The organism is Acutalibacter intestini (assembly GCF_034334985.1).
Lineage (GTDB): Bacteria > Bacillota > Clostridia > Oscillospirales > Acutalibacteraceae > Acutalibacter > Acutalibacter intestini.
The window spans coordinates 171,305-226,535 of record NZ_JAWXXL010000001.1 but is presented as its reverse complement, the minus strand read 5'-3'; the positions used below and the strand labels follow the sequence as shown (position 1 = coordinate 226,535).

The following is a 55,231-nucleotide window of genomic DNA, read 5'->3' as shown; positions in this document are numbered from 1 at the left end:
AAGTCTGCGGTGTTTAGGTTCCCGGGCCCCAGGTTGTACGTAAAGCTCACCAGGGCGTCGAACTGGGCTTGGCTCATTTTCAGGTTATACTTGGTCCGGTAGTTCTCCACCGCCGTGGCAAAGCTGCCCCGGTTTACGGTGTTGATCAGGAAGGACTTGGCTTCCTCCACCGTCATGTTATTATAGAACGTGCTGTTCACCGGCACCACATAGCCATAGCCCACTGTGGGGTTCTTCGCCACAAGATAGTCGTCCTCCACCTCTGGCACATAGCCCTCAAAGTTAGCGATGACCTCAATGATGGCTTGGCTGGCCCGGCGGCTGTCATAGGTGGTACGGGTCACGTCGCCGTTGTCCGCGCCTACGATCTGCACCGCGAACTGGTAGTAGTCGTTGGCATAGCTGCCGCCTGTAGCCGAGTAGGCCCGCACAATGTAGTTGCCCACCGCGCCGAAGCTTACGGTACGCTTGAATACCCGCACCTGGTTGTCTGGCAGACCGTGGGAAGAGGCGCGGCTCTCGCTCTGGTAAGAGCTGGTGGTGTAGCTGCCCTTTGCCGGACCGCTGACAATTTCAAAGCGCACCTCGTCCCGGCTGGTATCTGTAATGGCGGTCAGGTCAAAGCTGGTGCCCACGGGAATCACGTTGCCCTGGCCATAGGCCGAGCGCACGGCCTGGGGAGCGGTGACCGTCACCGTGCAGGTGCCCCGGGCGTTGCCCGCCCCGTCCGAGAAGGTCAGGGTAGCGGTGCCCGGGCTCTTGCCATAGATCATGGCTCCGTGCTCCCGGCTGTTATAGGGAACCGCGTAGGCCACCACAGCCACGTTGGCGTTGCTGGTAGACCACCGCATAGTGGAAATGTCCGAGTCCACCTTAGCGTCCAGGCGCAGGCTTTGGTACTGGCTCAGGGTGACGGAGCTGGCCGACAACGTGCCGTTTTGCGAGGGCCCCGGGGGCGGCGTTACTGTGCTGCCGTCGTAGGGGTCCAGGTAATCCCCGTGGCAGTAGCCGGTTCTGCCGCTAGATGTTTTTACGCCGATCCAGGGGTACTTGGAAATATCTGTTACGGTCACCACGGCGTGATAATCCAACGCCATGATTTTTTCGTAGTTCGTCCCAGGGCCAGTGCGCAGGTTCAAGCCAGTAACGTCGTTCACCCGGCCCTGCTTACCCACCTCCAGGCCGTTGGGGGCCACGCCCCCGGGCTCATTGGTGGGAGCCGGCGTTGGGGTAGGCGTAGGTTCAGGCGTAGGCGTTGGGCTGGGCATGGGGTCGTCAGAGAGCTCCCCTGCCTCGGCAATCTCCTGATAGGCCCAGTGGCTCTTGGGCACATCCATAAACTTCTGGGTTTCGCTGCCCGCGGCAAAACCCTCGTCGTCCCGGCGGCCCAGGGCTGTGTTCACCACTTTCACCGCCTCACAGCGCTTGATCAGGTTTTTGGGCCGGAAAGTCCCATCCCCATAACCGTTCAGCCAGCCTTTTGCCGTGGCCGAGACGATATAGCGGTAGGACCAGCTATTCTCGTCGGGCATGTCGCTAAAGGCGGGCTCGCCCTCTTCCAGGGAGAAGCAGCGGCCCAAGATGGTGACAAACTCCGCTCGGGTAATGGAGCCAGCGGGCCTAAAGGTTCCGTCCGTGTAGCCTTTGATCAGGCCAATATTGGACAGGGCCACAATGGCCTCCCGGTTGGGATTGCTGTCCGGCACGTCGGAAAAGGGGTTGTTAGAGGCAGAGGGCTTTTCTTTTAGCAGATTATAGAACACTTGGGCCGTCTCGCCCCGGGTTATTGCCCGCTCCGGCTGGAAATAACCCCCGGCAAAGCCCGTTATGTACGTGTCGTGCCCGCCTAGCTTCAGCACATCCTCTGTGGAAAGAAAAGTGGCCTGCTGAGACTGTCCAGACTCGCCCTCCTGGTCCATAGGGGTCTGGCTGTCTGGCTCATCATAACCAGACTCCAGGGAATCTCCCTCGCTGGGTTCCGGTTCTACAGGCTCTTCTAAAGAAGGCTGCGCCGGGTCCCGGGCCTCTTCCGCGCCACTTTCCAGGGCGCCGCTATCTGTAGTTCCAGCCTCTGGCGGAGGCTGGTCCTCTTCCGCCATTGCTGTGACCGGGCACAAAAGCACTGCCGCAGCTAGGGCCAGAGGAAGAATCCGTTTTATAAAATATCTTGGCATAATATTCGGGTTTACCTCCGTAATAGAATGATTTGCCTGGGCCTTTCCCGGCCATTTTACAGGCACCCAAGCGTAAAGATATGTCCTTATTATAGCGTAAAAGTTACAAAATTGCAACCTTTTCTGGCTGTTTCCCTGATATTCCCAAGAACTTTCCTGTTTTTTTACCACATTTTGCGGTTGACAGAGCCCTACCCTACCCCTTATGGCACAGAAAATTTTGTCCTTATAAACAAAACGCCTAAAAATGACAGGACGCCTGCCAAAGCAGACGCCCTATCATACTCACCTAAAATGTGAATTACCCCAAAGGCAATAAAATTGCCTTTATATAATGGATACGCCTGAAAAAGCTTTTCAAGCGGCGGACAAAGCCGCTGGCTCTACCCGCTAAAATTCATTGCCTACGGCAAAGAATTCACAACCTATGCAGCCAAAAAATCGCAAGAAGAATCTTTTCGAATTTTTTTGACTATAGCGCTTCCACCAGCTGCTTGGTGTCTCGAGCGATTACAAGCTCCTCATTGGTGGGAATCACGTAAACCTCTATTTTCGAATCCGGGGTAGAGATCTTCCCCTCTTTGCCCAGCACGGTCTCGGCGTTCAGCTTCTCGTCAATCTTCACGCCTAAAAATTCTAAATATTTTCCAATCTCCCACCGGTGAGCAGACTGGTTCTCTCCCACACCGGCTGTGAACACCAAGGCGTCGCAGCCGCCCAGGGCCACCAGATAACTACCGATGAATTTGGATATTTGATACTCTAAAATATCGTGGGCCAGCTTTGCCCGGGGGTTGCCCTCTTTGCGGGCGGCGGTCACGTCCCGGTCATCACTGGAAACGCCGGAAATTCCCAGCAAACCAGACTTCTTGTTCATCAGCTGGTCCATCTCGGCAGGGCTAAGCCCCTCCTTTTCCATAATAAAGGTGACAACCGAGGGGTCCAGGGCGCCGGTGCGGCTGCCCATCATAAAGCCGTCCAGGGGGGTTAAACCCATACTGGTATCAACGCACTTGCCCCCATCCACCGCTGTGATGGAGGAGCCGTTGCCCAGGTGGCAAGTAATCATCTTAACGTCTTTGATGTCCTTGCCCATCAGCTGGGCGCAGCGGCCGCTGACATACCGGTGAGAGGTTCCGTGGGCGCCATAGCGGCGAATGGCGTATTTTTCGTAAAACTCATAGGGAACATTATACATATACGCCTTTGGCGGCATGGTGGCGTGGAAGGAGGTGTCAAAAATCACGGCCTCGGGGGTCTTTTCCCCAAACAGGTCCCGGCAGGCGCGGATGCCCTGAACATGGGCTTTGTTATGTAAAGGCGCCAGGGGAATGAGGCTTTCGATATCCGCGATCACCTTCTCGTCCACCAGGCAGGACTGGTGGAAAATCGCGCCTCCCTGCACCACCCGGTGGCCAATGGCCGCTACTTCGTCCAGGTTCTTAATCACGCCCTTTTCCGGGTCCAGCAGGGCGTCTTTCACCTGGGTAAAGGCCGCGGTGTGGTCGGGCATCGCCACCTCTTTATGCAGCTCCCGGCCATCAGCGGTTTTATGGGTAAAGATGCCCATTTCCAAGCCAATGCGCTCGCAGTTGCCCTTGCAGAGCATCTTTTCGCCGTCCATGTCAATCAGCTGGTATTTCAGCGACGAACTGCCCGCGTTGATCACAAGAATTTTCATGTTTTCTCTTTCCTTTCTCACCTATTTTATATATAATAAGTTCTGGCTGCCTATTCCTAAAAAATAAAAGGATTCGTTGACATACAGCGTGATCGGTTCAGGCGGCCCTCTGGCGTAAGAGGACCGAGAGCAGGGTTCCCATTCACAATCTGCCTTAGCTTACTAGAACAGAATGAAGTTTAAGCAGCGGCCGCCGGCTCTCTGCGCGGCGCGGGGGGGGCGGAACAGGAGCGGGGAACTTTTGCAAAGTCCTCTTCCTTTACAGACCGCAAAAAGTGTCAAGTATGTAACTTCCTTGCACATTATACTATATCAATCCCGTAAATTCAAGGAGTTTTACAGAAAATGCCTGAGAAAATCGCAATTTCCGCATTGATTTGTGAGTTCGACCCCCTTCATTTTGGCCACAGGGAAATTTTGTCCCAAATGCGGGCCGCTGGTGGGGCGGTCTGCTGCATTATGAGCGGCAATTTTGTCCAGCGGGGCGGGCCTGCCATGCTGGACAAGTGGTCCCGCGCCCGGCTGGCCCTGGAAAACGGCGCGGACCTGGTTTTCGAGCTGCCCCTGCCCTGGGCCTGCGCCGGGGCCCAGCGCTTTGCCGCGGGCGGGGTCTGTCTGGCCGGGGCTCTGGGCGCGGAGCGTCTTTATTTTGGGGCGGAAAACCCGGACCTTGCTCTGCTCTCCGCCTTAGCGGAAGCCCTGGGCTCTCCCGAGTTTTCCCTGGCCCTGGCCCGGCAAAAAGACACTGGACAAACCTTTGCCCAGCGCCGCCAGCGTGCCCTGGCTGTTCTTTTCGGAGAGGAGGCTGTAAAGCCAATATCCTTGCCAAACTGCACCTTGGGCATAGAATATCTCTATGCTATAAAGGAGCAAAACTTGTCTATACAACCTGTGGCCGTTCAACGGGTAGGCGCGGAACACCATGCCCAGGAGCTCTCTCTTTCCCCAAATGGCGGCTATTTCTCTGCCGGCCAGCTGCGGAAGCTTGCCGCCGCCGGAAAGGAGCTGGAGGGGCTGGTCCCCACCTCCACCGCCAAGGTTGTAAAGGAGTTGCGCCTTACAGGTAGATTTCCCGTGCTCCCCCAAAACCTGGAGCGCGCCCTGCTCTGCAAGCTGCGAACCATGTCAAAACAGGATTTCGCAGCCCTGCCGGACTTAAGTGAAGGCCTGGAGAACCGGCTGTACAGAGCTAGCCGCCAGGCCTGTTCAGCAGAAGAGCTTTACAGGCTTGTAAAGTGTAAACGCTATACACATTCCCGAATCCGAAGGCTGGCAACCCATGCCTTTCTGGGCGTTACCTCTAACCTACCTCAGCTGCCCCCCTATCTCCGGCTGTTGGGCATGACAGAACTGGGGCGGCAAACTTTGGGACAGGCCCGTCCCAGCCTGCCGGTGGCAACACGAGCCGCGGGCTTCTCCGCTCTTTCCCCAGAGGCTCAACAGGTCTTTGCCCTGGAGGCCGCAGCCGACGACCTTTACACCCTGGGGGCTCCCCAGCCCGGCCCGGCTGGGCGGGACTACCGGGAGAAGATTATCAAAATATAGTATATGTTATCGCAAATTACGCAATCCTTTGGGGTAGTGATTTTTCAGCCGCCCGCCACTGGCTTTGCCAAAGCCCACGGTCACTCCGTTGACACAGACCGCTGTATAGCCTTTCTCCTCACAGGGGATCTCCTGTCCCAACAGAAATGCCGCCAGTGCGGGACTTTGTGGTGTAAAGTTGATATACTTGCGGCACTCTGCCATTCCTCTGCTCATAAAGGCTCCATGGGCTGGTTCTAGGCGTTTAGGGCGAATCACGGCCAGCTCCACCCCCGCCCGCAGCACCCCCAGCCCTCTTAGTTCCGGCAAGCCTTCGGGCCGCATTAACAGCCGGTCCTTCTCTGCCAACAGCCGGGGAGGCTCCCCGGTGAACAGCCCCCTGTAAAGTTGTTCCCCTTCCCGCTCTGCCTGCCCTGGGCGCGGCAGGGTGCAATCAACTGTATGACAAGGGCTTTCCTTTACCCGCCGGAACCGGGCCACAAAGTGCCCCTCGCCCCCATCCATAGGATAGATCCGCCGGGCCAGGCCCCCGTTCCGGTCTGGGCGTCCAAAGTCCGCTGGGATCCTCTCCGGGACAAACTCTCTGTGGGCCAGCAAAAAGCGCTCTACCACTCCCTCGTTCTCCTCCTGGGAAAACGTACAGGTGGAGTACACCAGCACGCCATCCTCTTTCACCGCCTGGGCCGCGCAGTCCAAAATTCCCAGCTGCCGCCGGGCGCATGCCTCCACTCCTTGGGGGGACCACTGCTGCGCGGCCTGGGGCAGCCTGTGGAACAAGCCCTCTCCAGAGCAGGGGGCGTCTACCAGTACCCGGTGAAAATAGCCTGCCAGCGCCGGGCACAGGGACTCTGGATAACTGCTGGATACCACCGCGTTGGCCACCCCCAGCCGCTCTAGATTGGAGAGCAGCTGGCCGGTGCGGTTTCGTACCGGTTCATTGGACCAGAGCAGCCCCTGGCCCATTAACAGCCCCGCGATCTGGGTAGACTTGCCCCCCGGCGAGGCGCACAAATCCAGCACCCGCTCCCCTGGCTGGGGGTCCAGGGCTGTGACAGCCGAGGCAGCGGAGGGCTCTTGGGAGTAAAACATCCCCGCGTGGTGGGCTGGCAAAGACCCAAAGCCGCCCTCCCAATCCACCCGAAAGGACAGCGGCGAAAAGCTTGTGGGCAAAAGGGCAAAGGGCACGCTGGCCGTTAAGGTCTCTTGGCTGCACTTTATGGGGTTCCGCCGCGCCCCCCGGGCCACCGGCCCCTGATAGCCCGCTAAAAAAGCTGGGTACTCATCCCCCAGCTGCGCTTTCATCCGATCCAAAAATTCCACTGGCAGCTCCATGCCACACATCCTCCCCTTTTCAAGAGCCCAGGACACGCCCCTATCCACCCAATAGCCCCGTGGCCCCAGGCGGCCAAAAACGCCCTGGCGTCAGCCAAAAAAAAACAACAAAATGAAATTCTAAAATTTTCCCGCGCATATTCTTCCCCAGGCTGCTTACAATACTTTGCGTGGGGCGAAAACGCTCCAGCTATCCTTCACCTTTTTATAATGAAAGGAAGTCGCGATTATGAACAATCAGAATCAGCAGAACAACCACCAGAATCAGCAGAACAGCCAGAACAACCGCAGCCAGCAGAACAACAAGAACAGCAAAAACCAGAGCCAGAATAACCGCAGCCAAAACTCCAACTCCCGCAACCAGCAGGAGCAGAACGAGTACGACTACTAAGCCTTAGTTGTTTTTGGCCCCGCAGGGAGAAGCTTTTTTTCAAAAAGCCTCTGCTTGCAGGGCCTTACATAGTTATTTCTTATGGTTTTTCAAGTCCTGTATCAGCTCTTTCAAGGGCTTATCGTCCGGGCGCATGGGCTTAAAGCCCTCGCCTGTAATCTGCCCCGCGTCCCCCACTACCACAAAGGCGTTTTTGTCCTCTTCGTGGATAATGGCCTGCATGGCGTATACCTCAAACCGCCGCACCACACACAGCATCGTTTCCCCAGGCTCATTGCTATAGCCGCCCTTGCTGTCCAAATAGGTCACTGTGCGGTCCAGCTCCCCAATGATCCGCTGGCCCATTTGCCGTACCTTTGGGGACATAACAAAAAACAGCTTGCCGGTGCCCACGTCGGTACCGTACAGGACCGTATCAATAATACTGGTACTGACAAAAATGGCAATGCAGGCATACATGGCGTTCTCTATGCTGCCGAACACCACCGCCGAGGCGGCCACCACCAGCCCGTCCAAAGCCAGCATGAGCCTGCCCATAGACATTTGGGGCATCCGGCGCTCCAGCAGCCGGGCCACCATGTCGGTGCCCCCGGTGGTGGCGCCCCGCACAAAGGTAAGGGAAAGCCCCAGGCCCTCGCAGGCCCCAGAAAACACCGCCACCAAAATGGGGTTTCCGCTGTACACGGGCATAAAACCAGCGAACAGATCAATGAACAGCGAGGATACGGCAATAGCCGCCATGGTCTTAATGACCAGCTTATAGCCAATCTCCACCACAGCCCAAATAATAATGGGAATGTTGATGAGAAAGGCGACGAGGCCGATGGGGGTGCCGAACACATAGTTCAGCATGGTGGCCACACCCGTGATGCCTCCGGGGGCAATGTTATTGGGCGCGGTGAGGCCGTTCACCGTGGCGGCGTACACCGCCGAACCCGCAAGGATGAACAGGGCGTCCAGAGCAATTTCTTTTCGTTTGGCTAGCATGGGGCATTTCCTTTCTATAAAATAGCATTTGTAAAAAAGACAATATATATTATTGTGGTCAATTCGGGCCCCTCCCAGGGGGCGCTGTTTGCGCTGCGCTTTTACAGGGCTTTCTTGTACACTGGGTCGGCGTTTTTCGCCGAAATGCTTGGGTCTCTATGGTATCCCCGCTTCTCATAAAACCCCGGGGCCGTGTCCGTGGTCAGCAAAACCAGCGCCGCGCCGTTCTCCCTTAGCCAAGTCTCCGCCAGCTCCAGCAGCCGGGCCCCGTGTCCTCTTCCCCGCCGGTCCGGGTCCACCCAGAGCTCCCGGATGAATCCAGCCCGCTGGGTAAAAAACCAGCACTCCAGCTTCACTGGGCAGAACTGGATCAAGCCCGCGGCCTTATCCCCCTCCAGCAGCAGAAAGGCCCGGTTGCCCCGGCCGTCCTGGTCCATCTCTTGAAAAAGCCCTTCCCAGTCCTGTACTGAAATGCCCAGCTCTTGAAAATAAGCCCGAAAAGCCTGGCGGAAACCCGTATGAGTGAAACGTTCCACAAACAGCTCCTTTGGCTCATTCATGGGCTGCACCCCCCTCCTCCTTTTGAATGGCCGCCAAAAAAAGCTGCCGCAGCCGCTGGCCCCGGCCCATCAGGTACAGCCAGCCAAAGAGGGCCTCTAGGGCCGTGGCTCCGTGGTAGTCCGCAGGGGCGGCGTTTTTGGGCAGATGCCCCACGTGGGCGTTCCGGCCCCGCAGGGCAATGGCCTGCTCCTCTGGGTCCAGCTCTGGCCAAAGGGTCCGCAGGGCCTGGGCCTGGGCCCCGCAGTTCACCCAGGCAGCCTTACGCTGGTGGAGCTTCTTAACCGGACAGCTGCCCCCTGCCGCCAGGTATTCCCTGGCCAAAAGATCGTATACCGCGTCTCCTACAAAGGCCAGGTCCAAAGAGCTTAGGGCCTTGGGGTCCAGCCCGTTCTGTGGTAAAAGTCTTTCCAACGCACCGCCCCCTTACTCTACAAAGTCGAATTCCAGGCCATAAATGTCCACGGTGTCGCCCTCGCCGCAGCCTGCCTGCCGCAGGGCCTCAATGACGCCAGTGTGTACCAGCACCCGCTGGAAATAGGCCAGGGACTCGTTGTCGTCAAAATCCACTGTGTTCATAATCCTCTCCAGCCAGGCGGCCTCCACAGTGTATACCCCCTCTTCTTCCGTTACCTGTACCTTCCCCCGCTCCAGCTCCTCCACAGGGGCCAGCACCGGGGGATCGGGCTGATAGCGGGCAATTGGCGGTAGCTTTTGCAGCTCCGCCGTGATGGCGTCCACCAGGGCGTCCACCCGCTCGTTAATGGGTGCGATAATGGGGAAAAACCGGTAGCCCTTTGCCTCCACAAAATTTTTAAAGTCCTCCACCTGTTCCGGCTCTGCTAGGTCGCACTTGTTGCCCGCCACTAGCATGGGCCGCTGGGCCAGCTCTGGGTTGAACTTTTCCAGCTCGCCGTTGATAACGGCAAAGTCCTCCTTGGGGTCCCGGCCCTCGCTGCCCGCCACGTCTACCAAATGCACCAGCATCCGGCAGCGCTCTACATGGCGCAAAAACTGGTGGCCCAGGCCCTTTCCCTGCCAGGCCCCCTCAATAAGCCCGGGGATATCCGCCACCACAAAGGACCGCCCCTCGCCCAGGGGCACTACCCCCAGCACGGGGGTAAGGGTGGTAAAGTGGTAGTCCGCGATATTGGGCTTGGCCTGGGAGATCACCGAGATCAGGGTAGACTTGCCCACATTAGGATACCCCACCAGGCCCACGTCTGCCAGCAGCTTCAGCTCCAGCTGAACGGTAAGCTCCTGGCCGGGCTGGCCGGGCTTGGCAAACCGGGGGGTCTGCCGGGTGGGGGTGGCAAAGTGGGTGTTGCCCCAGCCGCCCCGGCCCCCTTTGGCAATGACCTTTGGCTCCTGGTCCCAAATATCCGCCAGGACCCGGCCTGTGTCTGCATCCTTTACAAGAGTCCCTTTGGGCACTCTCACAATCAGGTCCGGGGCGTTCTTCCCGGCGCAGCGCCCGCCCCGGCCGTTTTCGCCCTTTTGGGCGGTGTACTTGCGCTTGTAGCGGAAGTCCGCCAGGGTGGAAAGATTGCTGTCTGCCACAAAGACCACGCTGCCGCCCCGGCCGCCGTCGCCGCCGTCAGGGCCGCCGGCCGCCACGTACTTTTCCCGGTGGAACGCCACCGCGCCGTCGCCGCCGTCCCCGGCCTTTACGAAAATTTTTGCACTGTCAATAAACATACCGCACCTCCTAGGATTGGCTGGGAGTGTTTTTTTGATGATGGAATGACCCCCGGCGGGGAAGGGGCTTTGCCCCCTCCACCCCCACCAGGGGCCTAACGCCCCTGGACCGCGCAATGTTTCCTCCTGTTAAGTTTCGGGGTAATAGACGAATACGGGTCCCGGCGGGGAAACCGTAAAAGTTTCGTCCACCTTTTCAAAGGTGGCAGGGTCCAGAGGCAGCGCCCCTGGCCGCCGGAGGCCAAAACGTCATCAAAAAACGCCTCGCGCTCTCAACTTCCATCAATGATACTATGATCCGCCGCGGTTACCGAAATAATTTCGCAAAGCTCGTGCCGCTTCACTTTCATCAGGGCTCCAATGTCCCGGCACTCCTTCTCCGGGTCCGTGATCTTCAAGGTGACCCCAGGACTGCGCTCCCCTGGAACAACTTTGTCATAGAGATTCTTCCCGGTTTTAATGGAAACCTCATCATAGGACAGATGATAGTCCTCTATCACCCCGTCCTCCAGGGCGAGGGTCAGGTAATACCCATCCTCATTGTGGAACTTCCCGGCAATGCTGTCCACAGAAAGGGTAACTATTGTTACGCCCTCAATTCTTTTGCTTGCCGTAATAAACCATCCAACGCCAATGACAGCGCAGGTCATTACAACCGCCAGCACGGCGCCAATCGCCTTTTTCATGGCACTGTCCCTCCTTACTTTCGCGCTACAGGCCCCTTCACCACAAAAAAGCCCCTTCTCAATCGAAGAGGCTTTCTTTAGCAAGCTAAATTACTCCGCGTACACGCTGACCTTCTTGCGGTCCGCGCCCATGCGCTCAAAACGAACCTTGCCGTCCACCAGGGCGAACAGGGTGTCGTCAGAGCCCCGGCCCACGTTGGTACCGGGATGGATCTTGGTGCCGCGCTGCTTTACCAGGATGTTCCCCGCCAGCACGAACTGGCCGTCGGCGCGCTTAACCCCCAGGCGCTTAGACTCGGAGTCCCGGCCGTTCTTGGTAGAGCCCATGCCCTTTTTATGGGCAAAAAGCTGCAAATTTATTTTTAGCATAATCATTGCCATCCTTTCTTTTTAGGCTGATTTGATTGTAAATGCAGGTTCATCCTACTATACTTCCATATAGTCCACCCGAATGTGCTGTGGGTACTGGTCCTCCAGCTGGCAAAGGTGGAGCTTTAACCCCTGCAAAAGCGTCCGGCAGGCGGGCTCGTCCCTTTCCTCTATGCGAAAGAACAGGTCCCCCTCTTCCGCGCGCAGCGCCAGCGGCGTAACCGCAAGCACCTCGGTGACGGTATTCACCACCAGATAGGCGGCCGAGGACACGGCCGCGCACACAATGTCGCCGCCCTCCTCGCCCCATCCGGCGTGGCCGGCAACGCGCAGGCCCAGCAGCGATAGGGTCCCTTCCGGCGTGAGGAAGTCTATGTGGATCATCAGGCCTTAACCGCCTCAATCTGCACCTTGGTGTAGGGCTGGCGGTGGCCCATCTTGCGCTTGGCGTTCTTTTTGGGCTTATAGGTAAACACCGTGATTTTCTTGGCCTTGCCGTTCTTTACCACCTTGCCGGTTACGGTCGCGCCCTGCACATAGGGAGCGCCCACCTTGGGCTCGCCCTCGCCGAACACGGCCACCACGGGGAACTCCACCGTTTCGTTCTCGGCGGCGTCCAGCTTCTCTACGAAGATCACGTCTCCATACTGGACCTTATACTGCTTGCCGCCTGTCTCGATTACTGCAAACATTCTGGTATCCTCTTTTCAAAAAGTCTCGCTACCGCCGGGCGGCCGGTTTCCCGGCACTTATTGGCCCGCAGTATGCGGCTTTCATAGCATAGCATGTTCTGCCATAAATGTCAAGGGCCGTTTCATTTTATTTGATACGGGCGCGCCCCGTCCCAGGTATCATGGCCCCTCCCAGCGCTCTGGGTAGAGAAAGGCCTCTGGCGGAAGCGCGAGAAGCTCCGCCAGTGTCCGCAGAGAGGCCAGGGGGGGCTGGGACCTGCCCAGCTCGTAGTAGGTGTAAGAGGTGCGGGTAATCCCCAGCGCGGCGGCCACCTCCGCCTGGGTAAGGCCGGCGGCGGCGCGGGCGGAGCGGAGCATTTGGGCAAAAGCCTGAATAAAAAATTCGGATATACAATCGTTCATAGAAGCGCTCCTTCTTGATGTGACATGCTCTAATTATAATAGGAAGTTTTTAAAACGTCAATGACGTGTTTAACATTATTCATATTTAGCTCACCTTCCGATAAACTTATACCAGAGGTGATGCCCCTTGTCCCAAAAATTTGACAATACCCAGCGGCTAAAGGCGCTGTACCTGGCTATCGGCTATTTTCGCAGACGCGCGGGCCTGACCCAGGACGAACTGGCGGAGGAGCTGGGCATCAGCCGCCAGCACTTGGCTGCCATTGAGTCCCCCAACATGGAAAGAGGCCTGTCGCTGGAGGTCCTTTTCAACATTGCCACGGTTTTGCGGGTAGAGCCCTACCAGCTGCTAAAATTTGGCCTGGAGGAAAACCTTTGAAAACACGTGAAACCATAGCCGCCCGTATTCTTCAGCTGTGCAGGGAAAGAGACCTTACGCCAAACGGGCTTAGCAACCTGGCCGCTGTTCCCCAGGCCACAGTAAAAGAACATCCTCAATGGAGAAAGCCGGAACCCCGGCACAGTGACCATTAAAAAGCTGTGTGACGGCCTGGAAATTACCCTGGGTGAATTTTTCTCCACCCCAGAGTTCGACACGCTGGAACAAGAAATCAGGTGACCGGCCGGTGAAAAAGGGCCCGGAACATCGCCGATAAATCCGGCACTGCGGCGCAAAAAAACTGTGGAAAACCACCTTTTTGCAAGAAGCCCTGCCCCCAGCTTGCAATTTAGGCGCTTTGGGTTTATAATTCACTATAATTATAGCGGGTTCCACCGCCGCAGAAACCACCAAAAGGAAAAGAGGTCGTTGAAATTGCAGGAAATTAAAATAGAACTGACCAAGACCCCAAAGGAAAAGCCCACGGACCAGAGCCGCCTGGGCTTTGGCCAGATATTTACCGACCACATGTTTGTAATGGAATATAACCAGGGCCAGGGCTGGCACGACCCGAAGATTGTACCCTATGGGCCCATCTGCCTGGACCCCTCGGCTATGGTGTTCCACTATGCCCAGGAGATGTTTGAGGGCCTGAAAGCCTATCACACGGAAGATGGCCGCACCCTGCTGTTCCGCCCGGACCGCAACATTGCCCGGGCCGAGAACTCCTGCCGCCGCCTGTGCATTCCCCCTGTGCCCGCAGACGACTTTATGAACGCTTTAAAGACCCTGGTCCATGTGGAAAAGGACTGGATTCCCACCCAGCCGGGCACCTCCCTGTACATCCGGCCCTTTATCATTGCCACCGACCCCCACCTGGGGGTGCACCCCTCCTTAAGCTATCAATTTATCATCATCCTCTCCCCCTCTGGCGCGTACTATGCCAGCGGCCTAGACCCGGTGAAGATCTGGATTGAGGACGACTATGTCCGGGCCGTGCGGGGCGGCATTGGCGAGGCAAAGGCAGGGGGCAACTACGCCGCCAGCCTGAAAGCCCAGGAGAAAAGCGACGCCGCCGGCTATGCCCAAGTGCTGTGGCTGGACGGTGTGGAGCGCAAATACATTGAGGAAGTGGGCTCTATGAACATCTTCTTCAAAATTGCCGGAAAAGTAGTGACCCCCATGCTGAACGGCAGCATCCTGCCCGGCGTCACCCGGGCCAGCTGCCTGGACCTGTGCCGCCACTGGGGCATGGAGGTGGAAGAGCGCCGGGTCAGCGTGGACGAGCTGGTGGCCGCCGCCAAAGACGGCACGTTAGAGGAGTGCTGGGGCAGCGGCACTGCGGCGGTGATCTCCCCAGTGGGGGCCCTGCGGTTTGGAGACGAGGTAATGCTCATCTCCGGCGGGGGCATTGGCCCTATAAGCCAAAAGCTGTACGATACGGTCACGGGCATTCAGACCGGAAAGCTGGCCGATGAATTCGGCTGGACGGTGGAAGTAAAATAATGGACGAGAACACCATTTTACGGGGGATTTTGGACAGCTACCCCTATCCCATTGTCTTTGTGGACAGCACCTTTACCATCCGCTATATGAACCGCTACGCCCAGTACCACTATTTTCAGGAGCGGGGCTACCAAGACCTGATTGGCAAAAGCCTGTTCCTCTGCCACGACAAAGAGGGCTCTCGACAGCGCATCCGGGCGGCCTATGAGAAGATGAAACGCGACGGCAAAGAGGTCTTTGTAGGGGTCAATCTGCGTAACCAGCGTATTTATATGCAGCCGGTACGAAACCAAGCGGGGGAGCTTATCGGCTTTTTCGAGCGGTTCGAGCTGAACCTGTATGTGGAAAAAAACTGTGATGGAGGCGCTTGCCCATGCTAAAAGGACTTTCCGTGATTGAATGCCCCTACTGCTACAACCACTGGCAGGTGGACCCCACCGCCACCCCCTATCGCCTAAGCGACCCGGTCAAGGGCTTTTCTCAGCGCCGGGATGTGGATCTGTACCGCCTGTGCGGGGTCTATGGCAAAACCGGCGCCCCAGTGGAGACGGTAGAAGTGGACCACCGCCGCTACCCAGACCTGCCCCCCAGCTTTGCCGTGCCCCGGGATTTTTCCGATAAGGTCTGCGGCGCGCTGCTGCGGGGCCGGGCGGTGGCCGTGGCCGGGGGCTACTGCTGCTATGCCCCGGCGGTGGCGGGAGGCATTCAGCGGGCCATTGGCACAGATAAAAAGCTGGGCGTGGTTTGGGTAGACGCCCACGCGGACAACCGCATTATTGAAACCCTAAACCGCCCCACCCGGTTTGTGGGCTTTCCCCTTTCGGCTCTGGCCGGACAGACTTATCCCCAGTGGCGCACCCAGGGCTGCGGTCTGGCAGAGCCAATCAGCGGCCAAAACGTACTGGTTAGCGACGGCAGGCTGAACGACCCGGACTTTGACGAAAATATGCGGGCGGCAGGCATGACGCACCTGGACGCCGCCGCCTTTGATGCCGAGGACCTTTGGCGGGGGGCCGTGGAAGAGCTGGCGGCCCGGGTAGACGCGCTGTACCTTTCGGTAGACGCGGACATCCTTAGCCCAGAGTATATTCCCGCTTATGAGCAAAATGAGCCCGGGGGCCATGACATTGACACCGTGATGCGGAACATCCGCCTGGTGATGGAAACCGGCAAGGTGCTGGCCTACTCTCTGTTTTGCGTGGATTTCGACCACTACCACCAGGGGGGCGAGTGGACGTACCTAAGCGGCATGAAGCTGCTGGCCGCTGGCCTGGAGAGCTGGCGGGAGATGCCGGAGGAGCTGCCGCAAAAGTAGAAAAAGAGAGCGCGCCCTGCGGGCCGCTCTCTTTTTCATTGCAAATGGTCCAGGGCCAGCCGGTCCATCTCTTCCCCCTCCAGGGTTTTCCACAGGAAGAGCCCGTCCTCTAAAACCATATAGCCCCGCCAGCTTCCCTCTTTGGGCAGGGCCGCCGAGCCGGGGTTCAGGTACCACCAGCCCCCTGGGGTACGGGTCTTGGCTGGAATATGGGTGTGCCCATGAAGAAGGACCCCCTCTGGGGGCAGGGCCGGAGGGCTCTCCTGATGATAGACATGGCCATGGGTGGCAAAGACCATGTGCCCGGCAGTCTCCAAAAGACAGTACGGGGCCAGCGCCGGAAAATCCAGTACCATCTGGTCCACCGGGGCCTCGCAGTTGCCCCCCACGCAGAAGATCCTGGGCGCGGCGGCGTTCAGCAGCCGCGCCACCTCTTTGGGGGCGTAGCCCGCGGGCAGGTCGTTGCGGGGGCCGTGATATAGCAGGTCCCCCAACAGCAGCAGCCGCTGGGCGCCCTCTCGCTGAAAAGCCGAGAGAACCCCCTGGCAGGCGGGTTCGCTGCCGTGAAGGTCCGAAGCGATCAGCCATTTCATAGTAGCATGCTCCTTTGCGGTAAATCTTTGCGGTCCTTTGGACCTGTTTGAAAATAGCGAAATGCCGGATCTATGCCCCAGAAAAAATATTGAGCGGACACAGCCCCGCCCAGGAGAAATCCACGGGTCCCCCTCTGGCGATCGACGAGGGCTTGTTTAAAATAGAAGAAATGAGGTCTTTTTGGCCAGAAGGGGTCCATTGCAAGAAGAAAACCGTGAGCAATGCGCGGCCCATCGTCATCTCTTCCAATTGACAAGGCTTTTTGACGCGGAAAAGGGCCAAAAAGCCCCCAGCAACCTGGGCCTAAGCGTTCTGTATCGTAAACGCACTGGAAAATCGGCGCATCCTGAATTTTCCAGCAGAATGGCGCGGCGCACCCATGCCGCCAGGTTCAAAAGAGGCATCACCTCTTTCGAACTGCGTTAACTATAACCCGGCACCTTAAGTATACCGGAAAAAACCACGGGCCGCAAGAGGAAATTTACCCCGCGAATGGAGTTTGGGGCTTGACGCGGGGCGAAAAATCGGTTATAATAAATGCCGTCAGCCGTATTATTCCTTTTTGCTGGATTAGCTCATTCGGTAGAGCACATCACTCGTAATGATGAGGTGATCGGTTCGATTCCGATATCCAGCTCCAAGCATAGCCCCTAGAAACTGCAAGGTTTCTGGGGGTTTTCCTTTTTATCACTGTTTCGCGCCTTGCGTCAAAAGGACATACAAAAGGACATACGCCCTCAAAATATCGAATACTTTACCACATAGAAAAGGCCGGGGATTTGCCCCCGGCTTTTCGCTTTTATCTGCCATTTCCCGCCGCTTTCCCGCTCCGGCAGCGATTCTTGTGATGGCGTCGGATCTTTCCTATGGCCTTCTTGCGGATATGCATAGCGCCTGGTGCGGCTTGCTGGTACTTGATCCATGGACTCTTGCCCCGTTCACGGGTGATTGGGTGTATGCCCTATTGTTTTGTCAAGTGCCCCCATGCAAAGCCCGATCACCCAACAAAACCAACCGGGAGGAAGCTGATCTGTATACGAAGCTACAGAGAGGAAAATTGAACCAGTTGGAGGTCGAAACCTAAGAGAGACTATCCGCCTCCTTTGGGCTTTGCCAAAACCTCCACCGCGTTGCGCACCTCTTCCTGGGTCTGTTCCGTATCTAGATAGGCCGAGCTATAAAGTATAATTCCGTTACACGCCGCCTCCCGCGCCGCTGTGATCTGCTGGCCGATCACCTGTCCCCCGGCCCAGTCTTCCTCCCCCGCTCCAGCCTTGTAAAGGGCAAGGCCTACATACAGCCGCGCGTTTGGGTGCCTGTAAAGCTTCGACCATTCCTCCAGCGCCTGGGTATAGTCTAGCCCCTCATTTTCAAAACTATAGTAGATTTGCGGGCATACATAATCAGCATAGCCTGGGGTGGCGCACCAAGCTTCCACGTCCGCTCCCATCTCATGGTCATTGGCAATGTTTCCCTGGGGTGACACGCCAAAGGCTACATCCTCTCTCACTGCTTTTACCTTTTCATATACCAAAGCCATCATGGCGTTAATATTAGCGCTCCGCCATTCTTCTAGTTCCAAAGGGGTCTCCACGGTCTCTACATGAAGCTGATAGGCCTCTTCATCCAGGCCAGCGTCTTGGGCCGGGTAAAAATAGTCGTCAAAGTGGATTCCGTCTACTGGATAATTTTCCACAATTTCTGCCGCTCCGTCCGCGATCAGACTCCGTATATAGGGGTAAGCGGGGTTGAGATAAACGCCGCCCTCCCACTTCATAAAATAGAATGGATATTCCTCCCCCAAGACCGTATAGGGGTTGTCCTGGGCCAGCTCCCCAGGCGTCTCGGCTGTGCGCACCCGCAGAGGGTTAATCCACGCGTGAAACTCCAGCCCCAGCCCATGCGTGTACTCCACCATAAACTTCAGGGGATCATAGCCCGGGTCCTGGCCCTGTTTGCCGGTAAGAAGGTGGGACCAGGGGTATTGCTTAGAAGGATAAAGGGCGTCACAAAAGGGGCGCACATGAACGAACAGCGCTGTTAAGCCTTTTTCCTTTGCACTATCGGCAATTCCTTTGAAATTCGCCTCAAACTCTCCCTGGCTCCCCCCGCTTAGAGACATATATGGGACCCATACCCCTGCCATTTGGGTGTTTTTCGAAGTGGGCTGGGGCGCAGGAGACGGTGTAACGGTAGGCGAGGCAGGGCTGTGTAAAGCTGGTTCACTGTTCAGCGCTTGTTGGCTTTGCAGCAGCCAGACCACCCCCACCGAGCAGGCCAAGAGCAGCCAGGCCAATAGATACCCTGTCTTTTTTCCCAAAAAATGACGCATTCTTCCACATCCTTTCGCTTTTCACCGGGGCAGGTGTCCAGGGAAAGCCCTTCCGCCCAATTGACAACTCCCCCAAAACCGAGTATAATTTTTCTATTCATATCTATGTCTCTCTCACTCCAATCATGACGGAAAGGATGTATTCCATGAAGTACCGCTTCCTTTTAATGGACGCTGACTACACGCTTTTAGACTTTCCCCAGGACATGCGCCTGGCATTTCAGTCCACCTATTCCGCCTGTTTTTCTGGCCAAGCGCCCTATAGCCAGCGCTTTTTGGAATGCTATAATGCTTGCAACAACCGCGCCTGGGAGCGCTTTGAGCGGGGCGAATGTACCAAGCAGCAGCTTTACATCAGCCGTTTTGTGGATTTTCTCGCCGAGACCGGCCTCACCGGTGACCCGGAGGCTATCAACGCCTCCTACTTTACAGCCCTGGCCCAAACCGGCACCCCCTACCCTGGCGCTGTAAAGCTGGCCGCCCAGCTCTGTAAAGACTATGAGCTTTATATTATTACCAATGGTAATGTGGTCAGCCAGAGGCCCCGGCTGGAGCATTCCGGCCTGCTGCCGTATTTTAAAGACGTGTTCGTCTCCGAGGCCGTGGGGGTGGGCAAGCCAAACAAGCGCTATTTTGACTATGTGGCCGCCCATATACAGGGCTTTCTGCCCGCTCGTGCCCTTGTAATAGGAGATTCTCCCACTTCAGACTTACAGGGCGCGGCAAACGCCGGCCTTGACAGCCTGTGGTATGACCCCGCCGGAAAAGGGCTTGACGGCGCAAAGGATTTCAGCTTTACCTATCGTGGAGAAAATTACGATGAAATAAGAAGGATTCTTTCCAATGTATAAAATTTTTTTAGTTGAGGATGACCCGGTTATTTGCCGCACCGTATCTTCCCACCTCACCCTGTGGGGCTATCAGGTGCGGGCTGTGGAAAATTTTTCCCAGGTGACAGAGGAGTTTACCCAGTTCGCCCCCCATCTGGTCCTGCTAGACATCGGCCTGCCTGGTTTCAACGGGTACCACTGGTGCCAGGAAATTCGCAAGCGCTCCAAAACGCCGGTGGTGTTTATGTCTTCCGCCTCGGACAATCTGAACATTGTTACAGCCATTGACCTGGGCGGCGACGATTTTATTCCCAAGCCCTTTGACCTCACTGTACTCACCGCCAAAGTTCAGGCCGTGCTGCGCCGGACCTACTCCATGCGGGGCAGCGTGGAGGTTTTGGAGCACGGCGGCGCCATGCTGGACCTGGGCACAGAGATTCTCACCGGACCGGAGGGAAAGCTGGAGCTGACCAAAAACGAGTTCCGGATTCTGCGCATGCTGATGGAAAACGCGGGCCGCACGGTAAGCCGCAACGACTTGATGGTGCGGCTGTGGGAGAGCGAGAGCTTTATAGACGACAATACGCTGACCGTGAACATGTCCCGGCTGCGGAAAAAACTGGAAACCGTGGGTTTGGCTGGAATGTTGGCCACTAAAAAAGGCCAGGGATACCAGCTTAGCTAAGGAGGTGCCGCCCCATTCATACCAAAATATTTCTTCACTATCTTCTGGACCGCCGGTGGACCTGGCTGGCCGTGGTCCTGCTGGGCGCGGGCGCTTGGGGCCTTTTTCTGCTGTATGGCCTGCCCTGGGAACCGCTGTTTTATTGCTTTCTGCTCACCGGGCTTTTAGGCGTGGGGCTGTTTCTGATACCGGATTTTGTCCGCTACTACCGCACCTGGATACAGCTGGAGGCCCTTCGACGCTTGGCCCCCAAGCTTTTACAGCCGGTGGAGCCCTGCGGCCCCCTTCATCAACAGCTCATGATGGAAACCCTGGAAACCCTGCGCCTGCGGGTGGAAGACCTGGAGGCCCAGCAAACCCACCGCCAGGACGATTTGATTGAGTACTACACCCTATGGGTGCACCAGATTAAGACGCCGCTGGCAGCCATGCGGCTGATTTTACAGTCTGAACCCGTGCCCTGTGGAGAGGCTTTGCGGCAGGAGCTTTTCAAAACCGAGCGCTATGTGGATATGGTGCTGGGGTACCTACGAATTTACTCCATGAGCGCGGACCTACAGCTGGAGGAATGCGCTGTGCGGCCCATTGCGGCCCGGGCGGTGAAGATGTTTGCCCCCCAGTTTATTTATAAGCACCTGAGCTTTGAGCTGGGAGACTTTGACAATCGGGTAATCACAGACAAAAAATGGCTGCTTTTTGTGCTGGAACAGCTGATCTCTAACGCGGTGAAATACACAAAGACCGGAAGGATCAGCATTGACATGGACCAAGAAAATGTGCTGGTCCTGCGGGACACCGGCGTGGGCATTGACCCAGCGGACCTGCCCCGGGTGTTTGAGCGGGGCTTTACCGGCCGGCTGGGCCGGCAGGAGCGGCGCTCCACGGGGCTGGGGCTTTACCTAAGCAAACGGGTGATGGAAAAGCTGCATAACCGGATTGAGGTGCAGTCCGAGCCGGGGGTGGGCACCACGGTGCGGCTGTATCTGGACCGGCCTAAGGCGGCGAAGGACTAGGCCTGGGACAATAGCGGAAGAGGACCAGCCCAAAGGGGCTGGTCCTCTTTATTATGGAAAGGTTTCATGTTGCGGTGGGCCTTTGCTGGGGGGGGGGTCGGGGTGGGACCGCCCCGGTCCCTGAACCCCGCCCTCACGGGTGCTCTATCTGCCCCGCCAGCGGCGGTATAGGTTTTCGCCCACAGCCACCAGTGCCAGCACAGCGCAGGCGATGAGCAGCGTACTTAGTACGCTTACAAAGACCCCACCCAGGTCCCAGGCCCCGTCCCACAGCCGCATAGGCCCGAACAGCACGCTGGCCGCGGAACGTATCATCCGGAACAGCAGGTCCGCCCCGGCCGAAAGCAGCCGCCACACAAAGCTTAGCACCGCGCCCAAAACGGACCAGGCCGTGTTGGCCAGCCAAGCGAAAATATCAAATAATACGCCAATCATAACAATCTCCTCCTTACGCGGCTGTTTCCACGATTTTGTAATAAGTCCGTGCGGTGAGCAGATAAATGACCAGATACATCACGCTGAACACCAGTACGCAGCCCACCATGCTGATGAGGATGAGGGTGAAGTTTACCATGTTCAGCATAGCCAAAATTAGCTGGAGCATGTGGAACGCCACCCCAAGGTGTAAAATAGCCATGAATAGGGGCAGGAAAAATACCATCAGCACCTGGCTGTGGATGCTGCGCTTCACCTCCTGGTGGCTCATGCCCACCTTTTGCATAATGTCAAAGCGGCGTGCGTCCTCGTAGCCCTCGGAAACCTGCTTATAGTAGATGATCAGCACCGTGCCCATCAGGAACACCGCCCCCATGAACAGCCCCAGGAAGAACAGCCCGCCGTACAGCTCCATGGCGTCGGTCAGGTCGCTGGCCTTGGTGCTGAAGACTAATCTCTCGTAGCTGCCGCCGTTTTGGCTGATGGCAAGCCAGTTCTGCTCCGCTTCATCCCAGTAGAGGTCGGAGAACCGCTGCACAGCCTGGGGGCTGTTGTCGGAAAGGTCGATGCGGTACACCATGTCGCACCTCTTCTGGCTGCCGGATGCGTTAAAGATGCCGTCTGAGAATTGGGTGTCGTCCAGCACCAGGGCGTAGTCGCTGTAGCCCAACCAGGTAGTGCTTTTGGGAGAGGCCACCCCCTGGGCAAAGTCCACCTTGCGCACTTGGAAGGTCTCGTCAAAAACGGTGAGCTCGCCGTGCTCTATGGTGCCCGCCTCAATGTTGCCCGCCGGGTCGTACAGCAGGGCCTCGCCGGGGGCCAGGGTCTCATGGGTGTTGTTGTAGCGGTTGTAGTCCGACAGGGTGTACACCTCCAGCATGTAGTACTGGTTGCTCATCGTGCCGTCGCCGTCGTACAGGACATTGCCCACCCGGCTGCCGGCGAATGACCAGAACTTGCGGTCCATGCTGTGGGTGATAGAGAGGCCTTGCCGGGCGCAGAGCTCCTCTGTCAGCTCCTTCAGGCCCTCCAGGGCCTGGTCGTTGGTATCGTACAGTTCAAAGTTGACGTCATTGGGGTTGCGGGCGGCTACCATGTCCTCTACCCCGGTGTACAGGGAGAAGGTGGTGGAGACCGTCACCAGCAGGCAGGTAAACAGGATACAGATGGAGGCAAGGCCCGCGGCGTTCTGCTTCATGCGGTAGAGCATACCAGAAAGGGTGGTGAAGTGCTTGGTCTGATAGTAGAAGCCCTTGTTCTTTTTCAGCAGCTTCAAAAGAGCGGTAATGCCCACAATGAACAGCAGGTAGGTGCCCAGAATGACCAGAACCACTGCCACAAAGAACAGCAGCAGGGCCATCACCGGGTCCTCAATGGTCAGGGCCAGGTAGTAGCCAGCCCCCAGTAGCGCCACCCCTATGAGGGCTAAAAACCACCGGGCCTTGGGCTCCTTCTCCCCCACAGAGCTGCTGTGAAGCAGCTCAATGGGCTTACTAAGCCGCACCTGTAGGATGTTGTACATGGCGGTTACCAGGTAGATGACCCCAAAGAGCAGCACCGTGCTGACAATGGCCCCGGCGGGAATGAGGAAGGGGATGGGGCTGGCGGCGGCCATCAGATGGTCCAGGATCAGGAAGAACAGCTTGGAAAACGCGATCCCCAGACCCAGGCCAAAGGCCAGGGAGATCAAGAAGGTAATCATGGTCTCGGTGAGGATGACCATGCCGATGTGGCGTTTTTCCATGCCCAGGATGTTGTACAGGCCCAGCTCCCGCTTCCGGCGTTTCATCAGGAAGCTGTTGGTATAGAAGATAAAGATGGCCGCGAAAATGCCGATCACGATTACGCCAAAGCCCATGGTGGCCGCCACGGTGCGGGCGCCGAGCATCTCAGCGGCGTCGCAGCCCATTTTGATGGCGTAGATCATATAGTACATCATAATAATGCCCGCGCCCGAGAGCATATAGGGCACAGTGACCCGGTAGTTTTTCCGCACATTCTGCCAGGCCAGCCGGGGATATAGCTTAAGCATTTTCATCCTCCCCTTCTCCAGAGGTGGCCAGTACTGTCAGCGTATCCGAGATACTCTGGTACATCTGGTCATCGGTGTGCTCTCCTCGATACAGCTGGTGGAACACCTGTCCGTCCTTGATGAACAGCACCCGCCCAGCCCGGCTGGCAGCCTGGATAGAGTGGGTGACCATGAGGATGGTCTGGCCAGCGCGGTTAATCTTTGTGAAGATGTCCATAATCTGGGCCGCCGAGCGGGAATCCAGGGCCCCGGTGGGCTCGTCAGCCAAAATCAGTTGGGGCTGGGTGATAATGGCCCGGGCAATGGCAGTGCGCTGCTTTTGTCCGCCAGAGATCTCGTAGGGGAATTTTTCCAGTAGCTCTTCAATGCCCAGGCTGCGGGCAATGGGCTCCAGCCGCTGGCGCATTTCCTCGTGCTTTTTGCCAGCCAGCACCAGGGGCAGGAAGATGTTGTCCTGCACGGAGAAGGTGTCTAGCAGATTAAAGTCCTGAAATACAAAGCCCAGGTTGTCCCGGCGAAAGGCGGATATCTCCTTTTCCGGCAGGCTGACAATATCCCGCATGTTTAGAAATACTTTGCCAGAAGTGGGCTTATCCAGGGCGGCCAGGATATTCAAAAGGGTGGTTTTACCAGAGCCGGACTCGCCCATAATGGCGGTAAACTCCCCCTGTTCCACCGTAAAGCTTACGTCCCGCAGGGCGTGGACCTGGGCTCCGCCAAAGCGGTTGGAATATGTTTTTTTCAAATGGTCAACAGATAAAAGGGCCATCGTGATCTCTCCTTTTGTTCTTTTCATAACACAATTATAGCCTGGATTTCTTACAAAATCCATAAGGCAGACTTACAAAAGGACAGTGGAAGCTTACAGTTTTGTCACAAAGGCCCCAGGGCCCGCTTGGGTCCCCGCGCGCTGCCAAAGAAGAGCCCGTATCCGGCCAAAAGCAAAGGCGGGCGCCCTTAAAAAGGGCCCCCGCCGCATTCTCTTTAGAACGACATCCGCCTGTTTTGGCACAGGGACACGCCGTGTTTTTTATCTGCCCAAAAACACCTTCACAGACCGAGGACCGATCTGGAATCCGCGGTTTTCCAGCCGCCGGACCACCTGCTCTGGCTGCCAGGTATCCACCACCTGCTCCCAACGCATGGAATGGGGCAGCTCTGGCAGGGCCGCGTCCAGCTGTTCCCAGTAGGAGTTTGCCGCAACATACACTACCTCGGCCCCTTTGTCCCGCTGGTACCCCGCAAACATGACCCCCACGTAGTGCTCGTCAGCCCCAAAGGGTCCATTGTGCCAGGGCATTACCCCATGAAAGCTTACATCTGGCAGGCCCGCTACCCCATCGCTCAGGTTGGTGCGCAGCACCCGGTGGTCTTTCCGCAGGGCGATCATGTACCGGAAAAACTGGACCATATCCTTATGCTGTTCCAGGCGGTTCCAGTCTAGCCAAGAGATAATGCTGTCCTGGCAATAGGCATTGTTATTTCCAAACTGGGTATTGCAAAACTCATCCCCGGCCAGGAACATGGGAATACCCCGGCTGCACATCAGCAGGGCAAAGGCATTGCGGATCATCCGCATCCGCAGCTGGTTCACCCCTGGGTCCTCTGTTTCGCCCTCTATGCCGCAGTTCCAGCTACAGTTATTCCAGCAGCCGTCGGTATTGTTCCAGCCGTTGCCCTCGTTATGCTTTTCATTGTAGGCGAACAGGTCGTACATGGTAAAGCCATCGTGGCAGGTCAAGAAGTTTACCGAGGCGTTGGTGCGGCCCCGGACCTCGTAGATATCCCGAGAGCCGGAAATTCGCTGGGCGGCGTTTTGGGCTGTACCCGGGTCCCCTTTGATAAAGCAGCGCATCTCGTCCCGGTACTTTCCGTTCCACTCGGCCCAGCGGTTCCAAGAGGGGAAAGTGCCCACCTGGTACAGGCCGCCAGCGTCCCAGGCCTCGGCAATCAGCTTTACCCCGCCCAAAATGGGGTCAAAGGCTAATGATTGCAGCAAGGGCGGTTTGTCCATGGGAGAACCATCCTCATTCCGGCCCAAAATGGAGGCCAGATCAAACCGGAAGCCATCCACCCGGTAGGTGGTTACCCAGTAGCGCAAGCAGTCCAAAATCATCTGGTGCACAATGGGGTGGTTGCAGTTCAGGGTATTTCCGCAGCCGCTGAAATTATAGTAATACCCCTCTGGCGTGAGCAGATAGTATATATTGTTGTCAAAGCCTTTAAAGGAAAAGAACGGGCCCTGCTCGTTGCCCTCGGCGGTGTGGTTAAACACCACGTCCAGGTATACCTCGATCCCGTTCTTTTTAAACTCGTGGATCAGGTTTTTCAGTTCGTTGCCCTCCCGGTTGTGCTCGGTAGAGGCCGTGTAGCTGGTATTGGGCGCAAAAAAGCTAACGCTGCTATAGCCCCAGTAGTTATACAGCTTCTGGCCGTTGTGCTCCCGATAGTCCTGCATTTCATCAAACTCAAAAATGGGCATCATTTCCACAGCGTTCACGCCCAGCTCCTTCAGGTAAGGGATCTTCTCCCGAAGTCCCTCAAAGGTGCCGGGGAACTTCACCCCCGAAGAGGCGTCTTTTGTGAAGCCCCGCACGTGCAGCTCGTAAATAATCATGTCCTCAATGGGCATCCGAGATTGCTGGGTATCTCCCCAGTCAAAGTCATCCTTTACCACCCGGGCCTTATACTGCTGCATGCCCGGCTGGTTCTCCCCCCACTCCCGCTGGCCGGTCACGGCCTTTGCATAAGGATCCAGCAGACACTTGCTCCGGTCAAAGATTAGGCCCTTCTGGGGGTCGTAGGGTCCATCTACCCGGTAGCCGTACTCAAACTGGGCAATATCCAGCTTAAACACGATCATGGAATAGACATTGCCAATTTTGTAATGCTCTGGAAAGGGGATTTCCCCATAGGGCTCATCCTCGCCAGTGTGGAAGAGCAGAAGGGAAACGCTGGTGGCCCCATTGGAGTGAACCGTAAAATTCACCCCGCCAGGAATAGCGGTAGCGCCGTTGATCTCGTAAAAGCCGGGGCGGATGGAATACTTGATGCCAGCGCACTCCACAAAGTCCAGGGGGACCAGGTGGATGTTGCTGGGCAGCTTCATGCTGGCCAACTCGCTATTTTTGTTCAGGGTATGCACATTTAAAATATTATGGACGCCGTCTGTTTCCATTTCTGTCACTTTCCTCTCTTTGCGTGTATTAAAGCAAAAGGTTCTCCAAAATTCCTATATATAGCAAAAAGGACCCCCGGGAGGGCCCTCGCTATCTGAAAATATGATAGATTCGCCGTTCCCGCCGTTATTCCTCCTGGGGTTCCAGGTTCTCATGGGATTCTCTGCTGGAAGGAGCGCTGATTTGCTGCCAAGTGGTATTTACCGATTCGGTGCAGTTAAAGTAGATGTTTGTCAGCACCTGGGCGGGAATGCCCAGGGCCGTGGCATGGGCTGTAATCTGCCCCCAGTCCGCCTGCTCGTAGCTAAGCACCAGGTCGAAGAGCTCCCCACAGCGGCCTTCGTGATGAAGAATGGCCTCCTTAATCTCATCCTTCATGGGGACATTTTCCAGAATATCCTCCATGGGCGCCTTAATCAAGTAGTCCAGGGTGGAGAACATTCCCATCAGGTATGCCTCGGACCGGGAGATGGGCATGTCTTTCGCGTAATGCATCAGTTCGCTGCAAAAACTGGCACGCAGGAAGGACAGCTTTAGGAATTCCTCCGCCGATTCGTCCACTTCATCTTTGGAGTTGGTGCTGCTCAAAAGGTAGATCCACTGCTTCAGCTGGCCAATGCCCAGGGTCATAATGGCCTGGCGGATGGTAGTAGCCTTGTGCATTGCGACGAAAGAGGCGGAATTGGCCACCCGCAGCAGACCATAGCTTAGGGTAGCATCCATGGAGATAATCTGCTCGATCTCTTCCATGTCCGGCTCTTCCTTTACCACAGCCACCATCAGCCGGAAGAAGTTGCTCTGCAAATAGCCGCTGGAGTGCGCCTTGGTGGCCATCTGCCGGGCCACATAACTGCCCTCCATGGCGTCCACCCCCAGGCTGATGGCCTGCCGGTGCAGCTCCTCTGTGTCAACATTTGTGGCAATGCACTTTTTGTTCATGCTATGGGCCAGATCCACCACATTTTTTAGGGTTCCGCCACTGATGCTCTGGAAATTAATTTTAATATAGTCAATAAAGTCCATGAGAGACAAGTACCGGGGCGCGAACTGAAAGTCGTTTACCGCGATCTGGTAGCCTTCCTTCGCGTACTGCTGCACAAAATGCAGGGCCAGAGGATGAATCACCACGCTATCATCAATCTGGATAACCAGCCGCTCCTTTTCAAAAAGCCGGGGGGTTTTTTTCATCAGCAGCGTGGTAGTAAATGTCATGAAATGCACTTTGTCCTTTAAAGATTTCTCCACATTCTGCATTAAGAAATTGTACACGGTATCAGCCACGGCAAACTCGTTTACATCGTTTTCTTCATTGCTGCCGTATGCCTGGTTTTCTCCATAATACACCAATTCATAGCCCACAATATGGTTTTCCGCATCCTTGATCGGCTGCCGGACTATGTATTTTTCTTTCATGGCGGTTCTCCTTCTGTTCGCTTGTTTAGTTAGCTTAGAACTTATCACATCCGCGCACAGCTATTCAGCTGGGTCCACGCTGGTCCGGCGGTATGAGGACATCCTTGATGCCTATCCCTCTTTGTTTCTCTCCAGCAGCGCGTCCATTACATTGACCAGCCGGCCGATCTCCGGCTTGCTCAGCTGCTCATCAGCACCCAGCTGTTTGCCCTTAATACGCATTTCCTCACTGATAAGAGAAGAGAAAATAATCAGCGGAATGTTTTTCAGCGTTGGGTCGTCCTTTATCAGTTTGGTCAGCCGGTGGCCGTCCATCTGGGGCATCTCAATATCCGTAACCACCAGGGCCGCGTTTTCCTCCAGGGTATCCGCCTTTTTGCAGCCTACCAGGAACTCCCAAAGGTCGTGGCCATTGGGGAACATCCGCAGGTTGATATATCCCGCCTTACTCAAAGATTCCTTAATCATATGGGAGAGCAGGATAGAGTCCTCGGCAATAAGAATGGGCTTATTATTGCGTTCCCGGGGTCCCAGCTCGTCAATTTCACTAATTTTGATGGATGTCTCAGGCGCGATCTCGGCCACAATACGTTCAAAGTCCAAAATGGTCACCAGCTCGTCGCCGCACTGGGCAATCCCCGTGGCCACTCCGTCGTTGCCGCCATTCACCGTGGTATCTGGTTTCTGAATATCCCGCCAGGAAATGCGGCTAAGCCCCTCTACGGTATGTACCCGAAAGGCCACGGTCATTTTATTGAAGCCTGTTAGGATGAACATGTCCTTGTCCTTCGGCTGATAGTTGGGGCAGTCCAAAAACCGGGGCAGGTTGATAACTGTGATTACCTCGTCCCTGGGTTTAAAGATGCCCTCTACGGCCACATGGGTGTGGGGCATAAACTTCACCGGCTCTGAAATGGTAATCTGCCGCACCTTCGCCACATTGATGCCATACAGCACGCCGTCTATAGTGAACCTCAAAATCTGTATTTCATTGGTGCCCGATTCCAGCAGAATCTCGTCTCTTATAATGGCCATCTTGTTCAAAGCCCCTTTCCTAATTTTCCCCGCTTACAGCACAATATCCTGCTTGCCATAGCTTCTAATGGTCGCCTGCCCGGTGGCTGGATCAAAGGAGAGGGTTCGGGCTACCGTGCCGCCCACATCCTCTGCTACCAGCCGGATATTTTCCGCTTTCAGCACTTTGTGTACGCTTTCTATATTTCTCTGTCCAATATTCCCCAGGCTGCTGCCTGGAGCAACCGCGAACATCTTTGCTCCTCCGGCCACCTTTGCTGAAATACGGATACGCCGGGCTCCTTTGGCCTCCATCTGCTTCAGGGTCTCCCGAATAGCAGTATCCGCGTACTTCATAGTGTTCTTTCTGCCTGTTTCTAAGTTTAGCGGCAGCATAATATGGATCAGCGCCGCCAGCTTTACGTTGGGGTCAAACAGGCAAATGCCGCAGCAGGAGCCCAGCGCGTATGTAATAAGTTCCTGCCCGGTTTGGGTCATTTTCATGTCCGCTATACCAATCACAAGTTTAGAGCCGCTAGCCATCTTCTACGCCCAGCTTTCTTAATAGGAAATTTAGGGATCTGAGATCTGGGGAGAGCAGCAGGCGACAGGGCAGCTCGTTGCCGTCGCAGGAAAAATTGCCCCCAATGGTCATCAGATAATCAGACTGCCCGCCATACTCGGCCATGGGCACCGCCAAAATGGCGCCCTGCATGTCCACGGTCAGGGCCGGCACTGTTAGTTCTACTTTTAGTCCGGCCAGGCCGGAAAGGGCATTGATAAATGTGGAAATCATAATATTGCCCACCTCCAGTAAGGCGGACATCTGCAAATCGTCCAACTGGTTGTAGTCCTCAATGGACATGGAGAGCATTCTCCGCAAAATGATATTGATAAACTCCAGCGGCTGTACCGAAAGCATTACCCCGTTGAGCTGCCCGCCAATGCGCACCAGCACCCCGGCGGTAACGGGCTCTGGGCCGCCGATCCAATCAATTGCCTCATTATACTCCATAATACGGACTTCCGGCAGCGTGATGCGCACCGGCGCGCCCAACATGCCAGAAAGCGCGGTGGCCGCGTTGCCTGTGCCGATACTGCCAATTTCCCGCAAGGTATCTATCTCCAGGCTGCTTAATTCCGAATAATTCTTTATGACCATTTCTTCCCCTCCAAAAACTAATGGCCGTTATTTTTACAGGGCGCGTTCTGTTGTTCCGCATTCCCTTCCCCGCGCTTTAGCGCCGCAGGTCGTTTACGGTCGTCTCAATTTCATCCGAGGTCTGGATCATCTTTAGCGCGTAGGTAAAGGACCGCTGGGACTCAATGACTTTCGAAAGCTCATAGGCCAGGTCCACGTTAGAGTTTTCCAGATATTTGTGCACCAGCTTTCCGGTGCCCAGGCGCAGCTGGCCGTTCTTTTCCACCGGGGCAAAACGGTTGTCGCCCAGGTGCTGCATGCCGTTGGTATTGATAAAGTCATAGATGCCCACCGGCAGCGCCTTATCCTGGTTCTCTGGGTCCACCTCTACCAGCCGGCCATTGTTGCCCATCACAAACTTGCCAAAGCCATCGGACAGGTACCAGTGGGTCTCCATCTGGTTTTGGTCATTGCGCACCAAGTACTCAGACATGGTGAACGAACCATCCCGAGTGTAGGTATAGTCCCCAGTGGCGGGGTCCCATAAGGCAAAGAAGCCGTCGCCGTCAATGGCGTAGTCCATGGCCCGGCCGGTATCCGCCATTCCCCGCGAGCTAAAGTCCGTGTCCGCCGCTACCATGTAGGCCCCGGTGCCTCTGGGCAGCTGGTCGCCCTCGGCCGACTCCATAATAAAGTCATACATCAGGTCCGAAAACGCCGGCCGCTCAGCCTTAAAGCCATAGTTATTCACATTGGCAATATTATTGCCATGCACGTTCAGCCGCTCCTGCTGCTGCCAGGCGCCCACTGCGGCAGTGTAAAATGAAAGATTCATCGTGAAAATTCCTTTCTTTATATAAATATAATAGAAAGTCCTGTAGATATATCCCAGCATGGGTCATATGGTTTTCTTACGTAAAGCAAACCGCCCATTAGCCTGCCAACGTTTCTGGCAAGGCATCCCAGCCCGCTGGCTCTGCTTGCGCCCCACCTAAAAGAGCACCCGCGCCACGGTCTGGCGGCCCGCCTTTACTGCATACGGCCAATGTCGTTGGCTGCGTGGCTCATCACCGTATCGTACATTCTAGTCAGGGTAGCCGAGCTCTGGTATCCCCGCTGGGCGGTGATCATTTTCACCATCTGCTGCACAAGCCCCACGTTAGACCGTTCCAGCATCCCATTTTGCACCACCACATTGTTCTGTGCCTGGGGCTGTGCGCCGCCAGGGGTAAACATGCCCATGGCGTCCTTTTCCAGGGTATCGGTATTTTCGAACACATACACGCCCACCTGGCCCAGATAGCCTCCATCCCGGGTATAGATGCGGCCGTAGTTGTCGGTCTGGATTTTGTCTGTCATCAAGAGAATCTCTTCCCCTTCGGGGTCCAGCACCCGGCCGTGGTCCGGCAGGCAGAGGTATCCCTCGTCATCCAGGGAGAAGTTTCCCGCCCGGGTATAGACCACGCCCCCCTGGGTCTGAATGGCGAAAAAGCCCAGGCCCGTATTATCCGTAATGGCAAAGTCCAGGGGCATTCCGGTCTGGTCCAGGCTGCTCTGGGAGAAGTCTGTCACCAGCTCGCTGGGCACTGTAGCATAGCTCTGGTTGCCAATGTCCGTATACAGCTTCTCCTTGTTGCCCACAATGGTGTACATAACCTCGTCAAAGGTCTGGGCGGTAAAGCAGTCAGCTTTGAAACCGGCTGTGGCCACATTGGCCATGTTGTTGGAGATTACGTTCAGGTTCTTCCCATAGGTAATCATCCCGGAGGTCAGGTTGTAAAATCCTTTTAGCATACTGTTTCCGCGTTCCTTTCCTGGCAGGCGCCGGTTTATGTGGGCCCCGCCTTATAATAATTATAGCACTTATCCTCTGAAAACGCACTAGAAAATTGAAATTTTTTTATTTTTTAGTAATACTGCCAACTCGCCCGCCGGGGGATTCGGCCCTGAAAACGCCCTCACTCCCCGCCGCTAAGATAGCTCTGCATCAATACCCGCAGCTTTTGTACCGCCCGGGCGTGGATCTGGGATACCCGAGGGGGGGTGATCTGCATAACTGCGGCAATATCCTTCATTTTTAAGTTTTTCTCATAATACAGGGACAGCACCAGCTGTTCATTCTCTTTCATGGATGATATGGCCTGGGCCAGGGTCTGGGTCAATTCCTCGTTGAGCAGCGCCTGCTCGGGAAAGTTCTCTCCCCCGCCGTCGGCCTGGGGCTCAGCGGGCCATTGGTCATCGCTTTCAAAAAGCTCGTTTAGAGACAGCATACTGTGTAAAGAGGCATTGGCCATGGCCTCCTGATACTCCTCCATACTCAGGCCCAGGTGTTCCGCCACCTGGCGCTCGCTGGGCATCTCTCCGGATTTGTTATACAGCTCAGTCATAGCCTTTTCAATTCTCTGGGCCCGCTGGCGCACGGTGCGGGGCACCCAGTCCTGCTGCCGGGCCAGGTCTACGATCATGCCCCGGATGCGCTTGGCCACATACATTTCAAAACGGCCTTTTTCCGGGTCAAATTTATCCACCGCGTCGGCTAGCACAATCAGGCCCTCATTAATAATATCGTCCAGCTGGGTAAAGCTGGCAAACACCCCCCGAATTTGCAGGGCGATGCTTTTCACCAGCCCTGTATACCGCATGGCAATTTCCCACTTGATCTGCTGGTCCCCGGTCTCCCGGTACAGGGCGAACAGCTCCTCGGTGGTCATCTCCTCATAATTTAGGCCTTTTCGGGCTGGACTCATGAGCCCACCGCCCTTCTCATACTAGGCTGCTGCAAGGTGACGTTGCCCAAAGACTGTATCTGCACCGTGCCCACAATCTCGCTGAAAGAGAGCACGTACAGGTTGGTGAAGTACTGGGAAAGCAGCCGGCTTAGATAAATGCGCACCACCTGGCTGGTCAGCAGAATAGGGGACTGGCCCAGCTCCGCAAACTTGGGCATGTGCTCGGCCAACTGGGTAATCAGGGTCTGAATCAGGTCCGGCTCCATTGCCAGGTAAATGCCATGCTCATTCTTGGTAAGGGACGCCACCACCCGGCGCTCCACCTCGGCGTCCAGGGTAATAGCCCGCAGCTGGCCATCCTGGCAGAACCGCCGGGTAATGGTACGGCTTAGGGCGTTGCGTACACTTTCGGTGATCAGGTCCGGGTCCCGGGTGGTGCCCAGGGCGTCCACCATGGTCTCCAATATGGTCTGCATATCCCGAATGGGAATGCCCTCCATCAGCAGATTGCGCAGCACTTTTTCCAGCAGCGCATAGGAGACCTGGGCCGGGCATGCTTCATCCACCAGCTCCGGCGAGGACTTTTTCAGGTTCTCCACCAGCTGGATGGTCTCCGTACGGGTCAGCAGCTCATAGGCATGCTTTTTGATGGTCTCCGAAAGATGGGTTAGCACCACGGACAGGGGATCTATGACCGTATAGCCGTAAATCTCCGCCATTTCCTTGTTTTCCGGCAAAATCCACCGGGAGGGGATGCCATAGGCGGGCTCCACGGTTTCAATGCCGTCAATTTCTCCCAGGGGCTTGGCGGGCTCTAGGGCCAAGTAATAGTCCACCAAAATTTCGCCCTTGGCCACTTCTTCGCCCTTAATCCGAATGGTGTACTGGTTGGTACCAATTACAGAGCTGTCGTGCATCCGCACCGTGGGCACCACAAAACCCATTTCCTGGGCATACTGCCGGCGGAAAATAACAATCCGGTTAATCAACTTGCCGCCGCTGCTCTCGTCCACCAGGGGGATAAGGCTATAGCCAAACTCCATCTCAATGGGCTCTACTGTCAGCAGGGAGTAAACATTGCTCACGTCCCGGTAATAGTCCGCCTCGGCCGGGGCCTCCTCGGGGGGCGGCAGCTCCTGCTGGGCCATGGCGGCGGCCGCCTCCTGCTCCTCTTGGGCCCGCATTTTGCGGCTCAAGAACAGGCCTGCGCCAATGAGAATGGCGGCCACGATCATAAGGGAAAGATGGGGGGTATTCGGCATAACGGCCAGGAAAATCAGGGCCGCGCCAGCGGTGATAATGGCCCTGGGCTGGGCGGTGAACTGCTGAAGCACATCGTCGCTAAGGCTCCCCTCAGACACAGACCGGGTCACGATCATGCCGGTAGCGGTGGAGATCATCAGGGCAGGCAGCTGGGAAACCAAGCCGTCACCAATGGTAACTGTGGAGTACTGGGTCAGCACCGTATTAATGTCCATGCCGCCCTGAACCATACCAATAATGATTCCGCCAATGAGGTTTACAAAGGTAATAATCAGCGACATGACCGCGTCGCCTTTGACGATCTTGGTAGCGCCGTCCATAGCGCCGTAGAAATCGGCCTCCCGCTGAATCTTTCCCCGGCGGGTTCTGGCCTCCTGCTCGTTAATCAGACCCGTATTCAGGTCCGCGTCAATGGCCATCTGCTTACCGGGCATAGCGTCCAGGGTAAAGCGGGCGGCCACCTCGGCCACGCGCTCGGCGCCTTTGGTAATCACGATGAACTGTACCATTACAATGATAAAGAAGATAATAAAGCCAATGACCACATTCCCGCTGGTGATCAAACTGCCAAATGCCGAGATAACGTCTCCGGCATAGCCATCCCGCAAAATCATTCGGGTGGATGAAACGTTCAGGCCCAGCCGGAACAGGGTGGTAATCAACAGCAGGGATGGGTAAATGGAGAACTCCAGGGTCTCCTTAATATTCATGGTGATGAACAAAATGACAATGGACAAAGAAATGTTGACCACCAGCAACACGTCCAGCAAAAATGCCGGCAATGGGATGATCAAAAACAAAACGATGACCACAACGAATAGTGCCACTGCGTTGTTCAAAATACGTTTCATTGTGGTACCTCCTTTATGGTTAAGTCTAGGCCGCGGGGCTCTGCCTCTTGCCGGCCAAAGCGCCCGTGAAATATTTTCCCCATGCCAGCCGGGCGGCTTCTGCCCCAAGCAATAGGCGGGGTGGTTTCAGAAAGCTTTCGGCCAGGAAGGGCCTTTTTCGAAGCCGCCAGGTATTTCCCCGGCAATGGCTCCCAAACCAGGGGCGCCCTTCTCAATATAACAAATATAGTTCAATGGCTCACGCCAACTTATGTTCCAATTTAAGGATATATACCAGTACCTCGGCTACTGCGGAATACAAATCCGGCGGGATCTCCTGGTTAATTTCCACCTGGGCGTACAGGGCCCGGGCCAGGGGAACATTTTCCACCACTGGTACCTTGGCCTCTTCCCCCTTGGCCACAATGCGCGCCGCCAGCTCGTCCTGGCCTTTGGCCAGCACCACCGGGGCCGCATCTTTTCCCTGCTTATACCGCAGGGCCACCGCAAAGTGGGTGGGGTTGCGCACAATAACGTCTGCCTGGGGCACCGAGGCCATCATCCGCTGCTGGGCCATGGTCCGCTGTATCTGCCGGATCCGGCTTTTCACCTGGGGGTCGCCCTCGGTCTGCTTGTACTCCTCTTTAATCTCCTGCTTGCTCATCTTCATCTGCCGCTCATGCTCCCAGCGCTGGTAGAGGAAATCTAAAAACGCCACTGCCGCAAAAGCCAGGACAACCTGTAGCAGCATATTAAAGATATTCATAAACAGGGCCTCGCAGGCCGCGTGCAAGTCCGTATACATAAAATTCGCGGCGGTATACATCACACCCGTAAGACAGTTGTAGATCAAGACCATCAGCAGCGTAATCTTAATCAGGCCCTTCAAGGCCTCAATGATACTCCGCAGAGAAAAAAGCTTTTTAAACCCATTGAGTGGGTTAATTTTATTGAACTTAGGTTTAATAATTTCTCCCGCCACTAAAAAGCGGGTCTGGGCAACGGTAGCGGCTACGGCAATCAATGCGGTAGCCAGCAGCATGGGCCCCACGGTAATCACCACGGTAACCACCGCCTGGTGCACCACCTCGCCTAAAAAATCTATCGCGCTAAAATTCTCCTGGGATAGATAACCGTAGGCCCGGTGAAAAAAGTCTGTCATCCGGGACACGGCATTTGGGAACATGATCCGCAGCATTAAAATGCTGCCCACCAAGGTGGATAAGGTGATAATGTCCTGGCATAGCAGCACATTGCCCTTTTTTCGTTCGTCACGCCGTCGTTTGGGCGTTGCCTTTTCGGTTTTATCATCGCCAGGCATATTGACCACCTCTTTTCCCTAGGGAGTGGGTCCGGCTTAGCCCCCTCCCGCCAGGGCAATGGCTTGCCGCACCTGGGACAGCATGGTGTTTTCCATACTTAACAGGAACTCGCTAAAGGGGGCGATCAATGCGAAAATCATTAAAAGTCCCACCAGTACCTTTAACTCAATATTGATTGCGAACACGTTGATTTGGGGAATGGCTTTCATCAGAATCCCCATACCCACCTGTCCCATCAGCTCCGCCCCCAAAACCGGCAGGCACATCTTCACAGCCAGCAGGGTGCAGTCAATGAACACCTCCACCGCCATCTCGGCGGCGTCTCTGCCCAGGCTGGCTGTACCAAAGGGCACCACCCCGCCCGAAGAAACCATGAGCCGCAAAAGGGTCTGGTGGCCATTGGCAGAGAAAAAAATTAAAATACTTAAAATATTTAACAGATTCGACGAGGGCGTTGACTGTCCCTGAAAGCTGGGATCATAGGTCTGGGCCATCGCCATGCCCATCTGTTCGTCCATCATATGTCCCGCCAGGCTGGGCACATACAAAAATAAATTCATCACCACGCCCACCAGGTAGCCCATGGCCAGCTCTAAAAGCAGTTTCATGGCCAGTTCCAAAAAGGTGGCTGGGACCGGCACCGTACCCTCATAAGAGAACCCCGCCGCCACGGAAAAAACCAGAATCATGCCCGCCTTATAGTATCGGGGGATATTGCTGCGCCCAAAAAACGGGGTGAACAGCACAAAGCCGGCCATACGCATCATTATATACAGGAACAGGGTGAAGCCGTTCCAGTCAAAAAACTCCACAGCGTCACCCCTTCATCAGTTCAAACAGCCCTAAAGCAAATTCCTGCAAGGTGGTCAGCATCCAGCTGCCGCCGATTACAAGGAACAGCACTACCACGATCAGCTTCAAGATAAAGGAGATCGTCTGCTCGTGGATCTGGGTGACAGCCTGTAAAATGGCCACCACTACGCCCATAATCATGCTCATCAGAAGCATGGGCCCCACCAGCCGGATCACCACGCCTATCGCGTCGCGGAAAACGTCTACCACTGGCAGATCCAAGCAGCAGCCACCTCTCTTTCACAATAAAATTTCCCGCAGCCGTCTCTTTTAGTGGAACGTCTGCACCAGGGTGGAAAAAACCAGTTCCCAGCCATTTATGCTGACAAAGAGCAGCAGCTTAAAAGGCGTAGAAATCATGGAGGGCGGCAGCATTACCATACCCATGGACATTAACGTAGAAGCCACAATAATATCAATGAGCAAAAATGGAATATACAGGTAAAAGCCAATCTCAAAAGCCCGCTTCAGCTCCGTTGTGATAAACGCGGGGGTAATCACCCGCAGGGGCAGCTGAATGGAAGCTTCCTCACTGGTAGGCGTCTCTTGTCCAGCCATATCACAAAACATGCCCAAAGCGGAAGGCTCTGTGTTGCGCAGCATAAATTCCTTTAGGGGCGTTTGTGCCCGGTCGAAAAACTCCTCTTGGGTAATTTGCTCCTCCGTATAGGGCGTGTAGGCCTCGGCACTAATCTGGTCTATCACCGGACTCATGGTAAACAGCGTCATAAACAGGGCAATCCCCACCAAAACCATATTGGGCGGGGTCTGCTGGGTTCCCATGGCGTTTCGCAAAAAAGACAGCGTGATGATATACCTGGTAAACGAGGTACACATGATGACCAGGGACGGCAGCAGGGCAATCAGAGTGGTAAGCAGGATAATTTCCAGCGCCTGCACACTGTCGCCGTTTATATTGATTAATCCATCTAAGTTTTCAGGCAAAAGATCACGCTCATTTCTTTTTGGGCAAATTGTCGCGCAGAATCTCTAAAAAACTGGGCTGCTGCGCGGTTACCTCTGGTTTTTGCAGCCAAGGAGCCGCCTCCTCTTGGGTCAATTCCGTAATCAGGCTAACACCCCCGCCGGTTACACCCAAAAGCAGACAGCGGCTGCCCAGACGTACCAGCACCAAGCGCTCGTTTCTGCCCACACTGACCTGCCAGAGCAGCTGAAGCTTGTCTGCCCCGTTTAAGCCCCTGGCCCAGCCGGGCATGCCCCGCCGGCCAATTAGCTTTGTACACCAGTACGCCAGGGCCAGCACCGCGGCTACCGTAAGCAGCATTCCCAGCAGGGACAATATGTTGTCCCCCATGCTGGCGCTTAGGGTAAAGCGGTGCGGGACTCCCAGCGAATGAACCAAGGGAAAACTCGCCCCCATTAGGGTGCGCCGACGATGGAAGTGACGGTTTTCATAATACGGTCCGATTTAAAGGGCTTTACAATAAAATCTTTGGCCCCAGACTGGATCGCCTCAATCACCATGGCTTCCTGGCCCATGGCGGAACACATCACAATATTTGCGGAACCGTTCAGCTGGCGCATGGCCTTTAGCGCCTCCAGGCCGTCCATATTGGGCATGGTGATGTCCATAATAACCAGGTCTGGGTTCAGCTCTTTGAACTTCTCCACCGCGTCGGCGCCGTCCACAGCCTCGTGCAGATCAGAGTAGCCGTTCTTGCTCAAGGTGTCTTTGATAACCTTACGCATAAAAGCAGCGTCGTCAACCAATAAGATTTTTGCCATTGTCTTTCATCCTCTTTTCAGTAATTGATAATATAATTGGTCTTTACAAGGGCCAGGCCCCACGGCCTTAGCCTCCTTGTGTCAGCTCCTCAATATCGGGCTTTTTAAGGATCTCCGTCACTTTAATGCCAAAATTGTCGTCGATCACCACTACATCACCCCGGGCAATGCACCGTCCGTTCACAAACAAATCCACCTGGTCGCCAGCCAGCTTATCCAGCACAACCAAAGAACCCCGGGCAAAAGAGAGGATCTCCTGCACACGTTTACGAGTACGGCCAATCTCTACCGTCACCTCCAGCGGCACACCCATAATCAGATCAAGATTCTGGGTCTGCTCCTGGCTCAGCTCCTCGCCGTTTTCCAGCTTGGGCATGGACGGCGGCGTGGTGTTGATCACCTTGGGTTCAGGCGGCGCCGGGGGCGCCGGCCAGCCATAGTACGGGGGATAGTACCCCGGGTACCCAGGATAGGCCTGCATTCCCTCCTGCGTCGGCATCGGGGGCATCATAGGCATCATGGGCTGCTGAGGGGGCATTGCGGGCTGCTGGACCGGTACACCTCCCGCAGCAGGGGCCGCCGGCGCGGGGGCGGGTACAGGGGCTGCCGCACCACCGCCAGCCATCAGTTTTTCAATCTCCTCTTGGCTTAGGGTGCCTCCGCCTCCTCCCGCAGGGGCCGGGGCCGCCGGAGCGGCAGGAGCCGGAGCAGGGGCTGCCGCACCACCCCCAGCCATCAGTTTTTCGATCTCCTCCTGGCTTAGGGTGCCGCCGCCTCCTCCCGCAGGGGCCGGGGCCGCCGGAGCGGGCTCTGGGGCGGCGGGAGCCGCAGCCGCTGGTTGAGACGCGGCGGGCTCATCCTCATCTAAATCCAGGCCAAAGCCCCGGACCAGCTCCTTTGCCAGATCTACGGAAATCACGTTCATAAACTCACTTTGCAGCTGGTCCTCAATGGTCAGCGCAAAACGCACTACCACAATAGGGCCTTCTGTTACCGGCATCCGATCCCGTTTCATGGCCTCTGTGTCATAGACGTCAAAGGTCTCTGGGGTCGAAATATTTACCACCCGGCCTAAAAAGTCTGAAAGAGCTGTAGATGCCGCGCCCATCATCTGGTTCATGACTTCGCATACGGCACTTAGCGTCAGCTCGTCTAAAACAAACTCCTCCAGGGGGGTGTCCGTGCCCATGAGAATATCCACAATTACCTTAATGTCACTCATGCGCAGCAGCATAATATTGCTGCCGTCCAAGCCGGAGACATATTTGATCTCCACGCCTACCGCGGGTTCGATATCTCCCAGCTCAAAGTCCTTTACATCTACCACAGACACCGTCGGTGTGGTAATATCCACCCGATGGTCCAGCAAATTGGAAACCGCCGTCGCCGATGACCCTAGACTAATGTTCATTATTTCGCCGATGGCGCTCATTTCCATAGCTTTGAAAACATTATTGCTCATTTTGTATCCTGCTCCTTCCACCGGCGTTATGGTACACATCTTTAATCTTCACAGCCAGCTTTTTGTCGCTGACTCCCATTAGCCCGTTAAACCACCGCTGTCCGCCCACATAAAGGTTCAGCGTATCATCCTTTTTCTGGTTCAGATCAATCACATCCCCCACGTTCAGCCGGTAGATGTCATCCAGCCGCAGGGTGGTGCGGGCCAGCTCTGCCCGAATTTCCAGCGTAGAATCCCGCAGGTTATCGAATATCTCCTCCGCGCTGTCTTGGTGGTCAGGCCGCTTGGTCTTTGCTCCCGCCGCGATTTCTGTAAAAATACTGGTCAAAACCGCTTCCGGCAGCACCACGCTCATACTGCCCTCCACATTTTCAAAGGACATTTTCATGTCTACCAACACCACGGTCTCTTCCAAACCGATCAGCTGCACCAGGGTGGGGTTGGTCTCTACCCGGCCAAACTCAAAATCCAGCTGAATATAATTTTCCCAGGTAACGCCCATCATGGAAACAAAGTCCTGTATCAAGATTTCATACAGCTTCAGGTCCAGCTCGGTGTATGTATAGTCATCCGATAGGCTTTCTACGTCGCCGTTTCCGCCTGTCATTCGGTCCATCATGCTCACCATCACAGGCGTGGTGGGATACAGCAATAGCGGATCCTCTTCTTCCTTCTTGCCCTTCATTACCAAATGCGCCGTGGTCAACACCGCGTTTTCCGTCAAGGCGTTGGAAAACTCAAAATACCGCTGCTCCTCTACCGACTCTACGGCAATATCGCAGGTCGCGTGAACCAGGCCGTTAATGCGGGTGGTAAGCACCCGGGAATAGTTGTCAAAAATACTGTTCAGCATCTTCAACCGGTCCTTGGTAAATTTACGGGGACTGGTAAAGTCGTATTTGCGGTACTTTTTCTCTGGCGGAGCCTCTTCCTTTTTGGACTGGTCGCCGCCGCTGTTGTTCATCGAGTTCAGCAGGGCGTCTATTTGGCTTTGTGATAATACCTCTGGCATTTGCCTAACCCTCCTGGCTCTCAGTACTGCTGGAAGCAGGGGGAGTACTCTCGCTGCTCACAGTAGAAGAACTGCTTTCGACATCACTTACTTCCGAGCTGGTACTGCTCTTGCTGGGTCCTTCCACACGCAGGGTCTCGTACTGTTCAATGCTGTCGCCCATTTGGTTTAGCAGGTCTTTACCCTTAATGACCATCTCTACGCGGCGGTTCTTCCTGCGGTTTTCTTCCGAGTCGTTGGGGGCCACAGGCAGATACTGGGCATTTCCCTCTGTTTTCCACCGGGCAGGATTAAGCTCAGGGCACAGCTCCTGTAGGGTCGCCACAACCACTGCGGCACGGGAAGAGGACAGCATCCAGTCAAAATATATATCGGCCGGCTGGCCGTCGTTGACCGAGGCCGTATGTCCCATGACCCGTATTTGGTCAATGGAAGGCGCAACCTTTGCTATAATAGGCGCCAGGTCCTCCAGTATTTTCTGTCCCGCTTGCAGCATAACCGCCTCATTGGGTTCAAAAAATATGGTGTCGCGCATAGAGAGGAACACGCCGCCATCGCCTTTTGTCACTTCAATGTTCACGCCGGAAGCGTCAATATACTGCTTGATGGCCTCGTAAAGGTCCTCCATCTGCTGGTCAACGTTTTCCTGCTCCTTCTCCAGCTCCGTGGGATCGGTGACGCCCGGGTCTCCCGTAGCATCGGGGTCTTGGAAAATACCGCTGGCCGTACCGCCTATGTTGGTCTGGTCTCGTGTGGCGTTGGGGTTAAAACTCATCGCCACCTGCTTCCATTTGTTCTCATCAATGGTAGACATGGAGTACAACAGCACAAAAAAGCACAGCAGCAATGTAACCATGTCTCCGTAGGTGTCCATCCAGTTTGAGCCGCCTTCTCCGCCGCTACTTTTCTTTTTCATATCAGCCAGACACCTCCATTCTTTATTTACATACCGGTTGCCGGTTTCTCTCCGGCTGTCGGTGCATTTTACCGACTGGGCTGCCTGTATGCCGCCGAATACCGCTTCGCTGAATATGGCCGCGCCGCCATACACAGCGAAGCGGTACCGCAGTGGGCCGGGGGGAATGCCCCCACAGGACCTACCCGCTTCTTTTCAAACGAAAATATTATACCAAACTTATACCCCTTCCGTCAAGAGGCCTTTGCACAAAGCTTTGCGGGAAACTCTTCCCAAAGCCTCTTACGCGCCCTCTCCGCCGCCGGAACCACTGGGGGCGTCGCCCATTTTTTCCCGCTGCTTCTGGGCCACGAAAGTCAAAAGCTTTTCCCGCAGCAGCTTGGGGTTCTCGCCGGCCTGGATGCAGGTAATCCCCTCTACGATGATCATTTTGTTCAGCACCTCGTCCGCGTCCCGAATACGCAGGTTGTTGGCAACGGGACCAAAGATCATATGGGCCAAAACACAACCGTACAGGGTGGTGATCAGGGCGGTGCCCATGTCCTGGCCTATGTTGCTGGACCCGCTGGTGGGGTCCATCCGCTTCAGCATGTTAATCAGACCCACCAGGGTACCTACCATACCAAAAGCCGGAGCCACGGCAGAGGCCTTGTCATACAAAGCCGCCACAGCGTTATGCCGGTCGGACATACACTCAATATCGTTTTCCAGGGTCATGCGCACCCGGTCCGGGTCGTTGGCGTCCACAATCAGCATAATGGCCTGTTTAAAGAAAGGGTCGTCCTGCTCGTTGGCCTTTTCCTCCAGGGCCAGAAGGCCGTCTTTACGGGCAATCTGGGCCAGGTCCACCAGCTGGTTGATAATTGTCTCGGGCTTCTGCTTGGGGTTTTTCAGCATGACCCCAAAGTGCTTTGGAAGGGACAGCACCGCTTTAAGCGGGAAGCTGGCCACTACCACACCAATGGTACAGCCAATAACGATCATGACGCTGGGGCCGTCGAAGAAGTTGCCGATGAGCTCCGGCTGGATTGTGGGGAATCCCATCATGCCCAAAACCATAACCGCTATTGCCAGCACAAGACCAATGATATAACCAATATTCATAGAACTTTCACCTTCATTTTCTTATTCCCCTGCCTACCGGCGGTAGCCGGGGCGCTGGGTGGGCCGTGCGGCCGGTGCGGGCTTTGGCTCGTCGTTTATGCTGATTTCCCGGTGAATATCCATCACCTTGGCGTTATAATCGGTGATTTTTTGGATGATCTCCTGCACATTCTCCTGCACCAGGTAAAAGTCTCGGTTCATCATAACCACCTTGGTCTCGGGTATCAGCTCGATGCACTCTACCTGCATATGGTTCACCAGAAAGCGCTCGCCGCTGGTCTTGGTCAACATGATCATAAGCTTGCCCTCCTTCTTCGTTATGGCCCCGTCCCCGGGGGGCCCATCAGCCCCCCGAAAAGACGAAGCGTGTGCTCGTTACGTAACTTTTTTCGATGGAATGTTTTTTGCAAGGCCGCGGCAGCCTTTGGGGCTCCGCAAGCGCCCTTCCCCCCTTACTGGACGCTTTTCCTTGTCCGCCTGGGGGGGGGAAAGGACTTTTATTTGGAAATCCTCCCCCCGCCGCGTCACAAAATTTTTTAGGTTATCCGCCTAAATTACCGCTTCATATTCACCAGCTCTTCCAGCATGCTGTCGGTTACGGTAACAATACGGGTGTTGGCCTGGTAGCCGCGCTGGACCATGATCATATTACTGATTTCAGAAGCCAGGTCTGTACCAGAACTTTCCAGGCCGCCGCTGACGAACTTGGAAGTGCCCCCGGAGCGGATGCCCACCTCGCCCTTAAAGCGGCTTGCTACGCCCTGGGCGTCCGGGGCATAGAAGGGACTGTCCGGGTCGTCGCTGTTCAGAACAGAGTTACCAATGGAGCAGACATTCATGTCGCCCGCGCCGTCCAGAGCCTGGTAGTACCGGCCATTGACGTGGGTTACGCCATTGGGGTTGGAGACCTTCGCGATGGCAATGGTACCGATGACCACGGCCTTGCCGTTCTGTGTGGTACAGGTAATGCGGCCGGTGTTCTCATCAATGCTCACGCTGTTCAGGTCAATGCGGCCGGAGACGTCCGCATCTTCCGGGGCGTCTACAATGGTGCCGGTGACAGGATCATAATGGGGATAAATGGGGTCGCCCTTTGAGTACAGCGCCTTTTTACTGTCCGGAACAGGCGGGTTTGCACCGGGATCGCCCGGTACCGTCACTGTCAATGCGCCTGTACCAGCCCTGGGAGCACGAATCGCGGTCAGAACCGGGCTGGGGGTGTACTGGTCAATCACCTTTTTAGACAGAACATCCCCCTCTTTGACGATCTGCACCAGTTCGCCATTGTCCATAAAGTACCTGCCCGCATCGTCCTCTTTTAGACCATCTTTGGGCAGGGGGGGAATCTTGACCGCGCCAGTCGTTTGGTCCGTATTATCTTCGATCACCTTGGTATACACCGGGTTTTCCACCGAAAGGAAACCATACACAACATTGCCCTGGCCATCGGTCAGGTAGCCGTCCGGGCCAAAAGCCAGGTCGCCGTGGCGGGTCAGGTACAGGCCCTTCACGTCCTCCTCGCTGTTAAAGACCTTGCCCTTGTCGCCCACCATAATAAAGCCGTCGCCGTCTATCATCACGTCTGTGGCATGGCCGGTGGGGGTAAAGTTTTTGGTGCTCATGTCCAGGTCAATGGTGCCAATGGACGAGCCGTAACCCATCTGAGCGGGGTTTTTGCCGCCCACCTGGCCCGAGCCGTTACTGCCGCCCCGCACCGTGGAGTACAGAGACTCTAAAAAGGTATACCGGGCAGACTTATAAGCATTGGTATTTACGTTGGAAATATTGTGGCCAATTACGTTCAGGGCACTCATGTGGGCACGCAAACCCGCAACGGCCGCATACATTGCTCCTGTCATATTAAAAAATCGTCTCCTTTGTTTGGCGCGCACAGCCGGGGGCCATTCGGGCCCCCAGCCATTAACCTCCCTTGGGTCCGCGTTACGCGGACTTTTGGCTTTTCAGGCCGCCCCATCCGCCCAGGCGGGCGGCGGCTTCTGCCGTAAAAAGTCCTTGGGTCCGGTCAAATCAACACTGCGCCGTCAATATTTGTGAAAATATTTTCCTTCATCTCGTCCTGGTTCATGGTGGTGATCACCCGGTTGTACGGAACGTTGATAATGAAAGCCTGGGTGGCGTTAAAAGCCAAAATGTTCTTCGCGCCCTTTTCCTGGGCTTTTTCCACCGAACCCGCCAGCTGTTCCATAAGCGCCGGAGTTAGCTCAATGCCCCGCTCCTCCGCGCGGCTCATAGCATGCTTGGAGAAGTTGATGGACGCCTCCTTCTGGGCGCTGACCTGCTGGAGTATCTGCCCAAAGCCGCCCCCTGCGCTTTTCGCGGTCTGCTGCCCGGGCCTGCTGGGCTGTATGCCCGCCACTCCCTGTATCCGGTCCATCATATCCTCTCACCCAGCCTTTCAAGCAGTCTGATCTTCGCCTGGGTTAGCAGGAACGTCGTCAGAAATAAATACCTCTTCCCCTTCCGCCGGGTCCGTAGGCTCTGTGGGCTCCACAGGCTTATCGGTGTTCTCGCCGTCGGGCTTCTCGGGCCCTTCCGGCTCTTCCGGCTTCACGTCGTCCTCCTTCTCAGGCAGACGTCCCACGGCCATAATGTCGGTCAGGTAGTAGCTGTCGTTGCCGATAAACACCACCTGCTGGCCGTTCAGGGTGCCGGTGCCGGTAACCACGCCAGTGATCTCCTGTAGCTCCTTGTTCACGTACTTGCCAATGGTCACTTCCTTGCCCACCAACGAGGCCGCGTAGGTCAGCACTGTGGAATCGTCAATCAGGGTGTTGATATTGGTAATGGCCTGCACCACAGACATCTGTACCATCTGGTTCATCATATCCGTGGTAGACGCGGCGTTGTCAATATCTTGGTTCTGGAACATGGCCACCATCAAGATCAAAAAGTCGTTCATGTCCAGCTCGGTGCCGGCCTTTTTGTTGGTGCTCTGGGTCGCCTTTTTTGTGGTCGAATTGGTTTTCAGTACGTTGTTCAGGTCCAGCATACCAGCGTTCGCCATGTGTTGTTTCCCGCCTTTCGTAATAATTTGTTGTAAGGTTTGGGCTGGGGGCTCTTGTGGAAGACCCGGGCCCCAGGGCCGCCTCTGGCGGTTTTGCCCAGGCCTGGGCGCTCTTCCACCTTAGCCCTGCACGCCCACCAGGCCCAGCCGCAGCTGGTGCAGGAACTCTTCCGAAGCGCCCTTGCGCTTCTTCTCTCTCTGCTCCTGTTGGTGCCGCTGGCGGTTCTGGCCATCTGGGTTCAAGAACTGGTTGGTGTCCTTGGGTTCCTCTGGGTGTACAATCATCACCACCGCCTGCTTGGCCAGGTCATAGCTGCCGTCCGCGTTCTGGTGGCCCAAATGGAAGCTGGTGTTGCTCAAAAGCGCCGCTGCCCGGGCTGTTTCCGGTCGGAATACAATGTTTAGCTGGCCGTTTACGTCCTTGCTGATCTCCACCGTCAGGTTGCCCAGACTGGCGGGAGAAAGCTGTAGCTCCACCTTCGGCAGGCCCTGCTCCAGGGCGTCGGTCACCCGGGCCGAAAGCTGCTCGCCGGCGGTGCTCTCTTCCAGCTCCACAGGCTCATAGTTTTCCGCCACCTTCACCGGCGTGGGACTGTCCTGCCGGAACAGGGGCTGGCTGTTCTGGGTCTGTACCTCCAGGTCCTGGGGCAGTTCATCCCCCTTAAACTGGGGCTTGGCTTCCCCTGCCTGGGCTGGGGCCTTTTGGTTCAGGTCCATCTCCTGGGCGTCAGCCTCCTGGCTTTGGGGCTGCACGACCTTCACCACAGGAGCATCCGGCGCTTCCTCTGTCTCGGGAGCCATATTCAGCTCCGCCACAGGTTCAGCGGCGGGCTTTTCCGCCTGAACTGGCTCCTCCTGGACCTGGGCGCTCACGCCGACTTCTGTTGCTATAAGCTGCTGGCCCTGGTCCGTGGGGACCTGCTCCATTCCCTGCGCTACCTCTACAGAAGGAAGTTCCTGCGCTACCTCGCCCTGGACAGCGGGCACAACCACGTCAAACAGCACCACAGGCTGAGAGGTCACCAAGCCGACGGCTACCTCGTAGCCTTCCTGGGTGATCTCCTCCTGGGTGCTGTCCTCTTTGGGCTTTTCCGCCTGCTGCTTATCCTTGGGCTTTTCCGCGGGCTTTTGGGGCTGGTTGATCTTGGTCTGCTGGCGCAGCAAAGCGTCAAAGTCCTCGCCTTCACCGCTCTGTCCGGCGTTCGTCTGGGGGACACTGGCAATGTCGGCCAACAGATTTTGCACCATCATATCAATGTTCATGGTTATCGCCTCCTTTCTATGTATATGCTATATCTTCTACCAAAGAGACGGTCCGCACTTGGCGTTCCCTCTCTTCCGGTCTTGTAATCAAAAGAAAACCTGCTCTTCCATTTCCCGGCTAGCCGCCGAGCGCCTGGCCATTACCAGGTCGTCAATCTCTTTTTCCTCTGCCTTTGCCAGGGCGCTGTCATATTCTCCCCGCTTAATACTCTTCAACTTTTCCAAAGACTGGGTCTCCTGCTTCGCCTCCACCAGGGCAGCGCGTTTTTCCTCCTCTGCCTTTTGCAGCTGTTTCAGTTTAGCGGTCTCCCGCCGCACATTTTTCTCCAGCACCTCTATGCCGGTCTCATACTTCATAGAATCCGCAATGGTAATCCCCTCCGCCTTTTTCTGGCGGTACTCCTCCTCACAAGCCAGGCGGTGGTTGGTGGCCTGCTCCAAAATTCTCTCCTGTTTGCGCACCGCCGCCAAAGCGGTGCCGTGTTCCGCCAGCCGGATATCCAGCACTTGCAGCTTATAGCGCAGCACGGTGTCCAGCTGAAACTTAAACTTTTTCATAACGGCAGCCCCCCTAAAATTCGCAGCTTATCATTAAAATATTTATTTAAACCAAAGCGCTGGCTCTACCTTCCAGCCAAAATCTTTTCCATCTGCTCCAAACACTGCTCATAGCTAAAAGCTTCCATAGTTCCCTGCATTAAAAATTCGTTAATCCGGTCAATTTTTGTTAGAGCAAAGTCTAGCTTTGGGTTCGTGCCCGCTTTGTACGCGCCAATGGACACTAGGTCCGCGTTCTGGTTGTATACGCTCATAATATCCCGCAGCCGGGAGGCCAATTGTCTGTGCCGGTCGTCCACCAGCTCCACCATCAAACGGGAAATGCTTGCCCCAATGTCAATGGCCGGGTAGTGGTTGGCCGCGGCCAAGCCTCTGCTTAGCACAATATGGCCGTCCAAAATACCGCGCACTGTGTCGGCAATAGGCTCGTTGGTATCGTCTCCCTCTACCAGCACGGTATAGATGCCGGTAATAGAGCCCCGCCGGAAGTTTCCGCTGCGCTCCAGCAGCTTGGGCAGCTCCGCATAAATCGACGGCGTGTAGCCTCTAGCCACCGGGGGCTCTCCCACAGCCAGGCCCACTTCTCGTTGGGCCATGGCAAAACGAGTTAAAGAATCCATCATGAGTAAAACGTCCAGGCCCTGGTCCCGGAAATACTCCGCAATACCCGTGGCCACTGTGGGACACTTTTTTCGCAGCATAGCGGGCTGGTCAGAGGTGGCCACGACCAGCACAGACCGGGCCATACCCTCTTCCCCCAGGTCCTTTTCCACAAACTCCAGGACCTCGCGGCCACGTTCGCCTACCAGGGCAATCACGTTGATGTCCGCCTTCACGTTCTTGGCAATCATGCCCATCAGCGTACTCTTTCCCACGCCAGAACCCGCGAAGATCCCCATACGTTGTCCCTTGCCAATTGTCAAAAGCCCATCAATGGCCTTTACCCCAAACTCCATGCGCTCCCGGATAGGCGGGCGGGTTAAGGGGTTAATATAGTTGCTGCCCAGATAATAGGTGTCGCCCCCCTCAAAGGGGCCTTTGTCATCAATGGGCTGGCCCAGAGCGTTGATAATGCGTCCTTTTAAAAAGGATCCAGCTTTTAGCTGTAGCTGGCGGCCCGTGTTGCGCACAAAATTGCCCGAGGAAATTCCTGTCATCTCACCATAGGGCATGAGAAGCATTCGGTCGTTTTTAAAGCCCACCACCTCTGCGGGGATCTGTCCTCCGGACTCGCCGCTGTAAATGCGACAGATATCCCCCACGGCGGCCCTGCCTCCGCTGGCCTCAATAGACATGCCCACAATATTCTCAATTTTTCCAGTATGGCCAATGGTCTCGGCCTGTTGAACCTGTTTGATGGTTTCTTGAAACATTTGCCTCTCCTGTTATCCCGGCCAGCCGGGCCTGTCAGGTTCGCTTTCAGAAAGCAGCCCCCGCAGGTTATCCATCTGGGTGGACACGCTTACATCCAAAATCTCATCCGGCATTTCAATGATACAGGTGCCGGACTCATCGTCCGCCATGGGGATAATACGCACCCGGTCCGAGAGACGGGAAAGAGCCTGGGTCAGCTCTGGCATGGTAGAGGCCGAGGCCCGGGCGTCACACCCGGCAATATAGATCTGCACCCACTCGCACCGGCGGCGCTTGGCCGTAGCCGACTCAATCATTCGAATGAGGATGTCTCCGCTGCTCTTCAGACTGACACGTATCACCTTTTCGGCAATGGCCAAGGCCAGCTCCTTCAGTTCCTGCTTGCTGTCCTCCAGCAGCTGGTCCCGGGCCCGAACCGCTTCTTTCAAAAATTTCTGCACTTCCCGCTCTTGGGCCGCGGCTTTTTCTTCCAGCAGCTTTTGGGCCTCCCTGCCTCCGTCAGCCATCCCTTGGGCATAGCCGGCGTTATATCCATCCATGCTGGCCTGGCGGCGCAGCTCCTCCAGCTCAACCTGAATCTCCTCTAGGGCCTTGGCCTTGGCGGCCTCCGCGTCCTTTTCAGCCTGGGCTAAAATGGCCTCTGCCTGTATCTGGGCAAAGTCAATGGCAGTGGGTTCCGGCTCTGGTTCCTTTTCAGCGGCCTTCTCCTGTTCCTGGTCCAAAGGTTCTTCCCGGGCTTCTTCTCCGGGGGCTTGGGGCTCGGCCACAGCCAGTTCTTCTGCGTCGGGAAACACATATTTGTCCGCCGCGATATTAACAAAGCGTTTGAATATGCCCGCCATGGCCTTTCCCCTTTCTGTTCCAATAATATACTATATTCTTACAATAAAGATTCCGTGTACATGCTCCGCTGGGTCTAAGACCCCGTTTGCGTTCCATGAGAAGGGCCGCGCAGGCCCATGGAGCCTGGACGGCAGCGCCATATTTCCCACAGCCGCTCTTATTTTTAAGCAATAATATCGTCCTTGCCGCCCTTGAGAATGATAATCTCGTTTCGGGCTTCCAGGTCGCGGATAACACCCACAATTCTCTGCTGGGCGTCGTCCACGTCCTTCATGCGCACATTGGTGGTAATTTCCAGGTCGTCCCGGATAGACTCGGCCAAACGGGTAGACATGTTTTTGAACAGCTTGTTGGCCACCTCGCTGTTGGCAGATTTGAGGGCCAGCACCAGGTCGTGGGTGTCGCAGTCGCGCACAAAGCGCTGCACCGAACGGTCGTCCATGGTGACAATGTCCTCGAATACGAACATACGCTTGCGGATCTCCTCGGCCAGCACCGCGTCGTACATAGTAAGGCCGTCGAAAATGGTCTTTTCGCTGACCCGGTCCACATTGTTCATCACGTCGGCCACGAAGTCTATGCCGCCCACCTGTACGTTGCTGCTGCTGAAGATATTGGCGAACTTGTTGGACATTTCCGCCTCAATAATCTTTACAGCCACCGGCGAAGCGCTGTCCATGTTGGCAATGCGTTCCACCACCCGCACCTGGGTGTCTGGGTCCAGCTGGGCCACCACGGCCGCGGCCTTATCCGGCTCCACATAAGAGAGCACCAGGGCAATGGTTTGGGGGCGTTCGTTTTGCAGCGCTGAAAACAAGTCCTTGTCTCCGGCCTTGTTCATAAAGGCGAACTCCCGGTTTTTTAAAGACTTGGTTACCTTATCCAGTAGGGTCGAGGCTGTCTGTGCGCCAAAGGCCTTTTCCAGCACGGTTTTGGCATATTCCAAACCGCCCTCGGTGACCGCCTTGTTGGTCATGCACATCTGGTAGTACTCGTTCAGCACCGCCTCGGTGGAATCCGCGTCCAGATAGCCCAGCTTAGCTACCTCCAGGGTGATAGCCTCTACATCCTCTGGCTCCATATACTGGTAAAGCTGCGAGGCCTTATCAACACCTAGGGAAACAATGACCGCCGCCGCCTTTTGTGCGCCGCTCATAGCGTCAATCAGCGAGGGTCGGGGGGGCTCTTCCACCACTACGGGAGGTTCCGGTTCCGGAAGTTCCAGCACCGCCACTTCGCCTCGTTTTGCTTTCTTCGGCTTATCAGCCATTGTCCTCGTCATCTCCCCTCAGCAGAGCCTTAATAGCCTGAGCAGCAATTTCGGGGCTGCTTTCGGCCAGCTCACGCACACTCTTACGCAGCTCCATACTGCGCTCGGTGTGCACATCCATAATATCTGCCCCGGCGGGCTCGGGTTCCGGCATCTGAACGGGCTCTTCCACTATAGGCAGCTCGGGGCCTTCCACCGCGACGGGATCCAGGGGCTGGTAGCGCCGGCGGTTCCGCCTGCGGCCCAGCAATACAAACACAGTAAACAGCACCATGAACAGGAACAGGCCCGCCAAAAGCGCCAGATAGACCCACAGGGGCAGGTCGGCGAAGGGATTGGGAATGGGTGTGACGTTTGCCGGGATGTCCTCGTTGGGATCATAGAACGCGTGGGTTACAATAGAGACCTTCTCGTCCTGCACCGCCGCGTTAATTCCCGCTGCCCGGGCCACGTGGGCCACCAGGTCATCGGGGTTGGTGGTGTTAGGTACGCTGCTGTTTAACGTCACCGAAACCGTCAGGTCCGTCAGAGTGGGGCCGCTGCTCTCCTGCTGGGTGATTTTTTCATTGATGCTATAATCCTTCTCGGAGCGACCGCTAAATTGCTGTTCGTCGCCGTTTAATTGGGGATTTTCCACATAATTGGGAACATCCGCATTATCTGTAGTGCCTGGCACACCGCCAATACCACCTTCGCCAGGAGTCAAACCAAATTCAGACTCTCTATGGTTAATTAAGCCCGCGTTTTCCTCCGAGCCCTCCGGCTGTGTAAACTCCTTGGACTGCGATGTAGAGTTGCTCACGTCAAAGGTGCTGTTCACCGCCACATGGACGTTTCCAGAGCCAAAAATAGGCTCCAGCACCTCCATCACCTGCTTCTGCACCTTCTTATTCCAGTAGTCCTCCATCTCCATCTTCAGCTTGGAGGTCGTGGTACTGTTAAAGCTGTTTCCGTTGCTCTCGTATGTATTGCCATTGGTGTCCGAAACCGCCACCTCATCCACGGACAACCCCGCCATGGCGTGGGCCACCGCGTTGCGGATGGATTTTACCGTGGACTCATCCAGCATCTCATTGTTCTTGGTGGTCACCTGCACCGTGGCCGAGGCGGTCACCGTATCGTCCGGGCTTAATACATAACGCCTGTCCTCGCCAGGGGCCAGCTTTACCACCGCGTCCTGTACCTGTTCAAAACGGCGGATCAGGCCCGACAGGCTGCTTTCCAGCTGGTAAAGATTCAGTTGGGACCGGTCCGACTCGGTAGAAAGAGCGCTGACGTTTCCCAGGTACAGCTTATAGTTGCTGCCCGAGTCCGGGTAGCCGGCTGCCAGCACCTTCGCCTTTAGGCTGTCCGCCTGGGCGGCAGGCACCATAATTGTGTTATTATCCTGAAACTTAACGTCAGTAACCCCCGCATCGCTTAAATATTTCGAGACGGCGCTCATGTCGTCCGCGGTCAGCTCTGTAAACAGTTCCTTGTACTCGGTGTTAGACTGTACCGCCATCCACACCGCCAAGCCCACCAAAAGGGCCACCAGCACGGCAACTAACACGATTTTAACGGTCTTATTTAGGCCGCCCACCGTGTCTTTTGTCTTTAACCATATATCTTTTGCCTTGTCTCCCACTTGGCTAAACCTCCTAAACCGGCTTTGTTCCATGTAACACCCGCTTTGCATGAAAACAGCGCTCCCCATAATGACAGAACCGCTCTTTTCATGCAAAACCCAGCGTACCCTTCACCCAGGGGCCCGCCGGCCCTTACAGGGTAATACGGATCAGCTCGTTATAAGCGTCCAGGGCGCGGTTGCGCAGCTGCACCAAAAGGTTTACAGAAAGCTCATACTTGCTGGCGGCCAGGCTAAGCTCCGCGGGGTTATCCAGCTGTCCGGTGGCCATCAAGTACTGTAACTGCGTCTTTTCAGCGTCGGTTTCCTTCACCGCGTCAATGGCCATCTTAAAAATATCTCCAAAGCTGCCGCCGGCCTGTCCAGCCTGTTCGGTCTCTTTTGGCTCAAATAGCGAGGTGATAGGCCCAATTGATTGAATCATAGCGAATCCTTCCTTCCTGCGTTTAGGGCGCGCTTAATAAAAGCAAGCCAAAACCCTCTATATTATACATGTTTTATACGGTATTGACAAGGGCACAAATTATAAATTTCCGAAAAGTTTGATTCTTTTAAAAAATTTATCTTGTGGAACTTTTAACGTGTGCCAATCTCTAGTCCCTTGGCGATCACGCTCTTCAACGTGTTGAAAGCCGTCACGTTGGCGGAATATGCCTGGGTGGCCGCCATAGCGTCCGCAATTTCTTTTACCAGGGTGATGTTTGGCATCTGTACATAGCCTTCCTCATTGGCGTCGGGGTGGGTGGGGTCGTATGTCAGCGGAAAATCGGTAAGGTCATCCTCACGGATCTCCGTCACCTGTACCCCGGCCGTGGCCTCGCTGCCCCGGTTGGAAGCGCCCATCGCGTTGGCCATTGCCATGCGGAAGCTGTCCCGGCCGCTCTGGGCCTCAAACACCACAACCTTCCGGCGGTATGGGCCTTCGCCGTTTTCCGTGCGGGTCGTGTTTAGATTCGTGATATTTTCCGAAATCACATCCAGCCGAAGCTGTTCCGCTGTCAGTCCAGAGCCGATTATGTTGATGGTACCTAAAAACGCCATTGTTCTCATCCTTCCCTTTCTTTATAAAGAATCCTTTCACAGCGCCCGGCGGTCTTGGGGGGGGGCAAAAGTCCTTTGCATTTGCCTTTGGCGCTATCCTTCTTCCAAGCTGTGTGACGCGTCTTAGCCCATGGCGGTGCGCAGGACGCTAAGATCACTATTGATACTCTGGTACACATACTGCATCTGGTAAGAGTTGCGCAGAAGCTCGGTCATCTGCTCTGTGATATTGACCCCATTATCATCCATACGGGTCACCTCTTCCAGCTCTTCCACATCCCACTGGGCGTCCTCAATGGCCTTGCGCATGGTCTGCTTACTCACTTTATTTCGGCCGTGGTCCGCGGCCTCCAGGCTGGCCTGGAACTGCTCCTCAAACGTGACCAGCTTTGGCCGGTAGTTGGGTGTCTCCACATTACTGATATTATCCAGCAGCGCGGCCTGCTTGGTCCACAGAAACTCCATGGAACGCTCCATCATCCGCATACTGTTGTTGGTCAGTCCATTCATTGATCTGTCCCCTTTCCATAGCGCAGGAAATTTCTTTCTCACGCGGCACTTTATCATCCGCGCAAATTACATCTTTGCACATCAGGCTTTCCCCTGTTCAG

At 55.7% G+C, this 55,231-nt stretch carries 60 protein-coding genes and 1 tRNA gene (1 of these 61 only partly in view); 12 read left to right on the top strand and 49 right to left on the bottom strand.

Annotated features, from left to right (window positions below; all coding sequences use genetic code 11):
• Positions 1 to 2,174 carry the 5' portion of an S-layer homology domain-containing protein gene (locus tag U8U68_RS01025; RefSeq protein WP_322198999.1) on the bottom strand. 505 nt of this gene lie to the left of the window's left edge, so the window shows 2,174 of its 2,679 coding nt (coding positions 1-2,174); it begins with the start codon at positions 2,172 to 2,174; the stop codon falls past the left edge of the window.
• A 472-nt stretch (positions 2,175 to 2,646) separates the two neighbouring features.
• Positions 2,647 to 3,855 (bottom strand): acetate/propionate family kinase, encoded by a 1,209-nt coding sequence (locus U8U68_RS01020; RefSeq protein WP_322198998.1) that lies wholly within the window; start codon positions 3,853 to 3,855, stop codon positions 2,647 to 2,649.
• 345 nt (positions 3,856 to 4,200) lie between these two features.
• Here U8U68_RS01020 and U8U68_RS01015 point away from each other — a divergent pair, with 345 nt between their 5' ends.
• Positions 4,201 to 5,400 carry a tRNA(Met) cytidine acetate ligase gene (locus tag U8U68_RS01015; protein WP_322198997.1) on the top strand — a complete coding sequence of 400 codons (1,200 nt, stop codon included), beginning with the start codon at positions 4,201 to 4,203 and terminating at the stop codon, positions 5,398 to 5,400.
• 6 nt (positions 5,401 to 5,406) lie between these two features.
• Here U8U68_RS01015 and U8U68_RS01010 read toward each other — a convergent pair whose 3' ends face one another.
• On the bottom strand, positions 5,407 to 6,732 hold the full coding sequence (locus tag U8U68_RS01010; protein ID WP_322198996.1) for an RsmB/NOP family class I SAM-dependent RNA methyltransferase: 1,326 nt from the start codon (positions 6,730 to 6,732) through the stop codon (positions 5,407 to 5,409).
• A 229-nt stretch (positions 6,733 to 6,961) separates the two neighbouring features.
• Between U8U68_RS01010 and U8U68_RS01005 the strand changes: the two genes are divergently transcribed.
• Positions 6,962 to 7,123 carry a hypothetical protein gene (locus U8U68_RS01005; RefSeq protein ID WP_322198995.1) on the top strand — a complete coding sequence of 54 codons (162 nt, stop codon included), beginning with the start codon at positions 6,962 to 6,964 and terminating at the stop codon, positions 7,121 to 7,123.
• 72 nt (positions 7,124 to 7,195) lie between these two features.
• Here U8U68_RS01005 and U8U68_RS01000 read toward each other — a convergent pair whose 3' ends face one another.
• The 9 genes from U8U68_RS01000 to U8U68_RS00960 form a co-directional block, all read right to left on the bottom strand.
• Positions 7,196 to 8,110, bottom strand: coding sequence for a YitT family protein (locus tag U8U68_RS01000; protein WP_322198994.1), 915 nt, complete (start codon positions 8,108 to 8,110; stop codon positions 7,196 to 7,198).
• 101 nt (positions 8,111 to 8,211) lie between these two features.
• Positions 8,212 to 8,670 carry a GNAT family N-acetyltransferase gene (locus tag U8U68_RS00995; protein ID WP_322198993.1) on the bottom strand — a complete coding sequence of 153 codons (459 nt, stop codon included), beginning with the start codon at positions 8,668 to 8,670 and terminating at the stop codon, positions 8,212 to 8,214.
• Positions 8,663 to 9,082 carry a Mini-ribonuclease 3 gene (locus tag U8U68_RS00990; RefSeq protein ID WP_322198992.1) on the bottom strand — a complete coding sequence of 140 codons (420 nt, stop codon included), beginning with the start codon at positions 9,080 to 9,082 and terminating at the stop codon, positions 8,663 to 8,665. The genes U8U68_RS00995 and U8U68_RS00990 overlap by 8 nt, the downstream gene beginning before the upstream one ends.
• 12 nt (positions 9,083 to 9,094) lie before the next feature.
• Positions 9,095 to 10,366 (bottom strand): GTPase ObgE, encoded by a 1,272-nt coding sequence (gene obgE / locus U8U68_RS00985; protein ID WP_322198991.1) that lies wholly within the window; start codon positions 10,364 to 10,366, stop codon positions 9,095 to 9,097.
• Between the two features lie 272 nt (positions 10,367 to 10,638).
• Positions 10,639 to 11,052 carry a hypothetical protein gene (locus U8U68_RS00980; RefSeq protein ID WP_322198990.1) on the bottom strand — a complete coding sequence of 138 codons (414 nt, stop codon included), beginning with the start codon at positions 11,050 to 11,052 and terminating at the stop codon, positions 10,639 to 10,641.
• Between the two features lie 90 nt (positions 11,053 to 11,142).
• Entirely contained in the window at positions 11,143 to 11,421 is a 279-nt protein-coding gene (gene rpmA, locus U8U68_RS00975) for a 50S ribosomal protein L27 (RefSeq protein ID WP_322198989.1), read from the bottom strand.
• A gap of 57 nt (positions 11,422 to 11,478) precedes the next feature.
• Positions 11,479 to 11,805, bottom strand: coding sequence for a ribosomal-processing cysteine protease Prp (locus U8U68_RS00970; RefSeq protein ID WP_322198988.1), 327 nt, complete (start codon positions 11,803 to 11,805; stop codon positions 11,479 to 11,481).
• Complete coding sequence (rplU, locus tag U8U68_RS00965; RefSeq protein WP_322198987.1) at positions 11,805 to 12,113, bottom strand: 50S ribosomal protein L21; 309 nt, start codon at positions 12,111 to 12,113, stop codon at positions 11,805 to 11,807. Before rplU ends, U8U68_RS00970 begins: the two co-directional genes overlap by 1 nt.
• 159 nt (positions 12,114 to 12,272) lie before the next feature.
• Positions 12,273 to 12,515, bottom strand: a complete 243-nt coding sequence (locus tag U8U68_RS00960; RefSeq protein ID WP_322198986.1) for a helix-turn-helix domain-containing protein — start codon at positions 12,513 to 12,515, stop codon at positions 12,273 to 12,275.
• 127 nt (positions 12,516 to 12,642) lie between these two features.
• Between U8U68_RS00960 and U8U68_RS00955 the strand changes: the two genes are divergently transcribed.
• From U8U68_RS00955 to U8U68_RS00935, 5 genes are all read left to right on the top strand, one after another.
• Positions 12,643 to 12,894, top strand: coding sequence for a helix-turn-helix domain-containing protein (locus tag U8U68_RS00955; protein ID WP_322198985.1), 252 nt, complete (start codon positions 12,643 to 12,645; stop codon positions 12,892 to 12,894).
• Positions 12,891 to 13,049, top strand: coding sequence for a hypothetical protein (locus U8U68_RS00950; RefSeq protein WP_322198984.1), 159 nt, complete (start codon positions 12,891 to 12,893; stop codon positions 13,047 to 13,049). The genes U8U68_RS00955 and U8U68_RS00950 overlap by 4 nt, the downstream gene beginning before the upstream one ends.
• Before the next feature lie 280 nt (positions 13,050 to 13,329).
• A complete protein-coding gene (locus U8U68_RS00945; RefSeq protein ID WP_322198983.1) occupies positions 13,330 to 14,400 on the top strand; it encodes a branched-chain amino acid aminotransferase in 1,071 nt (356 codons plus the stop codon).
• Entirely contained in the window at positions 14,400 to 14,780 is a 381-nt protein-coding gene (locus U8U68_RS00940) for a PAS domain-containing protein (protein ID WP_322198982.1), read from the top strand. Before U8U68_RS00945 ends, U8U68_RS00940 begins: the two co-directional genes overlap by 1 nt.
• Entirely contained in the window at positions 14,774 to 15,715 is a 942-nt protein-coding gene (locus U8U68_RS00935) for an arginase family protein (protein WP_322198981.1), read from the top strand. The genes U8U68_RS00940 and U8U68_RS00935 overlap by 7 nt, the downstream gene beginning before the upstream one ends.
• A 35-nt stretch (positions 15,716 to 15,750) precedes the next feature.
• Here the strand turns inward: U8U68_RS00935 and yfcE are convergent, their stop codons facing one another.
• Complete coding sequence (gene yfcE, locus U8U68_RS00930) at positions 15,751 to 16,308, bottom strand: phosphodiesterase (RefSeq protein ID WP_322198980.1); 558 nt, start codon at positions 16,306 to 16,308, stop codon at positions 15,751 to 15,753.
• Positions 16,309 to 16,507: 199 nt separating this feature from the next.
• Here yfcE and U8U68_RS00925 point away from each other — a divergent pair, with 199 nt between their 5' ends.
• Both U8U68_RS00925 and U8U68_RS00920 read left to right on the top strand, forming a co-directional pair.
• Entirely contained in the window at positions 16,508 to 16,735 is a 228-nt protein-coding gene (locus U8U68_RS00925) for a hypothetical protein (RefSeq protein ID WP_322198979.1), read from the top strand.
• A 138-nt stretch (positions 16,736 to 16,873) separates the two neighbouring features.
• Positions 16,874 to 16,949 (top strand) — tRNA-Thr (locus tag U8U68_RS00920).
• A 450-nt stretch (positions 16,950 to 17,399) separates the two neighbouring features.
• On the opposite strand, the gene U8U68_RS00915 is transcribed toward U8U68_RS00920, so the two are convergent.
• Positions 17,400 to 18,641, bottom strand: coding sequence for a glycoside hydrolase family 10-like protein (locus U8U68_RS00915; protein WP_322198978.1), 1,242 nt, complete (start codon positions 18,639 to 18,641; stop codon positions 17,400 to 17,402).
• Positions 18,642 to 18,787: 146 nt separating this feature from the next.
• Between U8U68_RS00915 and U8U68_RS00910 the strand changes: the two genes are divergently transcribed.
• The 3 genes from U8U68_RS00910 (at position 18,788) to U8U68_RS00900 (ending at position 21,169) form a co-directional block, all read left to right on the top strand.
• Positions 18,788 to 19,492 carry a YjjG family noncanonical pyrimidine nucleotidase gene (locus tag U8U68_RS00910; RefSeq protein ID WP_322198977.1) on the top strand — a complete coding sequence of 235 codons (705 nt, stop codon included), beginning with the start codon at positions 18,788 to 18,790 and terminating at the stop codon, positions 19,490 to 19,492.
• The gene (locus U8U68_RS00905; RefSeq protein ID WP_322198976.1) at positions 19,485 to 20,156 is read left to right on the top strand and encodes a response regulator transcription factor; all 672 of its coding nucleotides are present in this window, start codon (positions 19,485 to 19,487) and stop codon (positions 20,154 to 20,156) included. The genes U8U68_RS00910 and U8U68_RS00905 overlap by 8 nt, the downstream gene beginning before the upstream one ends.
• A 71-nt stretch (positions 20,157 to 20,227) precedes the next feature.
• Positions 20,228 to 21,169, top strand: a complete 942-nt coding sequence (locus U8U68_RS00900) for a sensor histidine kinase (RefSeq protein WP_322198975.1) — start codon at positions 20,228 to 20,230, stop codon at positions 21,167 to 21,169.
• A gap of 144 nt (positions 21,170 to 21,313) precedes the next feature.
• Here U8U68_RS00900 and U8U68_RS00895 read toward each other — a convergent pair whose 3' ends face one another.
• The 35 genes from U8U68_RS00895 to U8U68_RS00725 form a co-directional block, all read right to left on the bottom strand.
• Positions 21,314 to 21,604 (bottom strand): hypothetical protein, encoded by a 291-nt coding sequence (locus U8U68_RS00895; protein WP_322198974.1) that lies wholly within the window; start codon positions 21,602 to 21,604, stop codon positions 21,314 to 21,316.
• Between the two features lie 13 nt (positions 21,605 to 21,617).
• Positions 21,618 to 23,636, bottom strand: a complete 2,019-nt coding sequence (locus U8U68_RS00890; RefSeq protein WP_322198973.1) for an ABC transporter permease — start codon at positions 23,634 to 23,636, stop codon at positions 21,618 to 21,620.
• Positions 23,629 to 24,405, bottom strand: a complete 777-nt coding sequence (locus tag U8U68_RS00885) for an ABC transporter ATP-binding protein (protein ID WP_322199238.1) — start codon at positions 24,403 to 24,405, stop codon at positions 23,629 to 23,631. Before U8U68_RS00885 ends, U8U68_RS00890 begins: the two co-directional genes overlap by 8 nt.
• Before the next feature lie 261 nt (positions 24,406 to 24,666).
• Positions 24,667 to 26,745, bottom strand: coding sequence for a glycogen debranching protein GlgX (glgX, locus tag U8U68_RS00880; protein ID WP_322199237.1), 2,079 nt, complete (start codon positions 26,743 to 26,745; stop codon positions 24,667 to 24,669).
• Positions 26,746 to 26,941: 196 nt separating this feature from the next.
• Positions 26,942 to 28,228 carry an EAL and HDOD domain-containing protein gene (locus U8U68_RS00875; RefSeq protein WP_322198972.1) on the bottom strand — a complete coding sequence of 429 codons (1,287 nt, stop codon included), beginning with the start codon at positions 28,226 to 28,228 and terminating at the stop codon, positions 26,942 to 26,944.
• Positions 28,229 to 28,339: 111 nt separating this feature from the next.
• Positions 28,340 to 29,263: a chemotaxis protein gene (locus U8U68_RS00870; protein WP_322198971.1), complete on the bottom strand. Its 924-nt coding sequence runs from the start codon at positions 29,261 to 29,263 to the stop codon at positions 28,340 to 28,342.
• Between the two features lie 33 nt (positions 29,264 to 29,296).
• Positions 29,297 to 29,746 (bottom strand): chemotaxis protein CheD, encoded by a 450-nt coding sequence (locus U8U68_RS00865; RefSeq protein WP_322198970.1) that lies wholly within the window; start codon positions 29,744 to 29,746, stop codon positions 29,297 to 29,299.
• A 31-nt stretch (positions 29,747 to 29,777) separates the two neighbouring features.
• Positions 29,778 to 30,404, bottom strand: a complete 627-nt coding sequence (locus U8U68_RS00860; protein WP_322198969.1) for a chemotaxis protein CheC — start codon at positions 30,402 to 30,404, stop codon at positions 29,778 to 29,780.
• 76 nt (positions 30,405 to 30,480) lie between these two features.
• Positions 30,481 to 31,218 carry a flagellar hook-basal body protein gene (locus U8U68_RS00855; RefSeq protein ID WP_322198968.1) on the bottom strand — a complete coding sequence of 246 codons (738 nt, stop codon included), beginning with the start codon at positions 31,216 to 31,218 and terminating at the stop codon, positions 30,481 to 30,483.
• Between the two features lie 194 nt (positions 31,219 to 31,412).
• A complete protein-coding gene (locus U8U68_RS00850; RefSeq protein ID WP_322198967.1) occupies positions 31,413 to 32,177 on the bottom strand; it encodes a flagellar hook-basal body protein in 765 nt (254 codons plus the stop codon).
• 164 nt (positions 32,178 to 32,341) lie between these two features.
• A complete protein-coding gene (locus U8U68_RS00845; RefSeq protein WP_322198966.1) occupies positions 32,342 to 33,130 on the bottom strand; it encodes a sigma-70 family RNA polymerase sigma factor in 789 nt (262 codons plus the stop codon).
• A complete protein-coding gene (gene flhA, locus U8U68_RS00840) occupies positions 33,127 to 35,226 on the bottom strand; it encodes a flagellar biosynthesis protein FlhA (RefSeq protein ID WP_322198965.1) in 2,100 nt (699 codons plus the stop codon). Before flhA ends, U8U68_RS00845 begins: the two co-directional genes overlap by 4 nt.
• A 238-nt stretch (positions 35,227 to 35,464) precedes the next feature.
• On the bottom strand, positions 35,465 to 36,526 hold the full coding sequence (gene flhB, locus U8U68_RS00835; protein WP_322198964.1) for a flagellar biosynthesis protein FlhB: 1,062 nt from the start codon (positions 36,524 to 36,526) through the stop codon (positions 35,465 to 35,467).
• Positions 36,527 to 36,562: 36 nt separating this feature from the next.
• Positions 36,563 to 37,339 carry a flagellar biosynthetic protein FliR gene (locus tag U8U68_RS00830; protein ID WP_322198963.1) on the bottom strand — a complete coding sequence of 259 codons (777 nt, stop codon included), beginning with the start codon at positions 37,337 to 37,339 and terminating at the stop codon, positions 36,563 to 36,565.
• Positions 37,340 to 37,343: 4 nt separating this feature from the next.
• Positions 37,344 to 37,601, bottom strand: coding sequence for a flagellar biosynthetic protein FliQ (locus tag U8U68_RS00825; protein WP_322198962.1), 258 nt, complete (start codon positions 37,599 to 37,601; stop codon positions 37,344 to 37,346).
• Positions 37,602 to 37,649: 48 nt separating this feature from the next.
• Positions 37,650 to 38,324, bottom strand: coding sequence for a flagellar type III secretion system pore protein FliP (fliP, locus tag U8U68_RS00820; RefSeq protein WP_322198961.1), 675 nt, complete (start codon positions 38,322 to 38,324; stop codon positions 37,650 to 37,652).
• Between the two features lie 10 nt (positions 38,325 to 38,334).
• Entirely contained in the window at positions 38,335 to 38,742 is a 408-nt protein-coding gene (locus tag U8U68_RS00815; RefSeq protein WP_322198960.1) for a FliO/MopB family protein, read from the bottom strand.
• 17 nt (positions 38,743 to 38,759) lie between these two features.
• A complete protein-coding gene (locus U8U68_RS00810; protein WP_322198959.1) occupies positions 38,760 to 39,125 on the bottom strand; it encodes a response regulator in 366 nt (121 codons plus the stop codon).
• Between the two features lie 67 nt (positions 39,126 to 39,192).
• Positions 39,193 to 40,587: a flagellar motor switch protein FliN gene (gene fliN, locus U8U68_RS00805; RefSeq protein ID WP_322198958.1), complete on the bottom strand. Its 1,395-nt coding sequence runs from the start codon at positions 40,585 to 40,587 to the stop codon at positions 39,193 to 39,195.
• Positions 40,577 to 41,599 carry a flagellar motor switch protein FliM gene (locus U8U68_RS00800; RefSeq protein WP_322198957.1) on the bottom strand — a complete coding sequence of 341 codons (1,023 nt, stop codon included), beginning with the start codon at positions 41,597 to 41,599 and terminating at the stop codon, positions 40,577 to 40,579. The genes fliN and U8U68_RS00800 overlap by 11 nt, the downstream gene beginning before the upstream one ends.
• A gap of 4 nt (positions 41,600 to 41,603) precedes the next feature.
• Positions 41,604 to 42,515: a flagellar motor protein MotB gene (locus U8U68_RS00795; protein ID WP_322198956.1), complete on the bottom strand. Its 912-nt coding sequence runs from the start codon at positions 42,513 to 42,515 to the stop codon at positions 41,604 to 41,606.
• Between the two features lie 282 nt (positions 42,516 to 42,797).
• Entirely contained in the window at positions 42,798 to 43,619 is an 822-nt protein-coding gene (locus U8U68_RS00790; RefSeq protein WP_322198955.1) for a motility protein A, read from the bottom strand.
• A 33-nt stretch (positions 43,620 to 43,652) separates the two neighbouring features.
• Entirely contained in the window at positions 43,653 to 43,916 is a 264-nt protein-coding gene (locus U8U68_RS00785; protein WP_322198954.1) for a flagellar FlbD family protein, read from the bottom strand.
• A 257-nt stretch (positions 43,917 to 44,173) separates the two neighbouring features.
• Positions 44,174 to 45,478 (bottom strand): flagellar hook-basal body complex protein, encoded by a 1,305-nt coding sequence (locus U8U68_RS00780; protein WP_322198953.1) that lies wholly within the window; start codon positions 45,476 to 45,478, stop codon positions 44,174 to 44,176.
• 164 nt (positions 45,479 to 45,642) lie between these two features.
• Positions 45,643 to 46,017 carry a TIGR02530 family flagellar biosynthesis protein gene (locus U8U68_RS00775; protein ID WP_322198952.1) on the bottom strand — a complete coding sequence of 125 codons (375 nt, stop codon included), beginning with the start codon at positions 46,015 to 46,017 and terminating at the stop codon, positions 45,643 to 45,645.
• Between the two features lie 18 nt (positions 46,018 to 46,035).
• Positions 46,036 to 46,644 carry a flagellar hook assembly protein FlgD gene (locus U8U68_RS00770; RefSeq protein WP_322198951.1) on the bottom strand — a complete coding sequence of 203 codons (609 nt, stop codon included), beginning with the start codon at positions 46,642 to 46,644 and terminating at the stop codon, positions 46,036 to 46,038.
• A 120-nt stretch (positions 46,645 to 46,764) separates the two neighbouring features.
• Positions 46,765 to 47,907 (bottom strand): hypothetical protein, encoded by a 1,143-nt coding sequence (locus tag U8U68_RS00765; protein ID WP_322198950.1) that lies wholly within the window; start codon positions 47,905 to 47,907, stop codon positions 46,765 to 46,767.
• 87 nt (positions 47,908 to 47,994) lie between these two features.
• Entirely contained in the window at positions 47,995 to 48,465 is a 471-nt protein-coding gene (fliJ, locus tag U8U68_RS00760; RefSeq protein ID WP_322198949.1) for a flagellar export protein FliJ, read from the bottom strand.
• A gap of 65 nt (positions 48,466 to 48,530) precedes the next feature.
• Positions 48,531 to 49,838 (bottom strand): flagellar protein export ATPase FliI, encoded by a 1,308-nt coding sequence (fliI, locus tag U8U68_RS00755; protein WP_322198948.1) that lies wholly within the window; start codon positions 49,836 to 49,838, stop codon positions 48,531 to 48,533.
• A 12-nt stretch (positions 49,839 to 49,850) separates the two neighbouring features.
• The gene (locus U8U68_RS00750; RefSeq protein WP_322198947.1) at positions 49,851 to 50,681 is read right to left on the bottom strand and encodes a FliH/SctL family protein; all 831 of its coding nucleotides are present in this window, start codon (positions 50,679 to 50,681) and stop codon (positions 49,851 to 49,853) included.
• A gap of 164 nt (positions 50,682 to 50,845) precedes the next feature.
• On the bottom strand, positions 50,846 to 51,838 hold the full coding sequence (gene fliG / locus U8U68_RS00745) for a flagellar motor switch protein FliG (RefSeq protein WP_322199236.1): 993 nt from the start codon (positions 51,836 to 51,838) through the stop codon (positions 50,846 to 50,848).
• Positions 51,839 to 51,944: 106 nt separating this feature from the next.
• Positions 51,945 to 53,579: a flagellar basal-body MS-ring/collar protein FliF gene (gene fliF / locus U8U68_RS00740; RefSeq protein WP_322198946.1), complete on the bottom strand. Its 1,635-nt coding sequence runs from the start codon at positions 53,577 to 53,579 to the stop codon at positions 51,945 to 51,947.
• A 133-nt stretch (positions 53,580 to 53,712) separates the two neighbouring features.
• The gene (fliE, locus tag U8U68_RS00735) at positions 53,713 to 54,003 is read right to left on the bottom strand and encodes a flagellar hook-basal body complex protein FliE (RefSeq protein ID WP_322198945.1); all 291 of its coding nucleotides are present in this window, start codon (positions 54,001 to 54,003) and stop codon (positions 53,713 to 53,715) included.
• Between the two features lie 152 nt (positions 54,004 to 54,155).
• Positions 54,156 to 54,620, bottom strand: coding sequence for a flagellar basal body rod protein FlgC (gene flgC, locus U8U68_RS00730; RefSeq protein ID WP_322198944.1), 465 nt, complete (start codon positions 54,618 to 54,620; stop codon positions 54,156 to 54,158).
• A gap of 123 nt (positions 54,621 to 54,743) precedes the next feature.
• A complete protein-coding gene (locus U8U68_RS00725) occupies positions 54,744 to 55,130 on the bottom strand; it encodes a flagellar basal body rod protein FlgB (RefSeq protein WP_322198943.1) in 387 nt (128 codons plus the stop codon).
• Positions 55,131 to 55,231 lie beyond the last annotated feature (101 nt).

Excerpts from the sequence above, each read along its gene's own strand:
- U8U68_RS01020 (WP_322198998.1), bottom strand. The coding sequence starts at position 3,855 with ATGAAAATTCTTGTGATCAACGCGGGCAGTTCGTCGCTGAAATACCAG.
- U8U68_RS01015 (WP_322198997.1), top strand. The coding sequence starts at position 4,201 with ATGCCTGAGAAAATCGCAATTTCCGCATTGATTTGTGAGTTCGACCCC.
- U8U68_RS01010 (WP_322198996.1), bottom strand. The coding sequence starts at position 6,732 with ATGGAGCTGCCAGTGGAATTTTTGGATCGGATGAAAGCGCAGCTGGGG.
- U8U68_RS01005 (WP_322198995.1), top strand. The coding sequence starts at position 6,962 with ATGAACAATCAGAATCAGCAGAACAACCACCAGAATCAGCAGAACAGC.
- U8U68_RS01000 (WP_322198994.1), bottom strand. The coding sequence starts at position 8,110 with ATGCTAGCCAAACGAAAAGAAATTGCTCTGGACGCCCTGTTCATCCTT.
- U8U68_RS00995 (WP_322198993.1), bottom strand. The coding sequence starts at position 8,670 with ATGAATGAGCCAAAGGAGCTGTTTGTGGAACGTTTCACTCATACGGGT.
- obgE (WP_322198991.1), bottom strand. The coding sequence starts at position 10,366 with ATGTTTATTGACAGTGCAAAAATTTTCGTAAAGGCCGGGGACGGCGGC.
- U8U68_RS00980 (WP_322198990.1), bottom strand. The coding sequence starts at position 11,052 with ATGAAAAAGGCGATTGGCGCCGTGCTGGCGGTTGTAATGACCTGCGCT.
- rpmA (WP_322198989.1), bottom strand. The coding sequence starts at position 11,421 with ATGCTAAAAATAAATTTGCAGCTTTTTGCCCATAAAAAGGGCATGGGC.
- U8U68_RS00970 (WP_322198988.1), bottom strand. The coding sequence starts at position 11,805 with ATGATCCACATAGACTTCCTCACGCCGGAAGGGACCCTATCGCTGCTG.
- rplU (WP_322198987.1), bottom strand. The coding sequence starts at position 12,113 with ATGTTTGCAGTAATCGAGACAGGCGGCAAGCAGTATAAGGTCCAGTAT.
- U8U68_RS00960 (WP_322198986.1), bottom strand. The coding sequence starts at position 12,515 with ATGAACGATTGTATATCCGAATTTTTTATTCAGGCTTTTGCCCAAATG.
- U8U68_RS00940 (WP_322198982.1), top strand. The coding sequence starts at position 14,400 with ATGGACGAGAACACCATTTTACGGGGGATTTTGGACAGCTACCCCTAT.
- U8U68_RS00935 (WP_322198981.1), top strand. The coding sequence starts at position 14,774 with ATGCTAAAAGGACTTTCCGTGATTGAATGCCCCTACTGCTACAACCAC.
- yfcE (WP_322198980.1), bottom strand. The coding sequence starts at position 16,308 with ATGAAATGGCTGATCGCTTCGGACCTTCACGGCAGCGAACCCGCCTGC.
- U8U68_RS00915 (WP_322198978.1), bottom strand. The coding sequence starts at position 18,641 with ATGCGTCATTTTTTGGGAAAAAAGACAGGGTATCTATTGGCCTGGCTG.
- U8U68_RS00910 (WP_322198977.1), top strand. The coding sequence starts at position 18,788 with ATGAAGTACCGCTTCCTTTTAATGGACGCTGACTACACGCTTTTAGAC.
- U8U68_RS00905 (WP_322198976.1), top strand. The coding sequence starts at position 19,485 with ATGTATAAAATTTTTTTAGTTGAGGATGACCCGGTTATTTGCCGCACC.
- U8U68_RS00895 (WP_322198974.1), bottom strand. The coding sequence starts at position 21,604 with ATGATTGGCGTATTATTTGATATTTTCGCTTGGCTGGCCAACACGGCC.
- U8U68_RS00890 (WP_322198973.1), bottom strand. The coding sequence starts at position 23,636 with ATGCTTAAGCTATATCCCCGGCTGGCCTGGCAGAATGTGCGGAAAAAC.
- U8U68_RS00885 (WP_322199238.1), bottom strand. The coding sequence starts at position 24,405 with ATGGCCCTTTTATCTGTTGACCATTTGAAAAAAACATATTCCAACCGC.
- glgX (WP_322199237.1), bottom strand. The coding sequence starts at position 26,745 with ATGAAGCTGCCCAGCAACATCCACCTGGTCCCCCTGGACTTTGTGGAG.
- U8U68_RS00875 (WP_322198972.1), bottom strand. The coding sequence starts at position 28,228 with ATGAAAGAAAAATACATAGTCCGGCAGCCGATCAAGGATGCGGAAAAC.
- U8U68_RS00870 (WP_322198971.1), bottom strand. The coding sequence starts at position 29,263 with ATGGCCATTATAAGAGACGAGATTCTGCTGGAATCGGGCACCAATGAA.
- U8U68_RS00865 (WP_322198970.1), bottom strand. The coding sequence starts at position 29,746 with ATGAAAATGACCCAAACCGGGCAGGAACTTATTACATACGCGCTGGGC.
- U8U68_RS00860 (WP_322198969.1), bottom strand. The coding sequence starts at position 30,404 with ATGGTCATAAAGAATTATTCGGAATTAAGCAGCCTGGAGATAGATACC.
- U8U68_RS00855 (WP_322198968.1), bottom strand. The coding sequence starts at position 31,218 with ATGAATCTTTCATTTTACACTGCCGCAGTGGGCGCCTGGCAGCAGCAG.
- U8U68_RS00850 (WP_322198967.1), bottom strand. The coding sequence starts at position 32,177 with ATGCTAAAAGGATTTTACAACCTGACCTCCGGGATGATTACCTATGGG.
- U8U68_RS00845 (WP_322198966.1), bottom strand. The coding sequence starts at position 33,130 with ATGAGTCCAGCCCGAAAAGGCCTAAATTATGAGGAGATGACCACCGAG.
- flhA (WP_322198965.1), bottom strand. The coding sequence starts at position 35,226 with ATGAAACGTATTTTGAACAACGCAGTGGCACTATTCGTTGTGGTCATC.
- flhB (WP_322198964.1), bottom strand. The coding sequence starts at position 36,526 with ATGCCTGGCGATGATAAAACCGAAAAGGCAACGCCCAAACGACGGCGT.
- U8U68_RS00810 (WP_322198959.1), bottom strand. The coding sequence starts at position 39,125 with ATGGCAAAAATCTTATTGGTTGACGACGCTGCTTTTATGCGTAAGGTT.
- fliN (WP_322198958.1), bottom strand. The coding sequence starts at position 40,587 with ATGAGCAATAATGTTTTCAAAGCTATGGAAATGAGCGCCATCGGCGAA.
- U8U68_RS00800 (WP_322198957.1), bottom strand. The coding sequence starts at position 41,599 with ATGCCAGAGGTATTATCACAAAGCCAAATAGACGCCCTGCTGAACTCG.
- U8U68_RS00795 (WP_322198956.1), bottom strand. The coding sequence starts at position 42,515 with ATGAAAAAGAAAAGTAGCGGCGGAGAAGGCGGCTCAAACTGGATGGAC.
- U8U68_RS00790 (WP_322198955.1), bottom strand. The coding sequence starts at position 43,619 with ATGAATATTGGTTATATCATTGGTCTTGTGCTGGCAATAGCGGTTATG.
- U8U68_RS00785 (WP_322198954.1), bottom strand. The coding sequence starts at position 43,916 with ATGATCATGTTGACCAAGACCAGCGGCGAGCGCTTTCTGGTGAACCAT.
- U8U68_RS00780 (WP_322198953.1), bottom strand. The coding sequence starts at position 45,478 with ATGACAGGAGCAATGTATGCGGCCGTTGCGGGTTTGCGTGCCCACATG.
- U8U68_RS00775 (WP_322198952.1), bottom strand. The coding sequence starts at position 46,017 with ATGATGGACCGGATACAGGGAGTGGCGGGCATACAGCCCAGCAGGCCC.
- U8U68_RS00770 (WP_322198951.1), bottom strand. The coding sequence starts at position 46,644 with ATGGCGAACGCTGGTATGCTGGACCTGAACAACGTACTGAAAACCAAT.
- U8U68_RS00765 (WP_322198950.1), bottom strand. The coding sequence starts at position 47,907 with ATGAACATTGATATGATGGTGCAAAATCTGTTGGCCGACATTGCCAGT.
- fliJ (WP_322198949.1), bottom strand. The coding sequence starts at position 48,465 with ATGAAAAAGTTTAAGTTTCAGCTGGACACCGTGCTGCGCTATAAGCTG.
- fliI (WP_322198948.1), bottom strand. The coding sequence starts at position 49,838 with ATGTTTCAAGAAACCATCAAACAGGTTCAACAGGCCGAGACCATTGGC.
- U8U68_RS00750 (WP_322198947.1), bottom strand. The coding sequence starts at position 50,681 with ATGGCGGGCATATTCAAACGCTTTGTTAATATCGCGGCGGACAAATAT.
- fliG (WP_322199236.1), bottom strand. The coding sequence starts at position 51,838 with ATGAGCGGCGCACAAAAGGCGGCGGCGGTCATTGTTTCCCTAGGTGTT.
- fliE (WP_322198945.1), bottom strand. The coding sequence starts at position 54,003 with ATGATTCAATCAATTGGGCCTATCACCTCGCTATTTGAGCCAAAAGAG.
- flgC (WP_322198944.1), bottom strand. The coding sequence starts at position 54,620 with ATGGCGTTTTTAGGTACCATCAACATAATCGGCTCTGGACTGACAGCG.
- U8U68_RS00725 (WP_322198943.1), bottom strand. The coding sequence starts at position 55,130 with ATGAATGGACTGACCAACAACAGTATGCGGATGATGGAGCGTTCCATG.